Here is a 57,671-nt window from a genome sequence, read left to right as displayed (position 1 = left end):
CCGATCAACGAAGTTTCGAAGTCGTAAAAACGATATTCGGGGATATCAGTCAACCGATGAGTTACTGCATAGATCTCGATAATGATTGGTCGATAGAATCAGAACCAGGTGATCATCTTCAGACAGCAGTTGGATTTCGAGAATTAAACGTCGAGCAATCAAAATTAATAATTCAACAAATAGAAAAAATGGACCTGTACGAACGTACAGGTCATCTTAAAAAAATTTAAAAGGAATATACTATGAAAAAATTAAGCTCTGAAGAAATTGTCGACAAATTACGCGAAGAAGATGGTCGATTTTCTGATATCATGATTGATATCGAAACTTTAGATACTAAACCTACAGCTGCTATTTTAAGCATTGCAGCCGTAGCCTTCAATTTGGAAACAGGTAAAATATCAGAAAACACATTTTATCATCAACTTGATTACGTTCGTCAAATCGAAGATAATAGAACGACATCTATTCAAACCACATTATGGTGGGGTGCGCAGTCTGAAGAAATTCAGGAAGAAAACTTTAATGGCGAAAAATATTTGTATCAGTCAGTATTGGAATTAAATGAATATTTCCAAAAGGAATGCTTTACAGATCGCCGAGTCTGGGCAAACTCGCCAGCATTTGATTTAGTTATTTTAAAGAATGCCTATGAAGAGGCTGTTGTTCCCTGGCATCATTCAAATGAAAGGGATGTTAGGACTTATTGTGACTCTAATAACCTAGGTCTAGGTCCGTTAATTCTTTTACCAAATACACATCACCCTTTAGAAGATTGCTTTGCTCAGATCAGAGATGTATGTGCGATTTACACTTTGCTACACGATCGATCAAAAAACGAGGATATCCAATGAAACAAAAACCAACTACTGGACAATTGAAGTATTGGAGTAAAAAAGTCCGGAACGCAGGCTTTGTCCTGGATACAAACAAAAGAGAACTCGACGTGACCCCGTTTACACAATTCAAAGATATCCCAGTTGGCCCACGGTATTACGTCGGCCAACTGATCAGAGCAGGGTATAATGTTCAATTAAAGATTAAGTAAAACTTACATTATGAATATATCTCACATTGCACAATTAAAAGGAAAGTTTATTCTTTATAAAAACCGGATACATCATGTGCAAGATGTTTATCTGTCCGGATCAGTTCATGTCCTTACGACAGATATCGACCGCCTGAATGTTTTAAAATATGATGTTGAAGACTTTCTAAAATCGATATTGGTTTCAAATCTAAAAAGTGAATTAGCAGACTTCGAACGCGAAGATACATCTGCAGATAAAATTGCGATAGTTGATAATGTCGAATCTAAAATATCTGCAGAGATTATTCCTTCAGAAGTAGAACGGCAAACATCAAATGAGCAGATCGCATTGGTCGATAATCAGGAAGATGAAGGAATGACAATACTTCCGGCAACAGGTTTTCATAAAGCACCTTTTGAAACAACACTTCAAAAACATGGCAGTGAAATGTCAAATATCCTGATGGACACCATGCGAAAGCTAAAAGCTGGTGTAATTAAAAAGGAACATGTTGACGGTATTTGTGCCGTTGCTCGAGAGATGTCTAATCAGATCAAAGATGAAATCAATTTAATAAAGACCTTAAAACATTAGATATGAAATCTGTTTTCCCAATCCCAGAAGAAGTAAAAGCTTACTGGCTCAATAACTGGCAAGATCTCTCTTATAAGGATCTTGGTGCAAAATTTAATTATGATGGTGCTGTTGTAAATCGATTTTTAAAAAGCAGTGGTATTATCAGATCTAAAGAACTGTCGGTTTCTTTACGAACTCAGAAGATTAAAGGTCGCACCAGCGCAACACCTGAAATGGATGAAGTGATAAAAGCCAGATATCTAACGGTTCCGGTTAAAACACTTGCAAAGCAACTAGGTGTTGGCGGAACTTTAATAAATAGTCGATTAAAAGCCTTAGGATTAGTGATTCCAAAAGTAATAATTGAACAGCGGAAAAAAGATTCTCAGATTAAAAGGGGTAACACACCACCAAACAAAGGTAAAAAGCTTGAAGACTTCATGAGTCCGGAAACTATTGAAAAGTTTAAGAAAAACACATACAGGAAAGGGAACATACCCCACAACGCCTACAATGAGATCGGTAAAATAGTTACCCGACAGAAGACGGATGGAACTGAGCGGTACAAATACATATGTCTTGAGCTAGGAAAGTGGCAGCTGTATCAACATTATGTTTGGGAAAAGAACAAAGGTCCGATACCCATCGGAAATTTGATTCGATTTATTGATGGCGATTCGATGAACTGTGATATTAACAATCTGGAATGTGTAACAAAGTTTGAAAACCTGCAACGGAATAACATTTCAGATCGTGCTATTGCAACACGTTTCGCTCTCACAGGAAGAGGAAATGTAAATGAGGATCTTAGAGATGAGATCTTAGGAAATTACCCGGACCTAATTGAATTACGCAGAAAAGAAATTCTGCTTCGCAGAGAATTAATTAATCAAAGTAAGATATGAAAACACTAGAGCAATTTGAAAACCAGCCAGAAGAAACTGCAGTAGATCTTGACGACTTTTTAGGAATCAAGCCTATTGAAATAGATGAACAATTATATTATCACATCGTTTGTGCATACACTGCTGCTCACTGCAGTTATGAAATGGGAAAACAACACCATGTAGAGCAAGGTGGTGATGCTGAAAATTCAATAAAAAATTTGTACAAAGATGAGATTTATACATATTCAACAGTAGCTTCATACCCAGACAATACATACTGGTACCTGGGCATACTGCCCGACTTACAAAGAGATGGGTTTTAAATAAATACATAGCAATTGATAGTTAATAAAAAAGAGTAGGCAAAACCCTACTCTTTTTTTTATTTTAGCCGTATGGCCACACTGACATTCATATATAAGGATCGTAAGATCACCTGCCCCCTGACGATCAAAGAAAAACATATGGCCAGTCCAGATTATATATTGACAGGCAAAAACGGCTATTCCATATATTACTTCAGGAAAGTTGACAACGTCTGGGTTCTAGCATATGGCACTATGCCGGACGATATGCGTGACGCTATAATTCTAGCATTGTCAGATCGCTTTGATCAAAATCAATAAAACCAACTCATCCCCATTTCCCATAGAACTCAAATGCGATCGCGAAGCGTCGCAAAACTCGTTGCTGGCATCTTTTGCCAGCAACACCATATTCATTGGCCCAGCGCTCTGCCCAGCCTTTCCCTTTTATCCCTTACTCTCCTTTAACCTTTAAATCTTTGTAACTTTGTAACAAAGGATAATTCTATAAGATATTGAGCTGAAAATAAAGGAGTTTAACTGTTACAATTAATTGTAACTTTTGAAAAGTTTTTTAAAAAAAATTGTAACAGTAATAACTGTTACAAACTGTTACAAACTGAAAAAGTAAGCTGTTACAAATAACATGAAATCTAACAGGTTTATTATCAATTAAATAACATTTGTTACAACTGTTACAAAAAAAACACCACCTTCCCAGCTCCCAGCCATTCAGCAAGTCTTAGACCAACGTGCTCGCAGTACCGCAATCAGCTATGTAAGACTATAATTATTTAGCCCACCATATTCCGATTCGAGCGGAAGACGCTGTTTTCAAAAATTGAAAATTTTAGCGGAATTATCTGTTCAAATTAAACACCATAAACTATCATATTATCAGAACATTAACTTCCGATTCGAGCGGAAAAATGAGTACCTTTGAATAAACCATTTCCGAAGTATTTATGAATGTTTTTTGTCACATTAAGAAAGATGTCCTACGCGACTACCTGCATTTTCTCTTTGCGTTCGAAAATGAGTCATTTTCAGTATTCAGAGATACCAAAGTTGGTAAGTTCATTTGTTCGATGGTCCGCTATTCGGATTACCCAGTTGAGCAAAAAGTAATCGATTCTAAAGTAGTGTATTTTAAGCTCCCTAAAACCAGTGCAATGCCTGGATTATTCAGACAGTTCTGCTATATCACCCCAGATGATCAGCAGAAAATAGAAGATTATCTGAGTGCTACCTTTGAAAACGATTGGATCCAGTTTTATTATAACGGTATTGCCATGGGGATCCAACAAAAGGAAGTGATCCAAACTTTCATCCTAACGCGTAAGCTTGTATCCAAGATCGGAGACCCTGAGCAACTAAAGAAGCGACAGTATAGATCAGAAACGAAACAGATCAATAAACTTTATGAACGATTCTCAAGACGTATTCGTCTGCAAAATGCTGCCATTCAAAAAACTATTCAAGAATATCAATCTGTGCTATAATGAAAATAATCGAATCTATCCAATATGCACCTGCTGATCAGATTGTCAGTTGGTTTCAAAAAAAAGATACTGTTCAGGTACAACCTTATCTACCGTGGATCTTATTTCCTATATATGTCGCATCTGGGGATATGACTACATCTGACAAAAACGATAAGGCCGGAAATCTTTACACCGTCAATATTTCTGCTCGACTCACGGAAGAAGTTAATATTAAAGAACTGGTCATTATTAAGGTGAACCTTTGCGATGGCAGCTCGCTGATCATAGGGGCCCCCGATATCCCTGTCGACCTAAATCAAAGCAGTACATTGTACCTTTCGACACTCTCAATTTCCTATACCGGAATAAATCCACCATTAAAATATACAGTATAAAAGGAGTTTAAAAACCCCTTTTATACTTTCATAGCACCCCGGAAAACGTCCTTTCCTGACTTGCCCACCTTCAACACCTTTGCATCAAACAAATTTGTATGCAAAGGATTATCACCGCCAATTGGCAATATCATTTACTATCCACCATCTGCAAGGGCCATTTTATGATCGCACCTGACATGATCAATGGTCTGATGATGCAAGCAAAAGGCATCGTCGGTTCATCGGCATTATTTGCAGATAACATTCAAAAATTAGAATCAATTGATATCCGTGCATTTTCTGCTGGATCTGATGAAGAAGTGCAAGTCGATATCGATACGGAAGAAAAACGTGTTATCGTACTACCTGTTAAAGGCATGATGCTGAAGTACGGCACGATGTGCTCATACGGTATGGATGAAATCGCCTATTATATGAAATATTTTGCAGCAAAAGATAATGTTGCAGGTATTGTTCTAGATATGGATACCGGCGGTGGCGCTTGCAGTGCCGTACCTCCTTTGCTAGAAGCTATCAAATTTGTGCGTTCACAAAATAAACCGATCGTTTCCCACGTCGATTCTGCCTATTCAGCAGGCTATTGGACTGCTGCTGCTACCGATCGAATTTTTCTTAATAACGATATCACTTCAGGTACCGGATCTATAGGTGTCATGATCTCTTACTTAGATCCAGTTCCATACTACGAAAAAGAAGGTGCTAAGCACCACGAAGTATATGCCGACGGATCTGAAGATAAAAACAAACCTTTCCAAGAATTTTTAAAAGGTGAATATGACCTGATCAGGAAAGAAATGCTCAATCCATTAAAAGAGAAATTCCATGCTGGAGTAAAAGCAGGTCGACAAAATTTGCAACCAGATTCGGCAGGCGTACTGACGGGATCAACATTCGATGCTGAGCAATCAATCAAATTAGGTCTAGCTGATCAGATCGGCCCACTCTCAACCGCAATCCAATATGTCCAAGCACAGGCTTGGGCCAAACAATAAAATTTTTATCAACCTAAACCCAATTTCATAATGAAATTTTCACAAATCAAAACCTTTGCATTAGCTGCTTTGGGCATCAAGTCACTAGATGCAACAGCATTAACAGCTGAGCAAAAAGAGACTTTAACAGGTGCATACGGTGAACCATTCACAACAAAATTCGAAGCAGCCTTATCTGAATCGGATCCCGAAACGAAATCAACCGAATTGCATGCTGCTATGAAAGCTTTTTTTGCTCCACAAGCAGAACAGGCGACTGCTGATATCACGGCTCAGCTTGAAGCTCTACAGGCAGAGAACACCAGATTAAATGCAGAAAGTGCCACTAACCGACAAACAATTGCGACATTGTTAGAAACGCCAGAAGATCTTCCTGCTTCTGAAGGAACACAAGAGCCCGGAAAACCGAAAGGAAATAAAACCTTTAAGATTGCAGCAAATGCATCACACTACGTCGCTGCTTTATCGTTGGTTGGAGCAGCAACGATGCAACCAGCTGCAGGTACTACCATGGATGTGTCTGCTGTACGTCAAGAGTTTGGAACTTACTTAAGTTCTGACGGTAACAATACTGAAATTATCAAGCAATTGTTTGGTGGTTTTACGTCAGCTCAATATTTCAAATCTGTTCCTGCAGTAACGGAATACCGTGCCATCCAATCACAGATCAATTCGGTAGTGCAACAGTTCACTAATAAATGGACGCCAAAAGGTCAAACGAAATTTACGCCTTTACTGATTATCAATCGCAGGCATAAAATTAACGTGCCTATTGTGCCTTCTGAGGTTTTAGATTCTTATCTATTCAAGTTGTATGAAGAGAGTTTGACACCTTCTCAAATGCCTATCACCAAATATATTTGGGAAGAATTGATTTACCCACAGATTCTAGAAGACATTGAGTACAGAATGATCTTCAAAGGAAAGTATGTGGAAAATTTGGATCCTAATCAACCTACTGATCCTGAAGAATCAATGGACGGCTTGGAAACAATCTTAGTCGAACAAAAAGCATTGGGTGCAGCAGCTAAAGTAAATTTCACAGATTTAACAATAAACTGGAATACAGCAGACGATGCTGCTGTGATGGCGTTTTTCGAAGGGTTTGTCGATAAATTAAAACCACTGTACAAAAACAAGGTAATGAATTTGTACTGCGCTCCTGAGATTTTGACAAAGTATGAACGTGCTTATAAGAAAATTTGGGGAACAAATTCTGGTCAATCTGGTAATTTTGGCACTCGTAAAATAGACTTTTCTAATGTAACTGTTGTCGCATTAGATGGTATGACAGGATCACCAATCGTATTCTCAACTGTGGATAATAACATGGTTAAGCTACGCCATAAGAATGAAGCGCCTAATGTCATCAATCAGGTATTTGAACAACCATATGAAGTTCAATTGATAGGCGAATTCTGGTTAGCAGTTGGCTTCAGAATCGCTGAAGCAGTATTCGCGTACGTTCCAAACGGATATGATCCACAAGCTAGTTTAAAACCTTCAAATCAATTCCCTGACGGAACAACTCCTGCTGTAGACGCAGGTTCTGGTTCTGGAGCAGGTGGTATTTAATCAACCTAAAAACCAAACTAGGGGCTTCGGCCCCTTATTCACAAAATTTAAAACTCTTTTATACATAAAAATATGGCAGTTAAAGTATCACTCCGCAAATCTTCAGGAGCACCAAAGCCAAAATCTGGAGTAATTCAGCTCGTACATTATGATGATATTGAAACATTTCCGGCTCGTACGGATAAAGATATTGTCGTAACTGGGGATATCAAATTAAAAGTTGGGGCGAAAGCCATAGCAATAGAAGTGACAGCTTCAACCATTGACATCTCTAATCCGCCTGAAGGTGATCCGGACGGTGAAGGTGTAAAACAAACTATCGTTTTTGAACACCCGGGTGTAAATGTGGACACCGAATTATTTTTTCAAAATTATTTAGGAGAACCATTCCTGGTCTTAGCAGATGAATGTTCAGGAGATGGATCTCGCGTTGTGGGATGGAGCTGTAATCCCGTTTACTTATCTCCAGCCGGACAGGATAATAGTACTGGAGCAAAAACTGTTGTGACATTTGCGCAACGACTTCACTCTCGTAAACGGGTAGGCTTCTACAAAGGAGCAGCTATTCCAAACGAAGAATGGAACGATGCTTCGGGTTCTGCAGGATCTGCAGGCGGAGGCGTATAATCAACCGAATAATTAAATAAGTGCCGAACCTCAAAGATTCGGCACTTTCAATAAATAAATTATGAATTTATCAGAAAAAGAATCAGCTGTATTACAAGAAGTACAAAGTGCTAATGTCGAGGCATCAAGTATTGCTAATAGAACAGAATTATCGATTGCATCAGTTCATGCTGTTATCAACTCATTAGTCAAAAAAGAGTTATTGGTAAAACTAGAAGATAAAACCTTGAGATTAGGCGCAAAATTCGGAGAATATATTGAGTCGTTAACGCAATCTAAGGCAGACCAAGGCGATGCTGATCCTGCTGGATCTGACAAACCTCCAGTAATTATTGCAATTACTGAAAATGGATCATCAGATAATGCCGAGAATAAATCGGAAAATAAAGGTATTGCAATCGTAATTCCTTATTTAAGATCTGAAGCTGCAGGTGATGAATTGCGATACGCTTTGCGCTCCTGGACAGATCATTTCGCAAACAAGCATCATGTTATCGTAGTCGGTGATCGTGAAGATTGGTTTTCACCGGAAATCAACCATATCCCGATGGATCCTGTTTTAATTTTAGAGGACTGCAATTGCGCAGCACCTGCTGAGATTCGCAACCCTCAGGCAGATGTCACGCACAAGATCTTGGCATTAATTGCTGCAGGTGAAATCGAAGGTGACTTTATCTTGAGTAATGATGATATCTTCTTAGCCGGACATACAACCTTAGCGGATATCCAATCGCTAAAAGCATTCGGTGATCTTGAGGATCACGGAAAAGGTGCATCGCTTTATTGTAAAAATGCGCTTTTAACCAAACGAGCGTTGGAAGCTGAAAATAAAGCAACTAAATCATACGGAACACATACACCAATGTTACTGAATGCGGAAGTTTTAGCTGAAGTAATCGAAAAGTATGGCGCTACTGAAAAAGGCTTGCTATTGACATCATTGTATTTTAATGATCAATTTCCTAATGCTCGTCCGATCCAAATCACCGGTGCGATTAATGATCCGATCCTGGCATCATTATATCGTGACAACGCTGAGTTAGCCTTGGTCAAAAAAGTATTTGCCGAACGTAAGTTTGTCAATTGCAACGCTAAAGGCTGGATATCAATCGAGCCTGTTGTTAAATCGATATTTGCTAATCCCTCCAGATATGAGAAAGATTAAGTTCATTGTCATTCATTGTACCGCTGGACCATTGAAGCAAACCACAAAAGCAATTCAAAAATATTGGCGCGGGCTTGGTTGGAAGACAGATGGATATCATAGATTGATCGGGGAAGATAAAACAGAACAATTAGTATCATTTGAAAATCCTTCCAATGGCGTAAAAGGTTTTAATAGTAAGATTATAAACATCTGTTATAAAGGTGGAGACAGTAAAGGCACTGATACCCGTACAGACTTTCAGAAAGATGAATTATTAGACAGTATCAATAAGGCTTTGAAATGGTGCGAAGAACATCACACACCTGAAGAACTTGCCGCTATCCGAATATTGGGCCATCGTGATTTTTCTAAAGATCTCAATCGTGATGGTAAAATTTCAAAAAACGAATGGGAAAAAACATGCCCTTGCTTCGATGCAGAAATTGAATATGAATGGATTGCCGGTACTGAAGCTTTAAAACATATCGGTGAATCAATAAAAAAATAACATGCTTTCATCTCTTATTCATAATTGGTTATTAGGCGGAGCCGACCCCACGGTCGGCTTACGTCTTTTTATGGATTACACGGATCCTAAACCTGCTATCGCAAAGATGGTATCGAAACATCCGGAACGACATCTGCAGATCATAAAAGTAGCACTATACGCAAAAGCTGGAATGCCGTATGATTTCCATATTCCTCAATCGGTACAAGTAAAAAATGAACCGACTAATCTTCAGTCGCACCAGGTTAATAAAGCACAACAGTATCAGCTCCGTACCCAGTGGCCCTTCCTTGCTGATCATGATTGCCCTCCAGAACTCAAGCTGTTGATATCCGACAAGATTACTGCTTATCGAAATTGCATTCAGGCCTACGACTCCCTGAGCGACTGCAGTGATCATAAAGAAATGTTGAGTAAGTTAAGTACCCTGGTTAACAACTTTATAGACAACCATAAGATATACAAAGAACTGAAGCATTATAAAGCCAACAAAAAAGTATTGGGTGAGCATAAAATATTTGGACAGTTTCAGCGAATAAAGGAATTACGAAATCTAAAAAGCATAGATCTCTTTAAGAAGAAAAAGAATATCGAGCATGCGATCTGGAGGAATACCTCCCAGATCAAAAAAGATAAGCGATCGGATCTGCTCCAACAACGTGAAGAAAAATTAAAAGGACTTCAGATGCAATTGGCGGAAGTCAACAGGTTATTGGAATAATTTGTTATATTTAACTGAAATATGGTCCACATTAAATTACCACAAAATATATCAACAAAATTTGCTGATTTTGAATATTTAATAGATGTTCAAAATTATTTAAAAAAAAATCATAGTGAGCAAATTGTTTTTGACTTTAGCTCTGTAAAATTTATAGAAGCAAATATTTGCGCATTTTTAGGAGCCCTTAATGAAGATTTAACATCTAGAAACAATACAATAAGATATATAAACGTTAATCCCTTAATAGAAGATCTTTTAAAAAGAAACAATTATTTCTCAAATAATGAGATTGGAAAATCATCTCTACGTTCTGACACTATTGTAAACTACAATCGGTTTGGAAATAAAGATGAAAACAGATTTATATCATATATCGAGAATGATTTGTTAGGAAAAAAATATTTTCCAAAACATAGCAAAGATTTAGATGTATTAATACTTAGATGTATATTCGAGCTATTTGATAATGCTAGATTACATGGAAATTGTAAATTTATCCACACTTGCGGTCAAATGTTTCCAAATAAATCAAGCAAACCTTTGAATTTTTCGATTGTAAATTTAGGTAAGACTATTAAACAAAAGGTTTCTCATTTTTTAGGTGAAAATATATCGGGTTCTCAAGCTATTAAATGGGCGCTAATAAAGGGTAACACAACAAAAGTCGGGGATTTATCTGGTGGTCTTGGTTTTGATGTTTTAGTCAGTTTTATGTTAGTTAATAATGGATGTATACAAATTATATCTGGAAAAGGATATTATGAATTTACTGCCATGGGAATCATTGAAAAAGAGCTTAATACGGGATTTAATGGTACAATAATAAATTTAGTATTCAATATGGAAGATAAGTCGTACTATTCTTTAGATGACTCAGTAGTAACAGTAACAAATTTATTTTAAAAATCATGGATGTTAAATTAAAAATAAAAGACATTATTCAATCACACAAAGCAGTGTCTAGTGATAATGGAGATAAGGTATTTCGTCTAATTAAAAAAAATTTAGATACTAAAAATTATTTAGTTTTAGATTTCGACGAAATTGAACTTATTATAACAGCATTTTTAAATGCAGCAATTGGTCAACTTTATTCAAATAACTTGTATGAATCTTCTTTTTTAAATGAACATATTAAGTTTGATAATATTAAACAAAGAGATGTTAAACTATTTAAAGATGTAGTAGAAACTGCAAAAATTTATTTTGCAAATAAAGCAAGTTTTGAAAAACATTCAGATAATACTATTTATGGGAAAAATTAGACCTGAAAATTATCCAGTTACAAGAGCTACAGAATTTTTCTTTGATACAAATATTTGGATTTTAATCTTTGCTCCAAATGGAGATTTCCAAAAAGGAGATCAGCAAAAATATTCGAAGCTTTTCGAAAATATATTAGAGAAAGATGCCCCTATTTATATAAATTCTATTATAATATCGGAATTTGCAAACGCCCTATTAAGGAGAGATTATAATATTTGGAAAGATGATCAGAAAAAAATATTTAATTTAAAGGTCGATTTTAAAAAAGATTATTTTGGTACTTCAGATTACTTAAATAGTTACAGTATAGTAAAATCAAGTTTAGATAGTATTTTTTCTATAAGTTCGGTAATAAAATTAAGTGACAATTTTTCTACAACTGATATGGCACATATCACTGGCAATTGTCCTAAATTAGATTTTAATGATAGTTATATATCTCATTTGGTCAATACAAGAAAATTCAATTTTGTGTCAAATGACACAGATTTCCATACAAATCTAATTCATGGGGATTTTATAACAACTAGATAATTCTAGTCCTTTCCATGCCGCTAACTTAGCGGCATTTTTGTTTTATGGCCGGAAACAAACCCATAAAACACCCCACATTACCATTCGACGATGAAGACTGGGATAAACTTGAGACATTATCAGCTCTAGGATATTCGAATGAAAAGATCGCGACCTATTTTGGTATTGATAAAATCATCTTCAAACAAATTGCTGCAGATAAAAATTCTATGCTTGCTGAACGCCTCGAGGCAGGAAAGCTCAAGCAAGATATGGATGAACGGTTAGCCCTTTATCATGTTGCCAGTACGGGTGATGTTCCGGCGCAAAAGCAGATCCACGAAATAAAACGATCAAGAGCTTTCAAAATATCAAAGATGGATATTTTTGGGACCTTCGAACATCAGCGGATCTTAGAACGCCTGAACGATTATATCCAAGCTGGAAAAGCAATCAAAGATATTTCCGTCGAAGAGCAGTTGTACATCGATTCCTTGATTTTCATTCGCGATATGGATTCGATTTACGGTCGCCGGGCAACTGTGGACTTCTTTGTCAAAAACTTTAACCTGAAGCATCAACGCGCATCAGAAATGTACGACGAGGCAGTCAATCTGTTTTATGCTGATCGAAATATCAATAAAAAAGCCTTACGTCATAAATTTGCCGATCGTTTGGAAATGGCCTCCAATGTAGTCATGTCAAATGCGGAGACATCTAAAGATTGGGAAGTTTTTGGAAACTTGACCAAACAAGCTTCTGTATTGCTGGAATTAGACAAGCCTGACGTCAATAAGTTGCCTAAAGAACTTTACATGCCGTCTGTGAGGGTATTTAGCTTAAATACGGAATTAGTAGGCCTACCAAATATCAACCGGAATGAATTAGCAGCAGAAATTGATTCCCTAGATCAACCTGAATCTGTGAAATCAAGTTTACGTCAAGATGCGATGATCGAACCGATCAACTTATCATCAAAGTTTGATGTCATCGAAGAAGAATATAAAAAATAGACATGGCTTGGAGACCGAAAATTAAAAAGACAGTCGATACTGCAGTAGCATTTATGAACTGGCTGGCGCAGATGGCCCTCATGGTTCTGCCCAAATATTTATACCTGGTACTTGGTCGTGGATCTGCAAAAACTACGGATATCCTCGTTGAACGATTAATAGCAATTGCGGAGGATATGCCCGGGGCCCCGGTGGTATGGGTGTCGGATACCTATTCCAATTTACAGAAAAACGTATTACCCTCCGTTCTGGAAGGCTTAGAAAGAAAAGGGTATAAAGAAGGAATACATTATGTAATCGGAAAAGCACCACCTGTGTTTTCTGAAGCAGAGAAAGAGGATCTACCTGCAGCACTTAAGGAACATTTTTGGAAGCCATATAACAAGATCGTTTCGTACAAGCACACAATGATCTGGTATACCGGGTTGAATGTCACCTTTGGTTCATTGGATCGTCCTGCTTCATTAGCCGGTAGATCATATGTACATGCTTTTGGTGATGAGGTTAAATACTTTCCGGAACATAAGATTGCCAACTTACTGAAGTCTGTTCGTGGCTACATGGTGAAGTATGGTAAATCTGTTTTTTATCGTGGTCATACCTTCACAACGGATATGCCAAACCCTGCGAATATTGGTGAACATGACTGGATTCTGAAACAGGTTAATAAAATGCGAAAATCAGGTATCCTACGCATATTAAAGACTGCTTTTGTATTGAATGAGGCAATTCAAGAAAGAGTCTATTATCAGCAAAGGAATGATCTGGAAGAAACCGCTAAAAAATTACGCACTGAAGAACGTTGGAAAGAACGTTGGCGAGTTGCACGATCACTGAAAGATGGTCATACTTTATTTTTCATTGCATCGTCCCTGGTCAATATTGATATATTATCGAATGAGTGGTTTACCGATGCCGTTGAGTCCGATCTGGGAGACGTCGACACCGCGATATTGTCACTAAAACCGAGTCTAGATTCGGGAGATCGCTTTTATCCGAATATCACGGAAGTCAATTTTTATAAAGATGGACTTGATCCACGTTGGCACGATCGCTTTGGTATAAAGGATACTGCAGACTGTCGTGAATTGTTGTACCTGAATAAAAAGAAGATCATTGAAATAGGGCTGGATTTCGGTAACATGATGTCGATGTGTATTGGGCAACCAAAGCCTAACAATGAATATCGGGTATTGAAATTCATGTACACGCTTTCACCGAAGCATATCACCCATTTGGCCAACGAATTCAAAGAATACTTTGCCCCTCAAGAAGAAAAAACAATTCATTGCTATTACGATCGTGCCGGTAATAATCAAGCTGCAGCAGGTGTCGATCAAGCTACGCAGTTTAAAAATGCAATTGAATACAATACAGATGATCAGGGTAATAAAAAACGCTCCGGCTGGAAAGTGGTATTGATGTCCAAAAACCAAGGCACAATCTATCAGAAAGAAGAGTATGTATTTATGCAGACTTTATTTGCTGGTAACGAACGTCGATTACCTAAAGTGCTGATTGATATGTATCAGTGTAAAGAACTTAAAGCTTCACTGGAACTCGCGCGAACGAAAATTAAACCAACGAAATCAGGTGGTAAGATGATCACGAAAAATAAGACCTCGGAATCGCTACCCATTCATCGACTTCCTCTCGAATCGACAAACCCTTCAGATAGTTTTAAATATATGCTGATGCGACGTGAATGGAGGAACTTGGTTAAGTCCCGATCGACTCGAATTGAGGATACAACTCCTGTATAATTGCTATATTTATTTCAGTAAATATCAAAACATATGATTAAACAAATTGAAATCAATGAAGCAGATGCTTTTAAAAATTGTAAATTACAAAGACATGAGTTAGCAATTTCTTTAACAAAACTAATAAGCGGATTTACCGAAGGTGGAGTTATTGCCTTAAATAATAGTTGGGGTTCAGGAAAGACTACATTCATAAAAATGTGGGAAGGACTTCTTAAAGAAGAAAATTTCACAACGATAAATTTCAATGCTTGGGAAAATGATTTTGAAGATTCTCCACTAGTTGCACTAATTGCAGAATTAAAAAACAAATTTAACACGAATGGAGAAAGTACTTTCAAAGAAATATTAAAACACGGTGGTAAAATAACATTAGATATAGGTCAAGTTTTAGCAAAAAACATTGTCAAGAAATACATTGGTAATCAAACAATATCTGATATTATTGATGCAGTGAACAAAAGTTCAAATGAAATTTTTGCAAAGGAAATTGACAACTATTTAGAAAGAAAAAATAGCATCGAAGAATTTAAAAAATCACTGAGTTCATTTGTTACTGAAAATTCAGAAAAGCTCCCAATAATCTTTTTTATTGACGAATTAGATCGATGTCGTCCAAGCTATGCTGTAAAGTTATTAGAATGTGTAAAACATATATTTTCCGTACCCAATGTTGTTTTTATATTATCCATTGACAAAACACAATTATGCCATTCGATTAACGGTTTTTATGGTAGTGAAAAATTTGATTCATCAGATTATTTAAGAAGGTTTATTGATCTTGAGTATAGCTTACCGAAAGTTACTAATCGGGAATACTTTATTAATTTATTGGATAGATTAGATTTTAAAGAATTAATGCTTGAAAAATATGATTCCATTTATACATCGAAATTTTTAAAATCATGTGAAGCATACTTTAAAAATCTCTCATTAAGACAAATTGAAAAAATATTCCTTCATCTTTCAATAAATATCAAAACTTTCGATATTCAGTTCTCATCTTTGAATATTTTAATCTATTTACTATATATAAAAAACTTTCATTCAGATTTTTATCATAAAATTAGAAATTATAAGGTCGACTTAAACGAGTTTATGAATTTGTTTCAGAATATTTACATAACTGATTTTAAAAGTAATTCTTATTTAAATAAAAATGACATAACTCTTCTACAGGCACAAATTGTATATTCTTATAATAACTATGCTAGATCTTTTCAAATTTTTCCAGAATCACTATTTATCCAAAACAATGAATCTGGATCTACAGAAATAAATTCAAAATTATTGAGTGAAATAAATCAAGAGAGCTTTTATAAAAATTTAGTTGATATTGATAAAGGGCATACGGATGTAGCACCAGACGATTTAAAAGATATTTTTAATTGGATTGAGTTTATGAATTAAAATTTACTGTCCTTTATCTATTCCTTTGATAGAAGCATCTTTGAATTAAATCAAAGATGCTTTTTTATGTCAATTTATGAGGCTATAGCCGAAATGCGTCAACTTTCTAAACTGGGACGGACATTTTCATTTTCGTTTTACTCCTTTTCAATTTCTAGGGGTGAGACTTCAGGAATTATTGAAGTACATAATGCCCGGTTACGGAAACGAGGGCGTGTAGATGATAATCAATATGCAGAACTGCAGGAAGAATATATCAATCTCGACACCCTTGAGCCTCGCCGGTTCTGGCATTGCTGCTTAGATTCATTTAATGGACAATCACTAACCTTCACAACTGCTGAAAATGGACAATAATAAACCCGAAATAAAAGAAATTACTAAAGATACCAAGGCCATTCACCTCATGGATGGCAGTGTATATACGATATCCAGTAATTATAAAAATGACGATTCTTTATCATCTCGCTTAACATTTACCAATAGCTGGGAATCAGATCCTGCTATTGTGATGGGAAAAGAAATTGTTCCTCATGGTCACAATAACGATATGCCACAAGTGATCAGAAGGGTGATGGACAGAAGTAACATTGGCCCAGGTATTTTAAAAAGAAAAATTGGTCTGCAGTATGGGGACGGTCCTTATCTGTATACCGAAATTGTTGATCATGAGAATAACATTATCCGAAAGCCCATACCTGATGCCGAGATCAACGCCTGGTTGGAATCGTGGTCGTTTGATCGATATATTGATATCATCGTGACTGAATTTATGTATATGGAAGGATTTTACACTCGATTTTACCGTAACCGGACGAATAAACTATCTGCAGATCAACTTGCTGAATTGGGGGCAATGGGTATTACTTCTGAAAATAAGATATTGAAATTGGAAGCAGTACAAAGCTCCTGGGCTCGTCTTGGTTGGCCGAAGACTCCAGAAAAGCGATTGGAAAATGTCGACACGATTTATGTCGGTGATTTTGAAAACAATTGCTTCAGATCGGGTATCGCTTCTTACCCTGTATGGAAAAAACAGGATCCGTTTAAGCATGCTGTTGCGATGACCTATCACAACTTGTATTCTTTTTCCCGGACATTTTATTCCATTCCTAGTTATTACGGAACATTGCCGTGGTTAGAAACAGCTTCTGATATTCCCGATATATTCCGTTACCTGACCGAAAATGGTATTACTGCAGCGTTCCATATTCATAGCCCACAGATTTATTGGGATAATAAGCGCGAGCAACTTGAAAAGAAATATGAAGATGAAACCGATGCGCAGATCCTAAAACGATTAGAGGATGTCAAAACGGAATTGTTCCAGCGTATCGCCGAAACACTTTCGGGAAAACAGAATACAGGTAAGTTCATCCAGACGGTAGACTTCTATGATCAGGACGGGAATTTATGTTCATGGAAAATTGAAGCAATCGATCAATCCATCAAAGATTTCATCGAAGCTCAGATCAAAATTTCAGAAAAAGCCGATTCAGCAGCCACTTCAGGTATGGGCTTGGCGCCTTCATTGGCCAACTTAGTAACCAATGGGGGTTTAAGCTCTGGATCGCAACAATTGTATTCCATGAAATTCCACATTCTCACTGAAGTTAATAAACCCGAAAAGATCATTTTTCAAGCCATAAATGAAGCTATTGCAATCAATTGGCCTGATAAAGCACACATTAAAATGGGCTTTTCGCGTAAAGTGATCATGAAAGAAGATGAGGTGGCCCCTAAAAATCGTGTTACTAATAACGTTTAGACTATGTTAATACAAAATACTGAAGAACTTCGTTACCTAACCGGATCTTGGTATGCGAGCAATGATTTTGATCGTGTAAAAGAAGATATCGATGATGAAACGGAAGAATTGGCGCAGATCGTAGGTGATGATATTATAGACCTCGCTAAAGAAATTCAATTAAAGTCAGATCCGACTGCCGATGAAATCGAATTGCTCAAGCTCATCAAACGTCCGATCGCGATCATGGCCACGCTTCGATTTTATCAAACAAATCTCGTTTCGCATGATCAATCCACCCGTAAAATAAAAGTCGACAAAGAAAATGAGTCCGTGCCCTGGGAATGGATGCTCGACAAAGACGACGAGGCGCATATGAATAAAGCGCAGCGGGCCATCGACAGATTAATTCGTTTCCTGGATAAATCAAATTTATCAGAATGGAACGATAGTCAGGCAAAGAAAGATGCAAAAGCTTTATTTCTGAACTCGACGAAGGTATTTGGAGGCTATTATCCGATTGACAACTCTGCCCGATTCTATTATATGGCCATCCCGTTAATGCGCGAAATCCAAACATTGGAATTAAGAAAAGCACTTGGAGATGATTACACGACTTTATTAGAGGCTTTCCAAAATACACCGGATGACTTAACCGATAATCAAAAAATATTGTTGGAATTAGCACGCCGTGCTCAGGCTCTGGCAACTATTGCCCTTGCTGTTCGTCGCTTAAATGCCAAAGTACTTCCTGAAGGGATCGTCAAGTCGTTGAAATCATCGAGCCAGACGGTAAATGCTTCGCGTCCGGCACTTACGGATGAGATCAAATACTTCAGTCAAAAACTGGAAGCGGATGCCTTTGAAATGTTGGACGAAATAAAACGTGAACGGCATAAGACTAAGCCTGAAGCATTGGATTACCAACTGCTGCCAAATCATGATGTTCGAGATAAATTTATAGGTACATAATGCATACGATCGAAATTGAATCTAAAAACAAACGTATCGAACTTCCTTCCTGTTGGGATGAATGTCAGTCTGCAGATATATTTTTTATTTTAGAAAATGCATTTAAGGTTGTAGATGGCAGTATGTCGATCGCTTTATTCCGGATTAAAATGTTCCAACATTTTACAGGTTTGAAATTTGGTTTATCCTATCAAATTAGACATTTTTTGAAATTGAACAAGAAAGTAAATACAGTCATTTATCAGCTTTCACAGCAATTGTGCGACTGGATCTTTGAGGCTCAAGATGATCATTACAAATTGACTTTTGATTCGACCATCAATTATTTTCCTGAGCTGGCCAATACTGCAGGACCTGCAGATCTGCTGTCGGATCTGACATTCGGTGAATTTCAGGAATCATTGAATTTGATGAATGCCTACTTCGATAATTATGTAGATACAATACTGGCTGATGAATGTTTGATCGAATTTATTGCGTTGATCTACCGTCCCCTGGTTAAAGGTAAACGAGTCCCATTGACCGATTATACTGCAGATGACATATTATTTAAAAAAATACCACGTTGGAAGCTTAGAAGTATTATGATTTGGTTTACAAACTGTATCAATGCGATCAAAAGTGAAGATCTAACGATCAACGGGCTTGATGTTAATTTTTCAGGCATATTCCCTGAAGGTGATCAGAACGGCAATAAAAAACGTAAAGGCTTGGATCTCGGTTGGACAGGTGTATTGATCGATATCGCCGAATCAGGAGTTTTCGGTCCTGCTCCTCGAGTAAATGAAACGCCTTTATATGATATCCTTTTTTTCTTGATGAAAAGACAGGATGAATACCAGCGACAATTAGAAGCAAGTCAAAAGAAATGATAACAGTAAAAGAATTTAAAAATCTATGCACGGAAATAGTTCCCGTCATAGAAATTGATGGCTATGTGCTTGCCAGCACGTATGAGCAGGGCTCAAATAAGCTGAAGGACAAAGCTGGTTTAAGACTGGTTGGTGTATATCCTGCCTACAATATGGAAGGTGACTCTGATTCTGTACTCGAAAAAAACGAGATGTTGATGTTTATAGTGGTTCGTCAAAAAGAAGGCGGTACCGATGAGGAAGAAATTGAACAATACAGCGCGACACTGGATGCAATGTTACGTTTAAGAAAGTATTTAACCTCAGATCGATCTGGGACCTATTGTAAGCTATTCTTCAACATCGATGTGTCGAGTATTCAGATAGATCCCGAATACAATATTTTTGGCGGTTACCTGGGCTATTCCATCAAATTCATTTGCTAAATTTACACTATGGGACTACTTAAAAAGCTGAAGAAAACATCAAAGGTCATCACGATCAAACAAACAACAGATCTTTATCTTGATATCGATCGTCTGAAGCAACAAAAAATGCTGGAAACAACCGATGAAGGAGTATTTTATTCATTTCCGGAACTCCTGCAGATGAAAAACTCCGAAGCATTCCTCCGCAAACTCTACATCTACGGACGTACAACCGGTTTGCTCGTTGAAGGTGATATCCTCACCATCGAGGATATCATGCCCGACGAGGACTCCAAGATCAGGCTGGCAACCGTGCTGTCAGATAATATCATCATACATTAAATCAAAAGGCAATCAAATCGATTGCCTTTTTTGGTTATATTAGGTGCTTAAATATTAACCATATGAATATATTATTACAAGCAGCTTATAAAGTAATCGATGTTCCCGTACACTCATGTTATGATATTGCTAAGGATTTTATTGTGCCCTCATTAACAATATTTGTTTCAGTTATAGTAGTTTATTTCGGATTTTATTTACAAAAAAGGCATTTAAATCAAGCAAAGCTCTTACAAGAAAGAGAAACCAAAATTCAAAATAAAGATATTCTTGAGCTGAATAATGAGTCTTTGATTACAAACCTAAAATTTACAATTGATAGTTTAATTGAATGTAAATCAAATTTAAATTTAGATAATTTCACAAGAATGAACTATCCTAAATACGATTCATCCCAATGCTCTACAATTGTAAGTATTGGTTATATATCAATTTTCAATTTAATTGATAAAAAAAATCCCTCTGATCGACAGTTATTTTCATCGTACTGGAATTCAGTATCAAATATTCCTGATAATTTCAATTCTTTAAGTAACTACCTAATTTATATTCTGCAAGAATTTAATCGACTAAATAATAGTATTAATGACTTAAATCATTTAATTACAACCGAAGTTTCAAACAAAATACACGATGCCTTTGAACCATTTGAAACTTATACACTTGACATTGAGAATGTAACAGATCCTAAAGTTAAGTTAGCATGGCTCCTTAAAAACGCTGTGGATAAATTAAACGAAGACAAAAAAGGATTATCTGCTACAGAAAACTACTTGCAAGATCTTGATAAAATTAAATTTGATCCTTTAGCATCTAAAGTTATTACCTCCGAATTTGCACAAAATATTGTAAGAGCACTATATTATTTCAAATCAATGAAATCTTTATTTGAAACAAGTTCTACTACATTGACCTCTTATATTTCAACTTTTCAAAAAGACACTAATTTTGTTACTCTATTTAATGAGTTACTATTAAAAAAGACCTTTGATTTATCAAAATAATTACTGGTTTCAAACTGTATAATATCACTAATATAAAAGGCTATCAAATCGATTGCCTTTTTTGGTTATATTAGTTGCTTAAATATTAACCATATGAATTTATTTCTATTTTTCGATACTTACTATGTGAATGGTGAGGAATCTCTTTTTTCATTTTATAGTTTTTTAAAAGATTTTGTTCTTCCTGCTGCTGCAATTTTTTTTTCCATTAAAGCAGTTTATTGGGGTATTAATAAGCAAAATACACTAAAGGAAATCGAAATTAATATCGAAAAAGAAAATGAAAGGGTTTTATTGTCGGAAATTATAAAATTCAATAATCCAATTTTAATAGAAAGCATTAAAGGAGCAATGATAAGCCTAGAGAAAACTAAAGGCATATTTAACTTTAAAGATTTTAAAGCCATAACAATTACAACGATGAATTCTACTAATTTTGATGTTGTGAAAAATTTTGGGTATGTGAGGATTATACAATTAATAGATAGTAATAATGAAGATGATTTCAAAATAGCATCTAAGTATTGGGTGACTATTGATTCTATAATTAGAAATTATACATCTGTAAATAATTATTTGAAAATTATTGAGGAGCAATATAGAATAAACAATAATGAATTAAATCGCATAAATCATGAGATAGCTCAAGAAACATCAATAAACATACACAGTATAATTCCGCCTTATACTACAATTGAAATTTCGCAAGCACAAATAGAATCTGATCCTTTACTAAAACTAGCTATAAGATCCAATGATATTACAACACAATTTAAAGCATCTAAAGATTCTCATTTGAATAAGCTTAAAGAGTTTTTGACAAACCTTTCTACGTTGAAGGAAGATAAGGTTATTTCTCAAGGAATTAATGCGGAATATGCTCAAAAAATAGAGTCAGCCCTCGGTATATTAGGAACAATAGAGAACCTCTTTAAATCAGGAAATAGCACAATAAAAAACTATTTAGAAATTTTTGCCACGAATAAAGCCGCAATAGAAAAATTCAATGAATTAATATCGAAAAAGGATTATAAAACACCGAAAAAAGAACAAATTTCAATACAAAAATACATTAAAAACCTGTTTTACAGCTAATTATTAAATTATATTGAAAGTTCAATTTCGCTCACACAAGAACGACACCAGCCCGCCCTGCCGGTGAATTGCAATTACACCGCTGGGGCAAACGGCGGATATATGACAATAATTTTAAAAAAAATGCCTTTAAATGTATTTAAAGGCACTTTTTTGGTTAAATTCGACCGATAGATTCGACCCCGTTGATGTCCCGATCGACTAAGACTCAACGACTACCGACTTAGGTCCGAAAACCTCTGTCCTTTCTGCCCCCTTCCGACCGACCTACCTTCGATTATCAACTCAAACAGCATGAAAATCGAATCTACATTCATCAGAAATATTCTGAAGGAAGAGGGTGCTAGGATGAAGACTAATCAGGGTAAGGCAATTGCTCGGGAGGTTAAATTTCATTCACACCGTTTACTGCAAGATCGTACAGTCACTATCCTTCCAACCTCCGAAATGGGCGGTACACTAAGCTACTCCGTACCTCATTACAACCGCTTATTAGATCTAAAGCGAGAGCGCAAAAACAAGTCAGGAACGGGCACTGTGGTTAAATCACTCCGTATATACAATAGGTTTGTAATGGGTACTTACTACGCCATCGGCTTTAGGGTCGCAAATGATTTCACAGAAGCAGTTCGTCGTGATATCAGGTTGCAAATGAAAGGGGGAGCAAATGGCTAAGAAGCTATCTGAAGAAGATCTTGTCCTCAACATCATTGTCAATGGTAACAAGGCGCAATCGGATATCGGAAAGGTATCCCGAACATTAGTTGATGCGAAAGCTAACTTAAAAGCAGCCCAGTCAGAAATGAAGGAACTGGAAAAGCAGGGCAAAACGAATTCAGCACGTTACCAAACGTTGACAACTGATATTGGGAAATACAATGCTGCTATCACTGAATCTAAAAAGAAGTTAGCTGAATTGAACCAGTCATTAAAACTTAATGAACTAAGTGAAAAACAATTAGAGGCTGCTTTAAAACGGAATATCAATTTACGAAAACAATCAGTACCTGGATCAGATAGCTATAAGGCTTATTCGGCCCAAATAGATCAGGTCCGGAATCGTTTAATAGAATTACGCGCTGGTGCGGATAACACTGGTAATTCACTCATGAGAATGGGTAATCGTTTGAATCAATATATCGGTACCATTGTAGCCGGAGGTGCTTCATTGATTGCTATGTGGTCTGGAGTAAAGAAAGCTACAAATGAATTTGCTCATTTCGATGATGTCTTGGCCGATGTCCAAAAGACCACCAACCTGACAAAGAATGGTGTTAAAGATCTGAATACTGAATTAGCTAAGATCGAAACAAGGACCAGCCAGGAGGATCTATTGGGTTTAGGACGTATAGCCGGCAAATTAGGTTACACGGATATCAAAGATATTACCGAGTTCGTTCGAGCAAATAACCAGATCATCGTTTCCCTTAATGAAGATCTTGGAGGGAATGTCGAAGAGACGGTTAACAAGATCGGTAAGTTAGTCGATATCTTTAAACTGAAAGACTTATACAGTACTGAAGAAGCTTTCTTAAAAGTTGGTTCATCGATCAATGAACTTGGTATGGCATCAACGGCCAACGAGGGTTATATGGTTGAGTTTGCTCGGCGAATGGCTGGTGTTGCTCCTCTAGCAGGAATAACGATTGATCAGATCCTCGGTCTAGGTGCTACACTTGATCAGCTCGGCCAGTCTGAAGAGGTATCATCGACTTCACTTAGCAAGATGTTTCTGTCTATGGCGAAAAATGCTGAAGTCTACAGCAAGTATGCCGGCATGCAGATTACCGATTTTAAAAATCTGCTGGAAAAGGATTTCATGGCTGCGTTTACTAAAGTTTTATCTGGAGTAAAAGATAATGCTGCAGGTATGACAGAACTTGCAGCAACCCTTGGCGATCTGGGTGAAGATGGTGGTCGTACAATCGGGGTATTGGGATCGCTAGCAAATAACGTCGATGTATTAAAGGCATCGATGGATCTTGCATCGGTATCAATGCAGGAAGGAACCTCGATATCGGCTGAGTATGCAATAAAAAACCAGACTGCAGTAGCAAAATTAGAGATGGCTCAAAAGCAGGTAAAAGCTTTTTGGATCGAACTGGGTGAAAAATTAATGCCCGTCATGACATCAACCAATAGCATTTTAGGTTTTTTTCTCAAGACCCTAACTACTCTAGTAACTTTTATTTCATCAAATTTTAGGGCAATATCATCCTTGACTATTGCTGTAGTTGCATACTATACTGCAGTTCAAATCGCAGCAAAGTGGGAAGCTATTAGCAGTGGGCTGCTTGCTGCAAAAAGAGTGCTACTTGCTGGTGTAACAATTGTTCAGGGTTTATTGACGGGTGCAATCACGAGAACTGCAGCCGCTCAACAATTGTTGAATTTAAGAATGCTTGCCAATCCATATGGTTTAGTAGCCGCCGCGCTGGCCGGGTTGATTGCTTATATGGTAATTGGTAGAGATAAAATAAATGCGCTGACTGAAGCACAAAACAAATTGGCCTCCGCTGCTGAAAATGCTAAAATTGAAACCTCTGGTGAAACATCCGCTATTGATACTAATCTGAAGGCTGTTCTGAATAGTAAAACTGCTATTGAGCAAAAGAAATTGGCTATAGAAAAATTACGTCAAATCATGCCTGATGTATTGAAAGATTATACCGATGAAGAGATTATGGCCGGAAAAGCAACTACGGCTATTAAAGCACAGTCTGAAGCAATTGTATTACGCGCTCAGGCTCGCTTACAGGAGGAAATGATTCTTGAAGGCATGCGTAAACGAGAACAAGTAACGCAAAAGTTAAATCAAGGCTTTAGTGGTCTGGGTACAATGGAACAGTTAGGATACTATGCCCAAGGTTTTCTTTCGTTCCAAAGGCCAATGGAATTATTCTTAAATGATATACGGGATGGATATGAGGATGCTGACGCGTCTGTAAAAACATACCAACAAGGCCTAATGGATACTATGAAGACTTTAGCTACTCTACAACTTAAAATAGCTTCAAGTAGTATTCAACCTGATGGAACAAAAGTTGGAACCGACACCAGCAAGGAAGATGCAAAAGCAGCTCGTGCAGTTGAAGCTGCTTCTAAGAAAGCTCGTCTGAAGGAATTGGATGATGCTAAAATAAATTATCAGGAAAAATTAAAAGCAGAAGGTTTATTTCAAAAAGACATTAATTCGTTAACAGCAGAGCAGCTGGAGAAACGGGCACAGATCAAAGATGATTATATCAAAAAAGAAAACGAAATAAATGCTAAATACAATCATTCACAACGTGAGCAAACAAACAAAGATTCTGCTGAGTTAGATCGTAGGGCAGCGAATGAACGTAGATATCGTGACAAACTTGTCGATAAAACTGATCCCTTAATTCAACAGGAAAAGGAAGCATATGAAAAACGATTAGAGCAAGCTGGTTTATTTGATAAAGAAATGGAGGATAAGATCAAGAAAAGGGATTCGCTTAGTGTAGAACAGAAGACCGCTCTTGAAATCTTACAAAAGAACCACCAGAAGAATCTGAATAAAATAGATGCCGATGCGATCGCTAAGCATACGGATAAAGTCCTTAAAGCAAATGCTGATGAACTTGCTGATCTCAAAATAAAGCATATCGATGAGCTGTCGTCCATCACGACATTGGCTCAGGCTAAAGAAGCTTTAGCCGGCAAATTATCGGATAAAGAACTTAGATCTGTCACTTCCTTTAATGAAGCGCGTAAGCTTCTGCAAAATCAGCAAGATCTTGAAGAGCAAAATTTAAAAAAGGCTCATCTCGAGGAATTACTGAAAATATTGCAAGCCACTCTTGAAAGTGGTCAAATGGAGGGGGTCGATCTTAATAACATTGCTTTAACAGAAGAAAAAAAGGAGGTCCTTAAAAAATCGATTCTTGAAGTCAAAGAAATACTTGCAACATTAACGACTGCAGAGAAAAAAAAGGATATAGAAAAGGTCGATATCTTAGGGATGTCATCTGATGACTGGAAGACGCTATTTGACAATTTAGCTAAAGGTAAAATAGATATTGAAGGCCTTTTGGGTTTAATGGGTGCAATGACTCAAGTATGGTCCCAATACAACAGCTTTGTTGCTGCAGGTGAAAATCGAAAACTTCAGGATGATGAGCAGGCTAATAAGAAAAAGAAATCAAATCTTGATGCTAGACTCAAGTCGGGTACCATATCGCAAGAGTCATATAACAAACAGGTCGAGAAGCTTGATAAAGATCTTGATAAGAAAAAATCTGAGGTAGCGCATAACCAAGCTAAACGTGATCGAAATGTGGCTTTGATGTCGGCGATCGTTAATACAGCAACAGCTGTCACCAAGATATTAACTTTAGGTTTGATCGGGATGATCTTAGCTCCTATCGTTGGTGCAATGGGTGCCTTGCAGGTTGGTACTATTCTAAAAACGCCACTACCAGCTATCGAAGGTCGTGAAGATGGTGGATATCTCGACGTGACCAGATCGCAGGATGGTAAACAGTTTCGAGCTAAGAACCGACCGAATCAACGTGGATTTGTCAATGAACCTACTGTGATAGTCGGGGAAAATGGGAAAGAATGGGTAGCATCGGCCAGTACCGTTAATAATCCTTTTGCCGCGCCAATCATTTCACTCCTGGACACGATGCAATCAAATGGCCGGATAGATCCTGCAGTATTGAGTAACATCATCACATCGACAATGCCTGGGCGTGTCAACGGTGGATATCTGAATAATAATAGTTCTAGATCTTCAACTGCAACACGTGGTCAAACAACGATCGTAAATGAGTCTGATGAAGAAATTCGTAAACTGATCGCGAACAATACTGCAGTAACTAATGCGCTTTATCAAGCCGTTAAAAATGGGGTATCTGTATCGCTTTTAGGTCCAGAAGGATTTAAGGCTAAAATGGCGGAATTGGATCGTATTCAAAATAACGCTGATCTTTAGTGTCCTTTATTCAAGCATAGCTCAATGATAATTTTGAGCCATGCTTGAAATCCTAGTTAGAAACATATTTGTTGATCTGCCTGAAGATATTCAGATCGCTATGACGAACGAAAATCCGTTGCTCATCTCTGATAAACTGCCAGTACCTTATTCTCTTTCTTTTCAACTTCCACCAACGCCTAAGAATTCAGGGGTATTTGCCCATGCTAATCGTCTTGCTACACACGAAGATGGTAAAGCTTTTAAAGCAGCTCCCTGCAAGATCTTCTTTCAGTCGATTTGTATTCTTCAGGGAACTATCACGCTCGACGAATATAATAAAGGTTTCAATGCAACATTCAAGGCTGTCGATTTCAATGATAATTTGAAGGCGGGTTTTTATAAAAAGGATTTTGGACAGCTTGTATTCAGTGGTGATGTCCTGATCCCTGGCTTTGACGATCCAGCATCATTTGATTTTCACTACAAAGCTTGGACGGATACACTCGCTTACAACTCGCATCCAGACTATATAGCGGCTCCGATCTATGTCAAAATGTGGAATCATCCATTTTCATTTTATCGAGAACATGCTTCAGGCAATGGTAGTAATTCGATCCGTGTTCGAATGATCACGATGATGCAGGATCTCTATCTAAGTATGTTCAATGTCAATGATCAATCTTTCTTCTTCAAGACAGATGACGATCGTACCCAATCGACATCTTTGATATTTCCACTTTTCCGGCTTGGTTTTTTAGTCGATTGCTTGGTCGGGAATAACCTGAATAGCTCGCCTTTTGATGCGACCGAAATGCGAGATGTGTTGGTGCCCACTTTTTATTTTAAAGGGCTTACCCGTGCATTATCTTTAATTCTTACCAGTAGCCCCTACCGGGAAAATCCTGCCTATGTAACTTTTAGTGATTATATGCCTGAGATCAATGCAAATGATTTCCTGAAGACGATCTTAAATATTTTCTGTATGACATTATCAGCTCATAAAGGCGGTTTTGTAGTCAACTTTAATAAAGAGATTTTTCAAGCAGGTTTAAAATACGATTGGAGTAATAAGCTTATCGATGAATTGGCGATTAAAACAGTCGATGGCTTATTTTATGATTTCGGTTTTCAGGACGAAGAATATTATGTACCAGTTGAAGTGGTTCCTGAAGTCCAGACACATGAAGACATGTATAATACTCCTTTTAATCTACCAACTGTAGACGACAGCTATGAAGAGTTTTTCTACATAAAAGATACTGAGCAATATTTCCTAAAGTCAGCCTACTATCAATCGTACCGGGAAAATAACCAAGATCAATATGAATTGATGATCGCATATGATTTTAAAGGTTATAAGAAACCGGTGCGTAAAGAACCTGCTCCTGATCAGGAAACGTATGATGCAAAAAGTGATTTAAAACAAATGTATCTGCAGCCTTCGCCATATTGGACGACGCTGTCCAACGATGATACAAAGAGATTTTGGACCGTACCCATGTGGATCCCTGAAGAGGGCGACGGTTATGATAAGAGTAAACGTAATGTAAGATCTAAAAGCATTTCCTTATTGCTCTATTCCGGTGTCCGAAAAACTGTTGATGGTAGCAAAGATTATCCATTTGTATCACCCTATAAAAACGACAACATTTCTTTGAAATGGGACGGCGCAGATGGTCTATTGAATAAATATCACCTGGATTTCCAAAAATGGATTGAACGGACAAAAACGAAAGCAACCGGTACATTTTTATTATCACCGCTTGATCTGAATAAACTCGCGATCACGGATAAAATCCATGTTCAAGGGCGAAACTTCTTTATCGAAAAAATGCAGTACGTGATCAGGAAAGATAAAATCGACCCAGTTGTTGTGGACCTCGTCGAGGTGTAGCCTTGTCCTTTATTAACATACCTCTAACCATCAAATTTGTAACAAACCACTAAAATGAATGAATTATTTAAAATAGTATTCACACCCTTGCTGACGGCATTGACCCGGCGATTTAAGGAAACCATCTTCGTCATGTTGATCATCGCAGTAATTTGGGCCGTGTCGGTCAATCGGGACGATCAGAACAACAATAAAGATGATTGTCAAGTACAATTAAAGGATGCTCAGGAAGAATTGAAAGATACACGAAAGCAATTACTGCAGGCGGTTCTGCAGAGCAAGGCCCAGGACGCCAATACTGCTCGAAACGATGAGCAAATACGTAAACAATCAAAAACAGATATTAAACAAGTAATGCCCTAAAACTATAAAGCCATGAAAAATTTCATTTTTATCTTACTAATCGCGGTATGTGGTATTATCGCCTTTACATTTTATCAGGAAAATAAATCCCTGCAACTTGCAAACAAGGATCTCGTAGAATTAAAACCTGGGAATGCTTATAATCCGATCGTAGAAACTATTATTGATACCGTTGCAGGAAAATCCACTGTGGTCTATCTTCCTGCAGAGACCTCCAATAATATTGGCGATTATGTGTCGAAAAGTGTAGCTGACTCATTGCAAGCTGCTTTGAAAATTGCCGTTAAGGATCTGAAGTCTTATAAATCATTCGTGATCACACTGCAGGACTCCCTGAAGGGAAATGTGTATAAAGACAAACAAGGTGCACAATGGGCTTCTTTAAAAGATAAAACATTTGATATCCGGTACAACATTGATTCTAACCTATGGATACCTAAAGTAACGATCAAGCCTGAGCTATTGACTTATCGCACCCGAAAGAGCATATTTCACCCTTACAAATACAATAGTGCAATCATCGTCGATGATTCTAGGGCTGAAATTTCATTTGTACAAGACTTCACCAAGATCAAGCAGCCGTCCCGTTGGGGGATCGGTGCATTTGGTGGTCCGATCATGACACCCGTGGGATTGTCTTATGGTGTAGGACTTGGATTGACCTATGATCTGATATCGTTTTAGGCTATGATCAAAATTCTTAAAAAGCCTGCAGCGCTTAACTATACCAAAAGCTTACCACACATCGAATTTACATCCGATGAGGCTGAAGTAATGGTAAAGATCTTGGACGATGGTGTTGAACTGATCAGTGAGCGCTACAATCCCTTTAATGCAACTACTCCAGTAGTATTAAAGTTTGCCGGGCTTTTGCACGGGAATCAGAATATTATTATTCCTGGGGCAGATCGGATAACAGTACAAGATCAGGGAGTCCGGAACTACACCGTTCAGATATCCGATTCTGAAAGTTCTGAAGAACTTGAATTTGTCGCGATCAAAGGATTCTATTACCGTCAACCGTTGGATCTTGCTTTTTATACTGCTTACAACTGGCTGAACATTGGCATATTGCCTCAATCAGTCAAAACGCATCAACCGGTTTACTTGACCGCTTACCCAGCAGAGCCTATCACGGTAAAGGTAGATTGCGTCTACGAAAATGGAACGACGAAAACTTTTGAATACGCAAAATTATCTGCAGGGAAATTGCAGACATTGGACGTGTCTCCATACCTGGTGCAACAGCTATCGTTTGATAAGTTGACTCAATACACGATCTATGGAAATTCATCTGCAGGGGAATTGGTTCTGCGAAAACAAGTCTTCAGTATAGAACATTTCAACCCACTGATCCATGACTTCTTTGTGTTCGAAAATCGTCTGGGTGGTTTTGATTCCTTCGTCATGTCCGGCGAATTGAAAGATACATTTAAGAACAACCCGTCGAATGCATTGTTCGATGATCATATCGTCGAGTATGCAACCAGTCCAACCCGGACAATATTAAAAAACACCGGATATATCCATAGTCGTCAACATAGACAATTGTTAATCGACTTTTCATTTTCAATCAACCGGTATCATGTTCTCGATGGGGCTTTACGCAGAATCAACCTTAAGGAATCCTCATTGGACTTCACAAACAACAATCTAAATGAATTTGATATCGAATTCAGCTATTCGGATTCGCTCCTGGCATATCCAAAGATCGAGCAAGCACCTAATTTTTTAAAAAATATAACTATACTTATATGAATATTTTAGAACCAAATTTTAACGGACTTCCTCCTGTCACGGACTGGGAAAAAGTTTTTATAGCATTACAGCAAGCCAATGAAAAAGTGTTTCGTGGTGCATCTGCAAAAGAATTCGGAAAACAAGTTATTGGAGATATAGCAATTCAAGGTGCAGATTTCGAGGATTTGCCGATCGCGACATCTTCAGATCCTGTAGTACTTCCGATTCCAGAAACTGAAATGAAATTTGGATTTTTAGCAAATGGCACCTACACACAATCAAATGGCCCAGATCTAGAATATTCCACAACACAATGGGGTTTGACTTTATTTGATGGAATTAGATGGATTAAGAAGTTTACTTTGGAACTTCCTGATAATTCTGCAAACTCAGCTGATTGGATTGCTGGATTGTATTTTAAAAATGATATTAGAACACATTTAAATAAACAATGGATTGCCTTACAGAATACTTCCCAAGAACCTTCTGAAAACTCAAAAGAGTGGAAACTTATAGATGAGAGTAGTAAATCATTTAAGAAAGAAAAAACAGAGTCAATAAAACCCGCTACCATAGTAAATGGATTTTTAACAAGAACTGGTACATCTAATAACAATACAGAATTCAAGAGGACAGCAACTGCAAATGTGAATATGTTCAATATTACAGAGGGCAAGGCATATACATATGATGGGGAAATAGATCTAGCAGTTTATTCAAGAATGGCCGGTATCCTGTATTTTGATGAAACTTTCAATCTTTTGATGTACGATGCTTCAGAAACTAAGGTTTTCAAAGATTATAATTTAAATTATCCGGAAGGTACAAAATATATAGGCGCTTGTTCTAAAGGTATTGCCCCTGTAATTAAGGAAGTAGATGAGAGATTAGTATTAAAATCCTCCGCTTTACCAAAAGATATTCGTGGTAGTATCACGATAACGGTTGATCCAGATGCAGAATTATCCGAAAATGTATTTCATAACATGGCAGATGCTATTGCTCGATATAAGGAGTTTGATTCGGCTATTATTAGGGCGAAAGGTACTATTTACAGGGAAACCATTAACCTTGATACAATTGGAGATATTCGTATCGAATCAATGGACAACAACCAGATCATTATCTCAGGAGGAGAGATTCTAACAGGATGGTCGAAAACGACTGGATACAATAATATATACCAGATTCCATATTCTAAAACTATCCCTACTACAACACAAGATTCTAGGCGGAGGTTATTTGAAAATGGACGAGAATCGGTAGAGATTCCTCCAGAAAAATATCATGTCTTACAAAAAGGGCTCAAAAATGTGATGCCATATACGGAAATAAAGGAAGTATTTACTGTTGCAGACTGTGAAATCGTTCCTGGCACTTTCTTCTATTCCGGAGGAATACTATATATGCACACAAATGACAGTTCAAGTCCTTTTAATACCGGATATACCTATGAGAATTCAGTTAGACCCAATACAACTTGGGGAGGAACCAGAACAGGAAGAAAAATAGAACTTAACAACATCACTTTCATGTTTTCAAATAATGATGGTTGTCATATATATGGTCGGCACATAGTAAGAAATAATGTTTATGTATTCGGATCGGCTAGTGAAGGTATCAATGATGATAATTGCACAGGTTATTCTATTAATGATGAAGTAGGGGGAGCTGGAGCAGATTGCATCAATGGTCATAACGTTGGTTATGACGCTCTAAACATTAGATATGGTCAATATTTGTTTTGTTATTATAATGTTTATGTTCATGATAGCGATGGAGACTGTATCAGCCACCACGCAAGAAGTATGATTTATATCCAAAACATATTAGGTGAAAGGTGTAAACGTCGTGGGGCTATTCCGTATGGAGGATGTACTATGACCATCAATATTGGCAAATTTCGGGATAACCATCTGGAGGGTTGTATGGCCCAAAATAACACTGAAGATAATAATGGTGGTAAAGTATCAACAATTCTACATTTAATAAATGTTGTCAGTGAAGGTCATACTACTAATTTTAGAACTACTGAAGGTGCTATTATTATTGCGGAATGGACAAGGTCTAAAGCAGCCTTTCTGAATGATGTTGATAATGCTGGAACTTTTATTTATTCCGATTTTGGCGTTGATCATGTTGGAACTCATAATATCGTCGGGTCGGGATTAGTGATTAGGAACAACTATACCATAATTTGATGTTAATAATAAAATGATAATTAAAAAATTATTGTTAATTTAATGTTTTAAAAGAATATGGAAAGAAATCCTACACACGTAAAAAAAGCTATCAGAAAGACTGATGGATTTGTTTGTGCACATCCCCAGTGTGATGTGCCATATTTGGAATATCATCATTTTGATCCTCCTTGGCATGTTGAAAATCATAATAATCCAGCAGGGATAATTGCTTTTTGTGGTTACCATCATAATTTTGCCGATGGAGGGATGTATTCTACTGAACAGATGAAACAATGGAAGTTAGAAGCTCAAAAGAAAAACCAGGATATTTCCAGCAATTTAAATTGGATGAAGAATCAAGTAGCGACTGTTTTTGGTGGTTTATTCAGTATAGGAAATAAATACGAATTAGTTATTAATAATAATCCAGTATTTTGGGTAAAATATATTGATGGTTATGCCTGTTTAAATATCGAGCTTAAAGATCCAGACGGAAATCTATTAATAAAGATGGTTGATAATGATTGGGAAGTAAAGCATGAAAGTGTTACTGATATTGAATGTATTCCATCAGGAAAAAGAATTGTAATTTTATTTAAAAATGGTGATTTTCTAACTTTAAAATTCAAGGAGTATAAAGATTTAACTGAGTTTCTTAAAGAGAATCCCAGTTTTGTTTATCAAAAAGGTATTATAGATAATTTTTTTCCTATAGCCATTGTTAATGTTGAAGCAAGATTATTTAATAACAGGATAGTATTTGATAAATATAATCTTATGGCTCCACGGTTAAGGGTGGTTGGTGGCCTCTCAATGTATAATGGTGGTGCAGGCATTTCACTTAGATATTAAGATTACGATAAACGATTTTTACAAAAAAATAAGGTTAATTCATAATGCCAACAAAACAGAAAATAATGATTATCAAAAAGAGCAAACTTTTCAATGGTTGCTCTTTTTGATAATCATTATTTTAATGTTTTGTCAAGTCCTAATAGATGTGTAATACCTTTTCAAAGTATTGTCACGCATTAGCCTACATTTTAAAACCTTCCTGTATTTTAATAGCCTGTGCAAATTCGTAATCATCATCTATATGCGCATATCGTTCGGTCGTCGTGATCTTAGTATGGCCCATAATCTGTTTAAGCGCATAGATATCACCTACAGCCGTCATAAATAAATAGCCGAAAGTGTGACGGCCAACATGCGAATGTAAATTCTTTTTAATATCAGCCATCCGCGCAAGATCTTTCAATGTTCGGTTGTATTCTTGTTCTGTAGGCAACGAAAAGAATTGACTTAGGGTTTCATTAATAAATGCCTTAGCTATCGGTATAATTGGTATTTTGATCGTTTTCGGCGCGCGATCAATATTTTTTTGCATTGTAAAAATTATCATAGTTTCTGACATCATCCATTTCTTATTCGCTTTATACACATCCGAAATTCTTAGCGATGTAAAGCACTGAAAAAGAAAAGCACGCAAGACGTTTGTTTCTATTTCTTTTAAAGGTTCATTCTGCAAATTGATCAACCGTTGGATCTCATCCCTCTTTAGATAAGTTGTCGGTGTATCGATCGGCATATTTTTATAATCGATGGAAGCTTGATCAACAAAGATAGTCGCTTCGTCATTAGCTATTCTTAAAAAAGCCTTTAAGTCACGAATCCTAGTCCAAACGGTATTATGGGCATTTCCTTTCTTTTTTAAGAAGGCTTTGTAACTATCCATCCAACGTGTAGATATCTGTGAAAACTCAGCTTTATCATCATAGCTAATCAATGTATTAATTGTTGTATGGTAATTTTTATAAGTCTGATATGATATAAGCCGTTTATTCAAAAGTTCTTTTGATCGACTGATCATGTATCCTATAAGGGATTTGGACGTTTGAGCCAGACGCAATTCCCGGAGTAAATTCTCTTCAGTCAATATTCGATTCGAAAGCCTGTAGATCTTGGCTATCTCATTAATTTTTGAAATTTCAGAAATGATCATCATGTTGTAATCCATGACGTCATTATCCTTTCGAACTCGAGGTAATAAGGTATTATTTCCCCGATCAACCTTTTCAGCGATCCAGCGGAGATCTAAAGGCAGTCGAGTTCTGTACTTACTTCCGTTGCCGGTAATAAAAACTTCGAGATAGAGCGACACTTCCCGTGTCACTGGGTTTATTTTATCCTTACGATAAAATAGCGAGATAGAAAATTTGAACAATTTTTCTGCTGTTTGAAAGTTCATAATCATGATCGATTTTTCAGGTGTACACAAAGGTGTACGTGAGCATCGGTCACCAGAATTATAACCCCCGACAGAAATGAGGATTTGCGTGGTTTAAACGCATATAAAGCTAAAACAGGAAGACCGCTTAAATGCAATCTTCCTGCTAAAGTACCCGGAGCCGGGATCGAACCGGCACGGTTTCCCACTAGTGTTTGAGACTAGCGCGTCTACCAATTCCGCCATCCGGGCGGTCCGTTCAAACAAGTATTTCGTTGTTTGGAGTGATGCAAATGTAGATATTCTTTTGATATATGCAAAATAAAAATGCACCTAAACAAGAAAATAACTGATTATGAACGACTTTATTTTTTTAATAAAAAAATAAAGATCACAAATATCGACAGGTTTATAATCTTTATCGGATATTGATTCTCAATCAAGCCAAATGATAATAGTAAGCTTGAACTACCTTATGGAGCAATGCTATAAACTCGCAATTTTCATTTCAGGGTTTTCCTTTCCATTATGACATGTTTTACATGAAATTGCCTTGATCTCCCCTTCCTTATTTGCTCTATGGAAATATTTTTTATTGATCTTGGCTGTCATCTTCATCATGTCACGTGCTATACTTTTATGCTTATTCTCGTCACTCGCAAATTCCATTTTCTTAGGATCATCTTTTGAAGGAGTATGGCAGAATCCACATTTGACTCCCAAGGAGCTATTAAATTCGCGCATCACTAACTTTAACTCATCTGGAGTTATATTTTTAGGGAGTACTTTTAGATTGGTAAACTTTTCTTCCTTTGGTTTTTCCTGATTGGGAATAAAAGCACTTAAAGTCATCGCAGTTGCAATCACTGCAGTAACTAAGGATATTTTCCTGTATTTAAAATTAAACTTCTTCATTTTTCTTCTTCTTCTTTTAATAACTAAATGTAAAAAAAGAACAACGAATAACCTATGATAAAATGAAATTAATATGACAATACAGTAGATTGTTACAATATTGACTTTTGCACCGTAACCAGTTAAGGTGCAAAAAGAAAGCGCCCGATAAAATATCGCGCGCTTTCAAGATGTATCAATTTAAATGATACCTAATTTACCAATTCTTAGCTAATGAATAACAGTTCGCGAAGTTTCGGTAATGGCCATTTTTGATCATCAACAATTTTCTCTAATTTATTGACATGGTAACGAATCTCATCAAAATAAGGTTTAACAACCTCATCATATGCGATTGATTTTTCGCGCATATCTTCGATTTGATTTGCATTTTTACGTTCTTTACGCATCGCCTCTGTTTTCTCAAGAACAGTATTAACGTGTAATGAAATACGCTCTAAGAAGTTAAACTGAGAGCTATATGCCTCTTTTCCGAATCCTAGATCTTTCAGACCTTGTACGTTTTTGATCAATTCGTTTTGATAGATCAAACATGCAGGAGCAATCTGATTATTGACGATATCTTCAATAACACGAGCTTCGATCTGAAGTTTTTTGTAAAAGTTTTCCAACAAAATTTCATGACGTGCTTCACTTTCACGTTTTGTATAAATACCTAATTTCTCAAATAACTCGATCGACTCTTCTTTTACGTAAACGTCTAAAGCTTTCGGAGTAGATTTGATATTCGACAAGCCTCTTGCCTCAGCTTCTTTCTCCCACTCTTCGCTATAACCATTACCTTCAAAACGGATTGATTTAGAATCTTTGATGTATTTACGCACAACATTCAATAATGCTAAATCTTTCTTAATGCCTTTTTTAATTTGCTTATCAACTTCGATCTTAAATTCGATCAATTGATTCGCAACAATAACATTTAATACGGTCATTGGTAATGCAGAGTTCGCAGAAGAACCTACAGCTCTAAATTCAAACTTATTACCTGTAAAAGCAAATGGGGAAGTACGGTTACGATCTGTATTATCCAATCTCAATTCAGGAACTTTAGGAATACCATGCCATAAGTTCGCTTCAGATTTTACTTTTTTAGCAACACGAGCCGATTCAACTTCTTCTAAAAGATCATCTAACTGAGAGCCTAAGAAGATTGAAATAATAGCAGGAGGAGCCTCATTTGCACCTAAACGGTGATCATTACTTGCACTAGCAATCGATGCACGTAATAAATCCGCATGTTCATAAACAGCCTTAATGGTATTAACAAAGAATGTCAAGAACATTAGGTTATTTTTTGGAGTCTTACCAGGAGACAATAAATTAACACCTGTATTGGTAATCAAAGACCAGTTATTATGTTTACCAGAACCATTGACACCGCTATAAGGTTTCTCGTGTAATAACACTTTGAAATGGTGACGCATTGCCACTTGGTCCATTAAATTCTGTAACAATTGGTTATGATCAATTGCTAAGTTGATTTCCTCGTACATAGGCGCACACTCAAATTGAGAAGGAGCAACCTCGTTGTGACGAGTTTTTAATGGAATACCTAATTTCAAAGCTTCATTTTCCAAATCGACCATGAATGCTAAAACACGCTCAGGGATCGCTCCGAAATAATGATCATCCAATTGTTGTCCTTTTGCGGACATATGACCGAATAAAGTACGTCCTGTCAATTGTAAATCTGGACGTGCATTATATAAAGAAAGATCAACTAAAAAATATTCTTGTTCAATACCCAAAGAAGCATTTACTTTTGTAATTTGTTTATCGAAGTATTGTGCTACCTCAGTAGAAGCTTTGTCAATAGCACTTACAGCTTTTAACAAAGGAGCTTTATAATCTAATGCCTCGCCTGTGTATGATACAAAAACTGTTGGGATACATAATGTTTTACCTGAACCTGTTTCATAAAGGAAAGCTGGTGATGAAGTATCCCAAGCTGTATAGCCACGTGCCTCGAATGTATTACGAATACCTCCATTTGGAAAACTTGATGCATCAGGCTCTTGCTGTACCAAAGCATCTGCGGTAAACTTCTCAATAGCTTCACCATTATCATCCGGCTCAAAGAAAGCATCGTGCTTTTCAGCAGTAGATCCTGTCAAAGGTTGGAACCAGTGTGTATAATGCGTAGCACCATTAGATAGTGACCAACTTTTCATCGCCTGTGAAATATGCTCCGCTAAATCACGAGAAATTGCACTTCCATCTTCGATTGCCTGTGCTAATTCCTTGTAAGAGTTTTTAGGAAGATAATCTTTCATCTTCGCAATTGAAAAAACATTCTTACCGTAAATATCGGTAGCTTTTTTAGTTTCTACTTTTAAAGAAGCATTTTTGCGAGATACAGCTGCTTCGACAGATTTAAATCTTAAGTTAGACATTATGTGATTGAGATTTTAAGTTTTTTTATACCCTATTTTTGATCTTTCCATCAAATTACTTTGTAAAAGTATGTTGTTTTCAATAAAAATTGAAATTTTTTTTAATATTTTTATTGAAAACCTTAAAAAATTACAATTAGACATAAAAAAAAGAGCTTATTTGTAACAAATAAGCTCTTTTTAAAATTATTCACTAGAAAACCCCCAATCGATTCCTTTTTCTTTTGCGGGAACTCCAGATTTCAACCATTTCGGAGCAGGCGCTCCTTTTAAATAGTGATCAAAAAACTGTTGCTCTCGTATTTGAATATCTTTTCTATTCTGTCTTAACAACAAATTATGTTCGTCACCATTGTAATTAAGCATCCAAACAGGTTTTTGTAAGCGTCTTAATGCCGTAAACATTTCGATGCCTTGGTACCATGGCACTGCTCCATCATTATCATTTGCCATAATAACGACTGGTGTTGTCACTTTATTCAAATGAAATAAAGGTGAATTGGCTAGATAAGCTTCTTGCCCTTCCCATAGGGTCTTACCAATTCTACTTTGTGTATTTTCATACTGAAACTGACGGGACATGCCTGTTTGCCAACGAATACCCCCATACGCTGAAGTCATATTCACAACTGGAGCACCTGCCCAAGCTGCTGCATACATATTGGTAGCTGTTATTAAATGCGCCACTTGGTAGCCTCCCCAGCTTTGTCCTTGGATACCCATTTTAGATGAATCTACCCAATTATTCTGCGCCAGATGCTTCATTCCTGAATTAATATATTCTTCCGCAGATTTACCAGGCTCACCTGTAACATATGAAATATCAGGCGCAAAAACCAAATAACCATTACTTACAAAATAAGGTATGTTCAAACGAGACGGTGTGGGCGCCGGCGCTTGGTAACTATATAGTCCTTCTGATAATTTTTCATAGAAATAAGCAATAATTGGATATTTCTTATTCGGATCAAAATCTTCCGGTTTGTACAGAATACCTTCTGCAGCATGACCAGCAGGTGTAGTCCATTGTACCAACTCCGCGGTTCCCCAATTGTAATTCGCTTGCTGCAGATTCAACTCGGTCAATTTTTCTTCCTTTTTAAACGTATTGCTATTCACATATAAATCAGGACTATTGACATAATCTTCTTTTGAATAAATCAGATATTTCTGATCTTCGGATGCTTGTAAATTTCTAAAAACCTTTGGTGCCATCAAGATCTCTTTTGGATCTTTCCGCTTACCTCTCAATTCATAAAAACCATTCTCTTTGGTCTTTTCATTAAAAGCAGTTAGCAAAACACGTTGACGCTCATCAAGTGTGTTGGATTTCCACTTGCTATTTCGCGGATGTGTTAAGTTCTTATAACGCAATACGGTACTGGATACCCTTCCATATCCATTTGTGGCTAAATATTTATCCGATCCATCTAAAGCGAAATACCAGATATCATATTTATCATAAACATATACTCCTTTATTGTCGGCTCCCCAAGCGGCCATACCATAGCCTTCTGGTTTTGCCGGCATATCATTATCCTCATCGACAAAGGATACAGGAAGACCATCATTTAATATCGACACTTTTTTGGAGGCAATTTGATACGAATACCAATTGCCACTATCCTGATTAAAATACAGCACATACTGACCATCTGGTGATAAAACAGCTTGTCCTGATAAATTTTCAGCTACCAACTGACGAGCACCAGAAACGGTAGAGACGACATATACATCCTGTTTGCTCCTATAATCCCACTGCGTAGATACTCTACGTCCATAATCAGTGGTTGCCAAAACATATTCTTGGTCGGCTTCAATAGTTGTACGTACTGGATTAAATTTCTCATCAACTAGAGGAATCACACGATTATTCTGTTGCGGATAAAATACACTCAAATAGCTTTGAGCAAGATCTTTTTTAAGATTGACTAATTGCTGCGGCTGTAAGTAATCATCCTGCCAATGCCAAACGTCTACTTTCGCATGCTCAAAATCCACTAATGTCGTATCCTTAACTCTAGGTATAGGTGCCAATCCTAAAAATAATTTCTGCCCATTTTTACTGAATTTTAACTCTCCATCTCCACTTACTGCCCAATTTGCAGGTACTCCTGAAGTATTTTTCTGAACAGCAATGCGCGCTGAATCAAGCTGTGCAGTATAATAATAAAGATTAAACTCTTTTAATAAAGATTTTTCAGCAGTTTTATCTCCTAAATAGACCAATTGATTGCCAAGATCGTCAAAAGTGAAGTTTTTATACGTTCCGCGACCATTTGTAATCTTTTTTAATGTTTTATTGGTCAAATCATATAAATAAACACCTGCAATATTGGATGTAGAATCTTTAGCTTCAGTTTTTTTGGTAAAAACCAGCTTGTTTCCCGCTTTATTAAAGTCGTATTGATCTACCTGTTGAAAATTAACCGTATCACCTGTTGCTAGATCATATACATGCAATGTGCTGATTTTAGTTGCTTTTTTAGTCTTTGACGTCGCGGTGTCTGTAGGAGCTATCCCTTTATCATCCGTTAAGAATCCAAAGTAACCATTAGCTTCCTCAGCCAATTTATAAGATTTAACTTCTGCATACTTTAAAAGCTTTCCAGTCGCTACCGTAAAAATAGCAAGTGAATCTTTCGGCATTTCTTCCGGTTTCTTTTTCTTAATTTTCGCTTGGCGTGTATCAGCAAACTTAGGCTTTATCAATGAAATGACATGCGTTTCATTATTGGTCAAACGGGCATTATATCCCCTTGGTAATGCAAGTATGGATTTGTTTAAATTATCCTTGACATATAAGGCTCCATCTCCCTCCTGTGGCAGTACTTGAAATGTGATGTATTTTCCACTACCACTTATTTCACTTGCATTCAAACTTTGCCATCCATCATAAACCGTATGGTTAAGCGGTTGCTTTTGAGCAAATAAAACGGCTCCATGCATTGCTAACAACCCTATAAGAATGATTTTTTTATTCATTATTTATTACTTATATCAACAAATTGATTCAAAAACTGCAAATTATCTATTTAAATTCAAAAATAACAGTTTTTTTTGGTATCATGATTGCTACATAGTAAGTCGATAAAACGTTAAATAACCTGATTAGAATAATGATTATGAAATACAATCCAATTATAATTGCACTTATTGCAGGTATTGTTATTATTGCAAGTGCATGCCTTTTTAGCAATGCATACCGTTACAAATTCAAATCTTCACAAACGATTACCGTTAATGGAAATGCTAAAAAAGATTTTGAATCTGATTTAGTAAAATGGAATGCCAGTTACAGTCGTAAAAATTTCGATTTAAAAGGCGCATCAGATCAATTAGCTGAGGATCGTGAGCTGGTGCGCAATTTTTTGATCGCACAGGGTCTAAAAGCTGAAGAAATAAGATTTGAAGCTGTTAATATTAATAAAGAATTTGAATACCACACAGATGGTAAAGGCAGTAGCTATAATACGTTTTCTGGATATACCTTATCGCAAACTGTTGGAGTGGAATCAAAAGATCTTAACAAAGTCGATAATGCATCTCGCGAAATATCAACGTTAATCTCTCAAGGGCTTGAGTTAAGTTCGAGCACACCGAATTACTATTATTCTAAATTGGAAGATTTAAAATTAGAACTCATTTCTCAGGCTTCTAAAAATGCACACCAACGTGCACAGAATATAGCGTCCGAATCTGCCTCCACTTTAGGTCAATTGGTGAAAGCTGATTTAGGCGTTTTTCAGATAACTGGTCAGAATGATAACGAAGAATTTTCTTATGGTGGTGCATTCAATACAACATCTCGAAAAAAGACTGCAAACATTACTGTAAAAGCGAGCTATTTACCATTATAAAGTATAAAATGATATTTTCAAAGCCATTTAGTCTTAAATCAAGAGAAAAATTCACAAGAAAAACGCCATACAATAAATTGTCTATCAAGAAAATAGCATAATTTAAAATGACTTCCAAAACTTTTCATGATAAAAAAAATCGTCAACGGATTAAACTTATCGTATACAGATCGCTCTAACCTGATAATAATACACATGTAAAAATAATATATATGAAAAAGTTAATGTTAAAAACAGGTATGATCGTTGCTACTTTATTAATTTCGATATCCGCTATGGCACAGACATTACTTAAACAAGACGTAAATGTATTTCCAGCACCAGAAAAAGGGATGGTAAAATATGTCATTGAAGTCCCTCATGCAGGAATCGATGGTGATAATAATAAAAAGATTGAGTTTTTTGCTGGCAAATATATGGAGACCGACGCGTGTAACAGTTACTTCTTAGCCGGTGATTTTGAGAAAAAAGATCTGCAGGGATGGGGATATAATTACTATGTTTTCAAAACAAATGGAAATGTAGCTTCGACTCAAATGCTTTGCCAGGGTGAAAAAAAGAACAGCTTTGTACAGGCTAAATCTGTTATAACCGATTACAATGGAAGAATGCCAATCGTTATTTACGCACCAGAGGGTTATGAAGTAAAATTCAAAATTTACAAAGCTGAGCCTGAAACTTACCAGGCCGCTGAGGTTCCTCTAAAAAAAGCGAAATAGTTAAACGCAATATAAAATAAAAAACGCTCTTCAATTAAATTTGAAGAGCGTTTTTGTTAATTAACAACTTTGACGTAAACGATTATTTTAAAAATTTACGCAAGGTAGAAAGTGTAAAGTCTGTTTTTGTTTCGTCTGAAAGTTTTCCAGATAATGCACCAATCTGGTAATCATTGAAACCAATTGTACTCGCTCCAATCGTTTCTAAATTCATATTTTTCAAATATCTACCTTCATTTTCACCTACAAAATACAACTGTGAATCTTTAGCTTTAATTTGAACGCTTTCATAATTATTCTTTGCAAAATTCACATTGGAACTATCTAAATCGAAATTCAAGTGATTTAAATTGAATGAAACTGGGCTATCTTGCTCTCCGTTATTAATAGCAAATTGCGAATACTTCAGTATAAAATTCAATTTGTTGATTTGCGTTCCATTATTCATAACAAATCCTGAAAGTTTGTTTCCTACGATCGTTAATTCATCTTGTTTAGTGGAAAATTCATTGACCATCAAATTTGTTAAATCTATCTGCTCTAGATTGGGTGTAAAGATATAAATTGGCGTATTATAGTAATTGCCATAAAAATTGAACTTAATACTTAACTGTCCATTCTCATCCGATTTAATTGTTAACCGTTCAGCATCCTCTTTTGCTATTTTCACAGCACGCTTATCACTCTTGATCACATATAATCTGATAGGGATAATATAGTTTAAACTATCACTTCCAGTAATGCTGACCTTTTTAAAGTTATTACTTTTAACGGTTTTAAGATACGTGTCTTTCGTATTTGGATCTTTTCCCTCTTGGTTCAGTATTTTATTATACACGTTTATATCGATACTATTATGCCCCACGATATAGGAGGTCGTGACTGTAGGAATAATAAGTAGCGCTATCCCCAAGCCTATCAATAATTTAGTACTCAGTTTCATAATTCGTTATTTTTAAAATTTTGTTCGATAAAGTTGTGGTAACGCTGTTTTAATTCATCTAAGCTAATTTCTAGTAAATAAATATTTCTAAAAAATGGAAAAAGATCTTCTTCTAAAAACACCGCTTTTCGATATGCCTTCACATTACTTACAGAAGCATCAGTTACAAAAAAACCAACTCCTCGTCTGTTCACTACTATTTCCTTTTGCTGTAACAAGTCATAAGTCCGCATTACTGTATTTGGATTTACTTCCAATTGTACCGCCAACTCCCGTACCGATGGGAGTTTATCATCCACTTTCCACGTCCCCAACAGAATATGATCACATACATAAGCTGCTATCTGAAGATAAATGGCTTTATTAGCATTAAAATCCATACTAAACCTCCTTTTCTTTTAATCTCAAGAATGCTAACCCCCAAAAAACTAATGTTAAAATAATTCCTATCGCCATAATGAGCTGAAATACATGGATTTCATCTTGAAAAGCATTTCCTCCAACTTGAATGGTATCTTTAGTAGTTAATTTCATCACATAAATAAATGAAATCATCCAGATCGCTATATATATAATCATGGTAATAGCAGTTTTAATATATTGAAAGTTTTTATAAGCAATGGAACCTAGTAAAAACAAAGCGTTCAATAAGAATGGTAGGAAATACAAGTAATGTAGGTACTTCCATTTTTCCAATTTAAAGAAATAGAGCCAATGGTCGGTTATCACTGTTTCACCTGTAGAATAAGTTTTGGTTATTATCGAAGACCCCGTACTTCTTAAATAAGATACAAAGGCCAGATCAATTAAATAGAAAAGTAAAAAGTAAGCGCCTAAACTCACAATAACGGTATAAAAAATAGATGATAGAAACTTTTCTAAACGAGAAGCAGGCATCATTAATTCAAAGATGGCTTTAGTTTTTTGGCCTAGGTCAGAGAAATAACTGCTAGAGACAACAGTGATAAAGAATAAACCCAAAATGAAAAATAAAGGAACTCTAAAATTGAGCAAATATTCTCCAGTAGCATTTCCAAATTTTAGATCTTCAAAATATCTAGAAAAATAGAAACTATAAAAAGCTATAAAAACTCCAGCAATAATAATTAGTGACATCAAATAAATGCGTCCGACAGAAATCCACTGCCGGCGAATCAATGCACACAAGCGATTAACATTAAATACGTTCGACATCTTCAGTAACATTTAAAAGGTTTGTAATCAATTCTTTTTTCTGTAAAACAGCATTAAACAACAGTTCCAGATCTAATTTCGAGTCTTCGCCCATCGTATTCAACTGTATGGTATTAAAACCTCCTAACGCAGGTTCTGAATAAAGCACATCATCGTTCAACTCACGTACTTTTTTAAAGCTGATATGATCCGTAATACGATTAACATTAGCATTTAATACCACCCGATGTTCATCCAATAGAATAACCGCATCAATCAGGTTATCGAGATCACGTACTTGATGTGTCGAAATAATAACACAGCGGTCGTCAGCAATAGCCGAGGCCATAATTTTGCGAAATTGCACTTTAGAAGGAATATCTAGACCATTAGTAGGTTCATCCATAATCATGATTTTGGTATTGGAGGCCAAACCAAATGATATGATATATTTCTTCTTTTGCCCATAACTCATATCTGCAAGCTTCTGTTCGATCGGAATTTCAAACTCTCTGATCAGTTCTTGAAAATATGCATGATCAAACTTTGGATAAAAAACGGCATTCGCTTTTACAAAAGTTGCGGATTTCACTGCTGGTAAGTGAAATTCCTCAGGAATAAAACTGATTTCCTGAAGCAGAGCAGGTTCGCGTTTACAAGGATCATGCTGTAACACTTCAATCGTACCACTTACAGGATAGACCAAACCGGCCATATTCTTCAGTAACGTCGACTTGCCTGCACCATTTTTCCCCAATAGACCATAAATATGCCCTTCCTGTAAATGAAGATCCATATTTTTAAATAATGCTCGCGATTTGCTGTAGCTGAAATTTAGGTTTTTAATAGTTATCATACTACTGTATTATTTAATTAACACACTAATATAGAAAGGAAAAATAAGAATGCAAATTATTTTGTACTTTTTATTTAAAAAAAAACGCAAACAATTTTAAATATAATATCAGAAATAAGAAGCCTACCCTTTTGATTTCTAACATTATATTGAAAAGATTAGCGATCGTTATAAGAAGTAATTATGCCGAACAAATTAGGTGCAAACAAAAGACCGTTTCTCTATATAAGAAAAACGGTCTTTTACCTTCGATGGAGAAGTTTGTGTTAAAGATAGGAACCTTTCATGTAAATGAGTACTGTCACTTAACAATATTCTCTAAACTCAGTATTATAACCTTCAGTCCATATGTATGTATGATAATATATCTAACCTGATCGCTACTATACATTACATCTTTTAATAATCATTGCAGAAGCACCACCGCCACCATTACAAATTGCTGCTAACCCATACTGTCCTCTCTCCTGCTCCAGCACACTTGTTAAGGTTACTAAAATTCTGGCACCCGAACACCCTAGAGGGTGACCTAAAGATACTGCCCCCCCATAAACATTCATCCTTTCCAATGAAATATCCAGCAAACGGGCATTTACTAATGCTACAACAGAAAAAGCTTCATTAAATTCAAAAAAGTCAATATCAGACAATTCTAGATCTGCTTTTGCTAATACTTTTTTCACGGCGAGACTAGGCGTCGTTGTAAACCATTCCGGTTCCTGTTCCGCATCAGCATATGCAATGATTTCAGCTAAAGGCTCTAAACCCAATGCTTCCATTTTCTCACCGGACATGAGTAATAATGCTGCAGCTCCATCACTTAAAGTAGAAGCATTTGCTGCAGTAATCGTTCCGTCTTTTTGAAAAGCTGGTTTCAAAGTATAAATTTTCTCAAAATTGACCTGCGTAAATTCTTCATCTTGCTTGACAACAACTTCTCCTTTTCGGGTAGAAACTGTTATCGGAGCCACTTCTTTATCAAACTTTCCCTCTTTCCAGGCATCACGGCTTCTGGTATAGGACGATACCGCATAGGCATCCTGCTCTTCTCGGTTAATACCATATTTAATGGCACACAGCTCCCCAAAAACACCCATTGCGTCTTGCGAATAAGCGTCACTCAGTCCATCTTTCTGTACTCCATCTACTAAACTTTGATGACCGTACTTCGCTCCCCAACGTACTGTAGGTACATAATAAGGCACACGGCTCATACTTTCCATACCGCCAACAAGTACGACATGAGCATCACCTAGTAAAATAGCCTGTGCACCTAGTGCTACCGCTTTCATTCCACTTGCACAAACCTTATTAATAGTGGTCGCAGGAATATCATCAGGTAAACTTGCATATTTTAAAACCTGGCGAGCGGGAGCTTGTCCCAAATCAGCTTGTAGGACACAGCCCATTAATAATTCATCCACTTCTTTGCCATCAACAGCAACTTGACTCAAAACTGCTTTAACAGCTTGAGCACCCAATTCTGTCGCGCTCAAAGTGGATAATCCTCCTCCAAAGCTTCCTATTGCGGTACGTTGCGCCGCGACAATAAATACTTTCTTAGTCATCGTTTATTATTTTGGTTATCTATGCTACTACCTTGTTTTATCTAGAAGTCAGATCCGGTTTCCCCCGAACTGCGAATCCCAATTGACCTAGTAAGAAAACAAACAGTAGAGCGTTATCATAAAGTTATATTTAAAGGTACAAAAAATAGTAAACAGTAAATGAATCGGTTAAACAGAAATCTTTAATAAGCTTATAAATGAGCCTAAAACACTTAAAACAAGCGAACAGTCTCCCATAAAAATAAGTTACCATAAAAATTAACTTTCAAATAAATGGAAACGTCAGCTTTTTAATTTAAATTAGCTTCAACTTATTTGGATCACCAAAACCAAAAGAGAAAATATAACCAATAAAACTTGATAGCATATGCAAGCAACACAATTGACAGTTGAGCACCACGTATTTCGCGAAAGTTTAAAAGCATTTATCCGTAAAGAGATCCTTCCTTATATTGACCAATGGGAAGAAGAAGGTAAAATAGATCGTGCCATTTGGAAAAAAATGGGCGACATGGGCTTTACAGGTCTTAACTATCCAGAAGTTTATGGTGGGCTCGACCTTGATTTTTATTATTCCATGATTCTGTGCGAAGAGCTCTCTCAGTGTTTTTCGGGAGGATTCACGATAACAGCATTAGTCATTCAATATATGTCAGCCCCATACTTACTCAAGTATGCCTCTGAAGAATTAAAAGAAAAATATTTAAAAGGTGTTATTGCTGGAGATTTGGTCAGTGCAGTAGCTATTACAGAACCAGGTGCTGGATCTGATGTACAAAAAATCCAAACAACTGCTATCCGGGAAGGTGACTATTACATTGTTAACGGTTCGAAAACCTTTATCACCAATGGTTACTATGGCGATTTTTTTATTACTGCTGTTAAAACCGATCCGACCAAAGGTAGTAAAGGTATCAGTTTGCTCTTGATCGACCGTCATGCTTCAGGAGTAACTGCAACCAAAATCAATAAAATGGGCTGGCATGCTTCTGATACAGCAGAATTGGGTTTTGATCAGGTAAAAGTCCCCATTTCACATTTAATAGGTGAAGAAGGTGCAGGTTTTAGTTACCTGATGGACGGACTACAGCTGGAACGCCTGACCGCAGCAATCCATAGCATTGCTACAGCAGATTCTGCCTTACAGTATACCCTAGAATATATTAACAAACGTGAAGTATTTAAGCATAAACTGCAAGATTTCCAAGTAGTAAGACATCGCGTCGCACAAATGGTTGCAGATATCGCTACAACAAAAGCATTTATATATGCTTGTTGCGATTTGCAACAACTTGGAAAATATGCGGTTAAAGAATGTTCGATTGCGAAACTACAGGCGAGTGAGCTTGCGGTTCGTATTGTAAGCCAATGTTTTCAACTTTTTGGTGGTTATGCCTTTACAGAAGATTTCAAAATAGCCCGTATCTACCGTGATATAAGAGTCGGTACCATTATCGGGGGAACATCTGAAATCATGTTGGAAATTATTGCTAAAATGACAATTGATAAAGTCAATTATCAATCCAAATCCGATAAAACAATTTCTTCAAATTAATTAAACTCTATACTGCAACTCCCCATAAGGGAATATAACACCTAAAAAAAATGCAGAAAATTAATCCTACATATTTTACTTATTTCTTAAGTGAAAGAGATGAACAGGGAGTCGTATTGATTAGCCCCTTAATTTCTACAGAAACTATCCATGGAAATGACTTAGAGCGATTAGAAGAATTTGTGACCATCATCCGTGATCAGATTGATCTCACTGAAGTAAAAGGAATAATATTCAAAAATCCACTTATAGGCCAAGCTATTAACTATGATATTTTACTTCAACAAGCATCAGATGAAAATTCATTTAAGCTACGTTTGAAATCACTCCTTTCAAATTTTAAGGAGCTTAACCAACAAAAGAAACCCATTGTCGGTCTAATGGACAGTGATTGTATGAGTTTACAGCTTTCGACACAACTATGGGCACACTGCCGGATTGCCCTTGAGCAGATAAAAATAGGATTTCCAGAAGTCAACTATGGATTATTTCCAGGGTTTGGTGCCACCATACAAATAACAGAGATACTTGATGCACAAGATGCTCTTCCATTGGTGCTACAGGCTAAAATAATCACAGCACAAAAAGCTAAAGAAATAGGTTTAATCGATCTCATTTCTTCAAATATAGATCATGCAATCTTTCAAGCCAAAACATGGATCTTAGAACATGTGCATGAACAGGCTCGGAAACCAACTCCACCATGGGATGGAGCACAATGGGATAATCTTACCGTACCCATCAAAAAACGTAACCTAGGAATTAAGCCAAACATAGACAACTGTATGGCAGTTATTTATCAAAAACACAATCTTCCAAAACAAGAAGCACTCCGTATTGAAATAGCGTATTTTATCCAGACCCTGCGCGATCCTATTACCTGCAGTATCATCCGGACTCAGTACTTCGGTATAAATGAAGCTACAAAAGCTACAGGTCCATTAGCCAATAGCTCATATGAATTAAAAAGGATGGCAATATTAGGAGCTGGTATGATGGGGTCTGGAATTGCTTTCGAAGCTGCTCGCTCAGGAATTGATGTTATCTTGAAAGATGTGACTTTACAACAAGCAGAGCAAGGAAAAAAATATGCAGAAAAAGTATCAGCAAAATGGGTGGAACTGGGAAAAATGAATGAAGAAAAAAGACAGGCTCTCCTCTCCCGAATCTCCCCTACAGATCAGACAAAAGATTTTGGAGAAGTTGATCTCATTATCGAAGCTGTGTTTGAAGACAAAAATCTTAAGGCGGCTGTCAGTACTGAAACACTTCCTTTCCTAAATAATAATGGTTTTTTTGCGTCCAATACCACATCATTACCCATCAGTGAATTGGCTTTAGTAAGTCCGAAACCAGAAAACTTTATTGGAATGCATTTTTTTTCACCTGTAGATCGAATGGCTTTAGTAGAAATCATACGCGGGAAACAAACTAGCGAACAAACCCTGTCTAAAGCTCTAAAAGTAGTCCGTCAACTTGGAAAGATTCCAATTGTTGTACATGATGGCCCTGCATTCTTTACTTCCCGTATTTTTTTCAACTACCTACTGGAAGCAGTGACGATGCTGTTGGAAGGTATTCCTGCATCTCTCATTGATGAACAGGCAAGAAATGCGGGGTTTGCTGTTGGTCCTTTGGCAGTTCTTGATGAAATTTCGCTATCGCTTATGCTGCATGTATACGACCAGCTTCCCCATCTACATCCAAGCCAGAGGCGATGTTATGATTATTTAAAAAAACTTGTGGATAGTGGACGAAATGGACGAAAATCCAATCGAGGTTTTTATGACTATGAAATTGCATCTGGAAAAAAAACAATTTGGCAAGATTCGAATTTACCGACCTTAACTACATTGCCCGAAACCATCAACATTCAGGATCGATTATTACATGTTATGGCATTGGATAGTTACCGATGCTTAATAGAAGGGATACTCGACAGGCCGATCGATGGCGATATCGGCGCTACCTTAGGGATTGGCTATCCCATTCATACTGGCGGTGTCTTTGGTCATATAGACCAAGTTGGACTCCAAAAATTTGTAAAAGACTGTCAGCGTTTTGAGCGACTAGGTGAACAATGGATGATTCCAACCTCATTACATCAGCTCGCCGCAGAAAATTTCACCTTTTATTTAGGCCTTCAATCCAACTGGCCTATCCAAAAACAAAATTTATAAATTCAAAAAAGGTTTTCATAAAAGTTTTAAAAAAAACCTTTATGAAAACCTTCTCTAACTAACTAACTAACTAACTAACTAACTAACTAACTAACTAACTAACTAACTAACTAACTAACTAACTAACTAACTAACTAACTAACTAACTAACTAACTAACTAACTAACTAACTAACTAACTAACTTTATTTCACCATCAAATCAACTAACTGATTAACATCCATATCGATAAAAGTATCGTAATCCAATGTTGCATTTAAGATTTGTTTCTGTTGTTTATCTGCAAATATGCGGGCCAAATTAATCCTGTATTTTTCAATCAGTTTAGGAATACCTTCATCGCGGCGGCGTGGATGCCCTATTGGATATTCAACCAAAATTTCAGAGAGCTTTGTTCCATCATTTAATGTAATCGTCAATCCATTTGCAATTGCCCTTTTTTCAGGATCATGATAATCTTCTGTTAATTTAAAATCTTCGATACAATTCATTTTATCACGCAAAACATCAATTCGAGGATCCATAGCTATCCGATCTTCATAATCTTCTGCTGTCAATCGGCCATAGATCAAAGGTACCGCAATCATATATTGTATACAATGATCTCTATCAGCAGGATTATGAAGTGGCCCCTTTTTATCAATAATGCGAATAGCAGCTTCATGGGTCCTAATTTCTATATGCTTAATAGACTCAACAGTTTTCCCTATTGCTTTAAGTTGATCATGCAGCAACATGGCGGCCTCAACAGCTGTCTGAGAATGGAATTCAGCAGGAAAAGAAATCTTAAATAAAACATTTTCCATCACATAAGAACCATAAGCTCGCTGAAATTGGAATTCCTTTCCTTTGAACGAAACATCATAAAATCCCCATACTGGAGCCGTTAATACGGAAGGATATCCCATTTCCCCTGTCTTGGCTATCAATGCTAACTTTACAGCACGTGAGGTTGCATCGCCTGCTGCCCAAGATTTACGGCTACCTGTATTGGGTGCATGACGATATGTTCGCAGTGCCTGCCCATCAACAAATGCCAGTGAAACAGCATTGATCAATTCATCACGACTTAATCCCAACAATTTACCAACCACAGCTGTGGAAGCTACTTTAACAAGAATGACGTGATCTAAGCCCACTTTATTAAAAGAATTTTCCAAAGCAAGAACACCCTGAATCTCATGTGCCATGATCATTGCTTCTAAGACTTCCCTTGCTTTTAAAGGTTTTTCACCCATAGCAATACGGGTTCTACTCAACCAATCAGCCGTTGCTAAAATACCTCCTAAGTTATCCGAAGGATGTCCCCATTCTGCCGCAAGCCAAGTATCATTAAAATCCAACCAGCGCACAATTGTACCGATATTAAAAGCAGCCTGTATCGGATCTAATTGGTAGTTTGTTCCAGGAACTTTCGCACCGTTTGGCACAATGGTACCAGATACCACCGGACCTAACAATTTTGTACAGGCAGGGTAAGTGAGCGCTTCAAAACCGCATCCTAATGTATCCAAAAAACAGTAAAATGCAGTTCTCCATGCAACTTTGCTTTCAATCTTATATTGAAGTACATAATCTGCAATATCAGCCAAGACCTGATCAACCGGTGGTCGTTCATTCGAAATTTGTGATGCCATTTTTTCTAAAAAACTATTCGTAAATATTAAATTTCAATTGTTGTGTTCATTTGTATATTTTCTCACATTACCTTTCAGAAATAGGAATATAAGGTCTATTTTCTGGTCCGATATAGTGAGCACTAGGTCGAATGATCTTCCCGTCCTGACGCTGTTCAAATACATGTGCCGACCATCCTGTTATCCGTGACAGTACAAATAAAGGGGTAAACATTTCTGTCGGGATACCCATTACATGATATGAAACGGCCGAATACCAGTCTAAATTGGGAAACATTTTCTTTTCTTCCCACATCACAGATTCCAAACGCTCGGCAATGGAATATAGTGTCATATCGCCCGCTTCCTCCGATAGCTCCCTAGCAATACGCTTAATAACCTGGTTACGCGGATCTGAAATGGTATAAACAGGATGACCAAATCCAATAATAACCTCTTTATTCGCTAACCGCTTACGAATATCAGCCTCCGCTTCATCAGCATTGGCATAACGACTCTGTATTTCAAAGGCTACTTCATTAGCACCACCATGTTTTGGTCCCCGCAGGGCACCAATAGCTCCTGCAATACAAGAATAAAGATCCGATCCAGTACCTGCAATAACACGGGCGGCAAAAGTAGATGCGTTAAACTCATGTTCAGCATACAGATTAAGAGACACCTGCATGGCTCTTATCCAAGATGCAGATGGCGGCGTGCCATGCAACAAGTGTAAAAAATGCGCACCCAAAGTTCCATCGGTAGTTTCGACATCAATTTCTCGGCCATGTTGGCTAAAATGATACCAATACAATAAAGCAGAAGCCATAGAGGCCATTAAACGGTTGGCAATATCGCGCGCACCAGCACTTGGATGACTTTCCTTTTCAGGTTGAATACTCCCAAATACTGAAACATAAGTTCGAAGAACATCCATTGCATGAGCAGTTGTCGGCAATTGTTTTAAAACTTTCTGTATCGCGATCGGTAATCCACGTTGACTTATTAATTGTGCCTGATAAGTGGTTAATTGCGATTTAGTCGGTAAATTTCCATAGATCAATAAATAGGCTACTTCTTCAAAACTAGCCTGATCTGCAAGTTCCAAAATATCATAACCTCGATAATGTAAGTCATTACCACTTTTTCCGACGGTGCTTAATGCTGTATTGCCTGCGGCAACACCAGATAATGCGACGCTTTTCTTGGGTTTAAAACCCATTTCATTTGTTTCTGTCATCATGCTTAGTATTGAACAATTGATCTAGTTTATTTTCATATGCATAATAATTAATGCTACGATAAAGTTCTTCACGGGTTTGCATACCTACCAGAACGCCAGCTTGCGTACCATCTTTTCGAATATGCTGATATACATTTTCAGCCGCTTTATTAGCTGCTCGAAAAGCAGAGAGCGGATATAAAATTATTGAAACTCCTACTTGATGTAATTCATCTCGAGTAAACATTGGCGTTTGACCAAACTCTGTAATATTTGCTAAAACAGGCAATTGGGTTGCATCACGAAATCGTCTATATTGGTCCAGTTCATGAACAGCCTCTGCAAAAATAAAATCAGCTCCAGCCTCTTTATAAGCGATAGCTCGATCTAAAGCCGCCTCTAAACCTTCGGATGCTAAAGCATCTGTACGGGCGCCGACTACAAATGTATTATCCGTACGTGCATCCACAGCTGCTTTAATACGGTCCACCATCTCTGTCTTAGATACCAATTCTTTTCCTGGTCGATGTCCACAACGTTTTGCTCCCACCTGGTCCTCCATGTGAACAGCTGCGGCACCAGCCTTGATCAAAGACTGAATCGTACGTGCTATATTAAATGCCGAGGGTCCAAATCCGGTATCGATATCGACCAATAAAGGGACTGGACAAACGTTCGTAATACGCTGCACATCAACCAGTACATCTTCCAGCGTGGTAATCCCAAGATCAGGAATTCCCAAAGAACCCGCGGCAACTCCTCCTCCCGATAAATAAATGGCCTGAAAACCTGCTTGCTGAGCTAGCAGAGCATGGTTCGCGTTGATAGTTCCAACCACCTGTAATGGTTTTTCCTGTTGCATTGCTTCTCTGAAAAGAAGCCCTGGAGTTTTTATCATATAATTGGATATTATAAATGAGCCCGATAGCCGAGCAGATGCATTAAACTTTTTATTGTTTAATGTCCAAGAAATTTTCTCCTTTATTATCGTACTGAAAAAAGTTCCCTTATTGCTAAAGATAAGAAAAATAATGGTCGTGATCACCATCTTTAAAGATCATTTTTCATGTAAATGTTAAAAGTACACACTCTCAACAACATCCTTCAAAATATTGATTATCAAAAGTTTTATTGTAAAAAAACACTTGATAAAATAATTAAAAAGGCTAAATACTGAGACAATATGCATATCCACTGGGTCAGATGATGAGCAATAGAATTAGCGATAATTATATTGCTTATTACTACAAATTTATTTAAGTTTGCTTGAACGCAATATTTTAAGCATAATCCCTATTTAACCTTTTTTAAACCGTTTCACTACATCAATATGAACCTTAAAACTATCGGTTTATTTTTTCTTTTGCTCACTTTATGTCAGCATAACTACGCTCAAAAAATAACCTTATCTTTTGGCGAAGAAGTACAACTTGAGGATCTACTTTTATCAACAAAGCCCACTAAAAATTCAATCAACTGGTTAAATGTAAACACAGCCAAAGATACTTGGCGTTTAAATGGAAAATCACTCATATGTACAGGACTTCCTATTGGTGTCATGCGTTCTGAAAAACTATATGAAAACTTTATTATCCATGTCGAATGGAAGCATATCTATGCAGGAGGTAACTCGGGTATCTTTGTATGGTCGGATGCAGAGCCCGATTCCATAGGAAGACTTCCTGGAGGAGTTGAAGTGCAGATGCTGGAATTGGATTGGGTAAAACAGAATACCAAAGACGGTGTTGTTCCGCCAATCGCTTACGTTCATGGCGAATTATTTGGTGTGGGCGGTGTGGAAACAATACCAGATAATCCACGCGGTACAAGAAGTAAAGCGATAGAGAATCGGGCTAAAGGAAAAGGAGAATGGAATAAATATACGATCGTCTGCGTGGACGGTACAATTAAATTAGCTGTGAACGGAAAATTTGTCAATGGTATTCGCAATTCGACTATTAAGAAAGGGTACCTATGTCTTGAATCTGAAGGTTCGGAAATACATTTTAGAAATTTTCAATTAATTGAACTTCCTCCAAGTGTTACCCACATTTCTCAAATCGTAAAAACAATAATACAATAACCACTTAACTTCGTTGCTGCTCTTTTAAGAGCAGTTTAAAACAGAAAATTTAACAGCTAAAAATTAAAAATAATTAATTTCGGATCTTAATTGTAAGTTACAAGCAAAAAAAAGAAAACTTTTGATTTCGTTTACTGTTATATAATAAACAACAATCGTTAATTATATAGAAAACTTACGAATCATGAAGAAATTAGCATTACTACTTACAATTATGGGGGGAATAGCTTTCGGCGCAAATGCACAAAAGATCGAAACTGTTCCACAAAGTTCAGCAGATGTTGGAACTGCCCCAATAAAAAAAGGTAACTGGATGGTTGGTGGTTCCTTAGCAAATCTTGGTTATAGTTTTGAAGGAAAAGCATTTAATATCAACGTACAACCTCGAGCTGGTTATTTTGTTTCTGATGGTATCGCGATCGGAGCTCAAGCTAACTTAGGATTTATTGCTGTAAAAGATCATGATAACGAATGGAATTATGGTATTGCACCTTTTGTCAGATATTATTTCCCAGAAGGTTCATCTTCGTCAGGACGTTTCTTCGGACAAGGTGATATTGGTATCGCAGGTAGTTCAGTTGG

At 36.8% G+C, this 57,671-nt stretch carries 55 protein-coding genes and 1 tRNA gene (2 of these 56 cut by a window edge); 43 read left to right on the top strand and 13 right to left on the bottom strand.

Going from position 1 to position 57,671, the window contains the following annotated elements; all coding sequences use genetic code 11:
* The 37 genes from WH188_RS01325 to WH188_RS01145 form a co-directional block, all read left to right on the top strand.
* A protein-coding gene (locus WH188_RS01325; protein ID WP_339423113.1) for a hypothetical protein crosses the window boundary here: on the top strand, window positions 1-230 show its 3' portion. Its footprint begins 58 nt before the window's first position; only the last 230 of its 288 coding nucleotides appear in the window; its start codon lies beyond the left edge, outside the window; its stop codon occupies window positions 228-230.
* A 12-nt stretch (window positions 231-242) separates the two neighbouring features.
* Window positions 243-854: a 3'-5' exonuclease gene (locus WH188_RS01320; RefSeq protein ID WP_339423112.1), complete on the top strand. Its 612-nt coding sequence runs from the start codon at window positions 243-245 to the stop codon at window positions 852-854.
* A complete protein-coding gene (locus tag WH188_RS01315; protein ID WP_339423111.1) occupies window positions 851-1,048 on the top strand; it encodes a hypothetical protein in 198 nt (65 codons plus the stop codon). The genes WH188_RS01320 and WH188_RS01315 overlap by 4 nt, the downstream gene beginning before the upstream one ends.
* A 10-nt stretch (window positions 1,049-1,058) precedes the next feature.
* The gene (locus WH188_RS01310; protein ID WP_339423110.1) at window positions 1,059-1,625 is read left to right on the top strand and encodes a hypothetical protein; all 567 of its coding nucleotides are present in this window, start codon (window positions 1,059-1,061) and stop codon (window positions 1,623-1,625) included.
* Between the two features lie 2 nt (window positions 1,626-1,627).
* Window positions 1,628-2,512, top strand: coding sequence for an HNH endonuclease signature motif containing protein (locus WH188_RS01305; RefSeq protein WP_339423109.1), 885 nt, complete (start codon window positions 1,628-1,630; stop codon window positions 2,510-2,512).
* Window positions 2,509-2,817, top strand: coding sequence for a hypothetical protein (locus WH188_RS01300; protein ID WP_339423108.1), 309 nt, complete (start codon window positions 2,509-2,511; stop codon window positions 2,815-2,817). The genes WH188_RS01305 and WH188_RS01300 overlap by 4 nt, the downstream gene beginning before the upstream one ends.
* A gap of 72 nt (window positions 2,818-2,889) precedes the next feature.
* Window positions 2,890-3,120 (top strand): hypothetical protein, encoded by a 231-nt coding sequence (locus tag WH188_RS01295; protein ID WP_339423107.1) that lies wholly within the window; start codon window positions 2,890-2,892, stop codon window positions 3,118-3,120.
* Window positions 3,121-3,764: 644 nt separating this feature from the next.
* A complete protein-coding gene (locus WH188_RS01290) occupies window positions 3,765-4,301 on the top strand; it encodes a hypothetical protein (protein ID WP_339423106.1) in 537 nt (178 codons plus the stop codon).
* The gene (locus WH188_RS01285) at window positions 4,301-4,678 is read left to right on the top strand and encodes a hypothetical protein (protein WP_339423105.1); all 378 of its coding nucleotides are present in this window, start codon (window positions 4,301-4,303) and stop codon (window positions 4,676-4,678) included. Before WH188_RS01290 ends, WH188_RS01285 begins: the two co-directional genes overlap by 1 nt.
* 98 nt (window positions 4,679-4,776) lie before the next feature.
* On the top strand, window positions 4,777-5,673 hold the full coding sequence (locus WH188_RS01280; protein WP_339423104.1) for a S49 family peptidase: 897 nt from the start codon (window positions 4,777-4,779) through the stop codon (window positions 5,671-5,673).
* A gap of 30 nt (window positions 5,674-5,703) precedes the next feature.
* Entirely contained in the window at window positions 5,704-7,248 is a 1,545-nt protein-coding gene (locus WH188_RS01275) for a hypothetical protein (RefSeq protein ID WP_339423103.1), read from the top strand.
* 72 nt (window positions 7,249-7,320) lie between these two features.
* Complete coding sequence (locus WH188_RS01270; RefSeq protein WP_339423102.1) at window positions 7,321-7,875, top strand: hypothetical protein; 555 nt, start codon at window positions 7,321-7,323, stop codon at window positions 7,873-7,875.
* Between the two features lie 61 nt (window positions 7,876-7,936).
* The gene (locus tag WH188_RS01265; protein ID WP_339423101.1) at window positions 7,937-9,040 is read left to right on the top strand and encodes a hypothetical protein; all 1,104 of its coding nucleotides are present in this window, start codon (window positions 7,937-7,939) and stop codon (window positions 9,038-9,040) included.
* The gene (locus tag WH188_RS01260; protein WP_339423100.1) at window positions 9,027-9,530 is read left to right on the top strand and encodes a peptidoglycan recognition protein family protein; all 504 of its coding nucleotides are present in this window, start codon (window positions 9,027-9,029) and stop codon (window positions 9,528-9,530) included. The genes WH188_RS01265 and WH188_RS01260 overlap by 14 nt, the downstream gene beginning before the upstream one ends.
* Window position 9,531: 1 nt before the next feature.
* Window positions 9,532-10,251, top strand: a complete 720-nt coding sequence (locus WH188_RS01255) for a hypothetical protein (protein ID WP_339423099.1) — start codon at window positions 9,532-9,534, stop codon at window positions 10,249-10,251.
* A gap of 21 nt (window positions 10,252-10,272) precedes the next feature.
* Complete coding sequence (locus WH188_RS01250) at window positions 10,273-11,157, top strand: hypothetical protein (RefSeq protein ID WP_339423098.1); 885 nt, start codon at window positions 10,273-10,275, stop codon at window positions 11,155-11,157.
* A gap of 5 nt (window positions 11,158-11,162) precedes the next feature.
* Window positions 11,163-11,519: an STAS-like domain-containing protein gene (locus WH188_RS01245; protein ID WP_339423097.1), complete on the top strand. Its 357-nt coding sequence runs from the start codon at window positions 11,163-11,165 to the stop codon at window positions 11,517-11,519.
* Complete coding sequence (locus tag WH188_RS01240) at window positions 11,506-12,054, top strand: hypothetical protein (RefSeq protein ID WP_339423096.1); 549 nt, start codon at window positions 11,506-11,508, stop codon at window positions 12,052-12,054. Before WH188_RS01245 ends, WH188_RS01240 begins: the two co-directional genes overlap by 14 nt.
* A 44-nt stretch (window positions 12,055-12,098) precedes the next feature.
* Window positions 12,099-13,046 (top strand): hypothetical protein, encoded by a 948-nt coding sequence (locus tag WH188_RS01235; protein ID WP_339423095.1) that lies wholly within the window; start codon window positions 12,099-12,101, stop codon window positions 13,044-13,046.
* A gap of 2 nt (window positions 13,047-13,048) precedes the next feature.
* Window positions 13,049-14,809 carry a hypothetical protein gene (locus WH188_RS01230; protein WP_339423094.1) on the top strand — a complete coding sequence of 587 codons (1,761 nt, stop codon included), beginning with the start codon at window positions 13,049-13,051 and terminating at the stop codon, window positions 14,807-14,809.
* Window positions 14,810-14,842: 33 nt separating this feature from the next.
* A complete protein-coding gene (locus tag WH188_RS01225) occupies window positions 14,843-16,219 on the top strand; it encodes a KAP family P-loop NTPase fold protein (RefSeq protein WP_339423093.1) in 1,377 nt (458 codons plus the stop codon).
* 66 nt (window positions 16,220-16,285) lie between these two features.
* Window positions 16,286-16,576: a hypothetical protein gene (locus WH188_RS01220; RefSeq protein WP_339423092.1), complete on the top strand. Its 291-nt coding sequence runs from the start codon at window positions 16,286-16,288 to the stop codon at window positions 16,574-16,576.
* A complete protein-coding gene (locus WH188_RS01215; RefSeq protein WP_339423091.1) occupies window positions 16,566-17,987 on the top strand; it encodes a hypothetical protein in 1,422 nt (473 codons plus the stop codon). The genes WH188_RS01220 and WH188_RS01215 overlap by 11 nt, the downstream gene beginning before the upstream one ends.
* A gap of 3 nt (window positions 17,988-17,990) precedes the next feature.
* Complete coding sequence (locus tag WH188_RS01210; RefSeq protein WP_339423090.1) at window positions 17,991-18,938, top strand: DUF6712 family protein; 948 nt, start codon at window positions 17,991-17,993, stop codon at window positions 18,936-18,938.
* Window positions 18,938-19,810 carry a hypothetical protein gene (locus WH188_RS01205; protein WP_339423089.1) on the top strand — a complete coding sequence of 291 codons (873 nt, stop codon included), beginning with the start codon at window positions 18,938-18,940 and terminating at the stop codon, window positions 19,808-19,810. The genes WH188_RS01210 and WH188_RS01205 overlap by 1 nt, the downstream gene beginning before the upstream one ends.
* A complete protein-coding gene (locus WH188_RS01200; protein ID WP_339423088.1) occupies window positions 19,807-20,235 on the top strand; it encodes a hypothetical protein in 429 nt (142 codons plus the stop codon). The genes WH188_RS01205 and WH188_RS01200 overlap by 4 nt, the downstream gene beginning before the upstream one ends.
* 9 nt (window positions 20,236-20,244) lie before the next feature.
* Window positions 20,245-20,559 carry a hypothetical protein gene (locus WH188_RS01195; RefSeq protein ID WP_339423087.1) on the top strand — a complete coding sequence of 105 codons (315 nt, stop codon included), beginning with the start codon at window positions 20,245-20,247 and terminating at the stop codon, window positions 20,557-20,559.
* 62 nt (window positions 20,560-20,621) lie between these two features.
* Complete coding sequence (locus WH188_RS01190; protein WP_339423086.1) at window positions 20,622-21,563, top strand: hypothetical protein; 942 nt, start codon at window positions 20,622-20,624, stop codon at window positions 21,561-21,563.
* Window positions 21,564-21,656: 93 nt separating this feature from the next.
* Window positions 21,657-22,658, top strand: a complete 1,002-nt coding sequence (locus WH188_RS01185; protein ID WP_339423085.1) for a hypothetical protein — start codon at window positions 21,657-21,659, stop codon at window positions 22,656-22,658.
* A gap of 294 nt (window positions 22,659-22,952) precedes the next feature.
* A complete protein-coding gene (locus WH188_RS01180; protein ID WP_339423084.1) occupies window positions 22,953-23,333 on the top strand; it encodes a hypothetical protein in 381 nt (126 codons plus the stop codon).
* Window positions 23,326-27,618: a phage tail tape measure protein gene (locus WH188_RS01175; protein ID WP_339423083.1), complete on the top strand. Its 4,293-nt coding sequence runs from the start codon at window positions 23,326-23,328 to the stop codon at window positions 27,616-27,618. Before WH188_RS01180 ends, WH188_RS01175 begins: the two co-directional genes overlap by 8 nt.
* A gap of 40 nt (window positions 27,619-27,658) precedes the next feature.
* The gene (locus tag WH188_RS01170) at window positions 27,659-29,494 is read left to right on the top strand and encodes a hypothetical protein (protein WP_339423082.1); all 1,836 of its coding nucleotides are present in this window, start codon (window positions 27,659-27,661) and stop codon (window positions 29,492-29,494) included.
* Window positions 29,495-29,626: 132 nt separating this feature from the next.
* Window positions 29,627-29,857 carry a hypothetical protein gene (locus WH188_RS01165; protein WP_339423081.1) on the top strand — a complete coding sequence of 77 codons (231 nt, stop codon included), beginning with the start codon at window positions 29,627-29,629 and terminating at the stop codon, window positions 29,855-29,857.
* A 12-nt stretch (window positions 29,858-29,869) separates the two neighbouring features.
* Window positions 29,870-30,541 carry a hypothetical protein gene (locus WH188_RS01160; RefSeq protein WP_339423080.1) on the top strand — a complete coding sequence of 224 codons (672 nt, stop codon included), beginning with the start codon at window positions 29,870-29,872 and terminating at the stop codon, window positions 30,539-30,541.
* Window positions 30,542-30,544: 3 nt separating this feature from the next.
* On the top strand, window positions 30,545-31,615 hold the full coding sequence (locus tag WH188_RS01155; protein ID WP_339423079.1) for a hypothetical protein: 1,071 nt from the start codon (window positions 30,545-30,547) through the stop codon (window positions 31,613-31,615).
* Entirely contained in the window at window positions 31,612-33,798 is a 2,187-nt protein-coding gene (locus tag WH188_RS01150; protein ID WP_339423078.1) for a hypothetical protein, read from the top strand. The genes WH188_RS01155 and WH188_RS01150 overlap by 4 nt, the downstream gene beginning before the upstream one ends.
* A 57-nt stretch (window positions 33,799-33,855) precedes the next feature.
* Window positions 33,856-34,632, top strand: coding sequence for a hypothetical protein (locus tag WH188_RS01145; RefSeq protein WP_339423077.1), 777 nt, complete (start codon window positions 33,856-33,858; stop codon window positions 34,630-34,632).
* Between the two features lie 184 nt (window positions 34,633-34,816).
* Here WH188_RS01145 and WH188_RS01140 read toward each other — a convergent pair whose 3' ends face one another.
* The 5 genes from WH188_RS01140 to WH188_RS01120 all read right to left on the bottom strand — a co-directional run bounded on the left by WH188_RS01140 (window position 34,817) and on the right by WH188_RS01120 (window position 42,300).
* Entirely contained in the window at window positions 34,817-36,028 is a 1,212-nt protein-coding gene (locus tag WH188_RS01140) for a site-specific integrase (protein WP_339423076.1), read from the bottom strand.
* A gap of 151 nt (window positions 36,029-36,179) precedes the next feature.
* A tRNA-Leu gene (locus WH188_RS01135) sits at window positions 36,180-36,259 on the bottom strand.
* 234 nt (window positions 36,260-36,493) lie between these two features.
* Window positions 36,494-36,922: a c-type cytochrome gene (locus WH188_RS01130; RefSeq protein ID WP_021191989.1), complete on the bottom strand. Its 429-nt coding sequence runs from the start codon at window positions 36,920-36,922 to the stop codon at window positions 36,494-36,496.
* Window positions 36,923-37,128: 206 nt separating this feature from the next.
* Window positions 37,129-39,315: a glutamine synthetase III family protein gene (locus WH188_RS01125; protein WP_168128114.1), complete on the bottom strand. Its 2,187-nt coding sequence runs from the start codon at window positions 39,313-39,315 to the stop codon at window positions 37,129-37,131.
* Between the two features lie 186 nt (window positions 39,316-39,501).
* Window positions 39,502-42,300: a prolyl oligopeptidase family serine peptidase gene (locus WH188_RS01120; protein ID WP_168128113.1), complete on the bottom strand. Its 2,799-nt coding sequence runs from the start codon at window positions 42,298-42,300 to the stop codon at window positions 39,502-39,504.
* A gap of 140 nt (window positions 42,301-42,440) precedes the next feature.
* On the opposite strand from WH188_RS01120, the gene WH188_RS01115 reads away from it, so the two are divergent.
* Window positions 42,441-43,175, top strand: a complete 735-nt coding sequence (locus tag WH188_RS01115) for an SIMPL domain-containing protein (protein ID WP_031289417.1) — start codon at window positions 42,441-42,443, stop codon at window positions 43,173-43,175.
* Window positions 43,176-43,387: 212 nt separating this feature from the next.
* Window positions 43,388-43,894 carry an ecotin family protein gene (locus WH188_RS01110; RefSeq protein WP_021191992.1) on the top strand — a complete coding sequence of 169 codons (507 nt, stop codon included), beginning with the start codon at window positions 43,388-43,390 and terminating at the stop codon, window positions 43,892-43,894.
* Window positions 43,895-43,976: 82 nt separating this feature from the next.
* On the opposite strand, the gene WH188_RS01105 is transcribed toward WH188_RS01110, so the two are convergent.
* The 5 genes from WH188_RS01105 to WH188_RS01085 all read right to left on the bottom strand — a co-directional run bounded on the left by WH188_RS01105 (window position 43,977) and on the right by WH188_RS01085 (window position 48,434).
* The gene (locus WH188_RS01105; protein WP_132771868.1) at window positions 43,977-44,837 is read right to left on the bottom strand and encodes a hypothetical protein; all 861 of its coding nucleotides are present in this window, start codon (window positions 44,835-44,837) and stop codon (window positions 43,977-43,979) included.
* Window positions 44,834-45,217: a GntR family transcriptional regulator gene (locus WH188_RS01100; protein WP_132771869.1), complete on the bottom strand. Its 384-nt coding sequence runs from the start codon at window positions 45,215-45,217 to the stop codon at window positions 44,834-44,836. Before WH188_RS01100 ends, WH188_RS01105 begins: the two co-directional genes overlap by 4 nt.
* A gap of 1 nt (window position 45,218) precedes the next feature.
* Complete coding sequence (locus tag WH188_RS01095; protein WP_339423075.1) at window positions 45,219-46,031, bottom strand: hypothetical protein; 813 nt, start codon at window positions 46,029-46,031, stop codon at window positions 45,219-45,221.
* On the bottom strand, window positions 46,015-46,866 hold the full coding sequence (locus tag WH188_RS01090) for an ABC transporter ATP-binding protein (protein WP_339423074.1): 852 nt from the start codon (window positions 46,864-46,866) through the stop codon (window positions 46,015-46,017). Before WH188_RS01090 ends, WH188_RS01095 begins: the two co-directional genes overlap by 17 nt.
* Window positions 46,867-47,249: 383 nt before the next feature.
* On the bottom strand, window positions 47,250-48,434 hold the full coding sequence (locus tag WH188_RS01085; RefSeq protein WP_339423073.1) for a thiolase family protein: 1,185 nt from the start codon (window positions 48,432-48,434) through the stop codon (window positions 47,250-47,252).
* Between the two features lie 367 nt (window positions 48,435-48,801).
* Between WH188_RS01085 and WH188_RS01080 the strand changes: the two genes are divergently transcribed.
* Window positions 48,802-49,989, top strand: coding sequence for an acyl-CoA dehydrogenase family protein (locus tag WH188_RS01080; RefSeq protein WP_339423072.1), 1,188 nt, complete (start codon window positions 48,802-48,804; stop codon window positions 49,987-49,989).
* A gap of 50 nt (window positions 49,990-50,039) precedes the next feature.
* A complete protein-coding gene (locus tag WH188_RS01075) occupies window positions 50,040-52,169 on the top strand; it encodes a 3-hydroxyacyl-CoA dehydrogenase NAD-binding domain-containing protein (protein ID WP_339423071.1) in 2,130 nt (709 codons plus the stop codon).
* 184 nt (window positions 52,170-52,353) lie between these two features.
* On the opposite strand, the gene WH188_RS01070 is transcribed toward WH188_RS01075, so the two are convergent.
* The 3 genes from WH188_RS01070 to prpB all read right to left on the bottom strand — a co-directional run bounded on the left by WH188_RS01070 (window position 52,354) and on the right by prpB (window position 55,904).
* Window positions 52,354-53,805, bottom strand: coding sequence for a bifunctional 2-methylcitrate dehydratase/aconitate hydratase (locus WH188_RS01070; protein WP_339423070.1), 1,452 nt, complete (start codon window positions 53,803-53,805; stop codon window positions 52,354-52,356).
* Window positions 53,806-53,872: 67 nt separating this feature from the next.
* Window positions 53,873-55,027: a bifunctional 2-methylcitrate synthase/citrate synthase gene (prpC, locus tag WH188_RS01065; protein ID WP_183915458.1), complete on the bottom strand. Its 1,155-nt coding sequence runs from the start codon at window positions 55,025-55,027 to the stop codon at window positions 53,873-53,875.
* Window positions 55,008-55,904 (bottom strand): methylisocitrate lyase, encoded by an 897-nt coding sequence (gene prpB / locus WH188_RS01060; protein ID WP_132771876.1) that lies wholly within the window; start codon window positions 55,902-55,904, stop codon window positions 55,008-55,010. Before prpB ends, prpC begins: the two co-directional genes overlap by 20 nt.
* A gap of 432 nt (window positions 55,905-56,336) precedes the next feature.
* On the opposite strand from prpB, the gene WH188_RS01055 reads away from it, so the two are divergent.
* Together WH188_RS01055 and WH188_RS01050 are read left to right on the top strand one after the other, a co-directional pair.
* Entirely contained in the window at window positions 56,337-57,089 is a 753-nt protein-coding gene (locus WH188_RS01055; RefSeq protein WP_339423069.1) for a 3-keto-disaccharide hydrolase, read from the top strand.
* Window positions 57,090-57,273: 184 nt separating this feature from the next.
* Window positions 57,274-57,671: the 5' portion of a hypothetical protein gene (locus WH188_RS01050; RefSeq protein ID WP_021190911.1), read on the top strand. The gene runs 181 nt beyond the window's last position; only the first 398 of its 579 coding nucleotides appear in the window; it begins with the start codon at window positions 57,274-57,276; its stop codon lies off the right edge, out of view.

Source organism: Sphingobacterium sp. MYb388, from assembly GCF_037479535.1.
Taxonomy (GTDB): Bacteria; Bacteroidota; Bacteroidia; order Sphingobacteriales; family Sphingobacteriaceae; genus Sphingobacterium; species Sphingobacterium anhuiense.
The sequence above is the reverse complement of the archived record's forward strand: the minus strand, read 5'-3'. Positions and strand labels throughout refer to the sequence as shown.

What these genes read in the sequence shown, in the direction of transcription:
- WH188_RS01055 (WP_339423069.1), top strand. Translation starts at nt 56,337, where the DNA reads ATGAACCTTAAAACTATCGGTTTATTTTTTCTTTTGCTCACTTTATGT.
- WH188_RS01180 (WP_339423084.1), top strand. Translation starts at nt 22,953, where the DNA reads ATGAAAATCGAATCTACATTCATCAGAAATATTCTGAAGGAAGAGGGT.
- WH188_RS01150 (WP_339423078.1), top strand. Translation starts at nt 31,612, where the DNA reads ATGAATATTTTAGAACCAAATTTTAACGGACTTCCTCCTGTCACGGAC.
- WH188_RS01195 (WP_339423087.1), top strand. Translation starts at nt 20,245, where the DNA reads ATGGGACTACTTAAAAAGCTGAAGAAAACATCAAAGGTCATCACGATC.
- prpC (WP_183915458.1), bottom strand. Translation starts at nt 55,027, where the DNA reads ATGATGACAGAAACAAATGAAATGGGTTTTAAACCCAAGAAAAGCGTC.
- WH188_RS01110 (WP_021191992.1), top strand. Translation starts at nt 43,388, where the DNA reads ATGAAAAAGTTAATGTTAAAAACAGGTATGATCGTTGCTACTTTATTA.
- WH188_RS01275 (WP_339423103.1), top strand. Translation starts at nt 5,704, where the DNA reads ATGAAATTTTCACAAATCAAAACCTTTGCATTAGCTGCTTTGGGCATC.
- WH188_RS01075 (WP_339423071.1), top strand. Translation starts at nt 50,040, where the DNA reads ATGCAGAAAATTAATCCTACATATTTTACTTATTTCTTAAGTGAAAGA.
- WH188_RS01240 (WP_339423096.1), top strand. Translation starts at nt 11,506, where the DNA reads ATGGGAAAAATTAGACCTGAAAATTATCCAGTTACAAGAGCTACAGAA.
- WH188_RS01130 (WP_021191989.1), bottom strand. Translation starts at nt 36,922, where the DNA reads ATGAAGAAGTTTAATTTTAAATACAGGAAAATATCCTTAGTTACTGCA.
- WH188_RS01085 (WP_339423073.1), bottom strand. Translation starts at nt 48,434, where the DNA reads ATGACTAAGAAAGTATTTATTGTCGCGGCGCAACGTACCGCAATAGGA.
- WH188_RS01125 (WP_168128114.1), bottom strand. Translation starts at nt 39,315, where the DNA reads ATGTCTAACTTAAGATTTAAATCTGTCGAAGCAGCTGTATCTCGCAAA.
- WH188_RS01300 (WP_339423108.1), top strand. Translation starts at nt 2,509, where the DNA reads ATGAAAACACTAGAGCAATTTGAAAACCAGCCAGAAGAAACTGCAGTA.
- WH188_RS01250 (WP_339423098.1), top strand. Translation starts at nt 10,273, where the DNA reads ATGGTCCACATTAAATTACCACAAAATATATCAACAAAATTTGCTGAT.
- WH188_RS01225 (WP_339423093.1), top strand. Translation starts at nt 14,843, where the DNA reads ATGATTAAACAAATTGAAATCAATGAAGCAGATGCTTTTAAAAATTGT.
- WH188_RS01290 (WP_339423106.1), top strand. Translation starts at nt 3,765, where the DNA reads ATGAATGTTTTTTGTCACATTAAGAAAGATGTCCTACGCGACTACCTG.
- WH188_RS01310 (WP_339423110.1), top strand. Translation starts at nt 1,059, where the DNA reads ATGAATATATCTCACATTGCACAATTAAAAGGAAAGTTTATTCTTTAT.
- WH188_RS01080 (WP_339423072.1), top strand. Translation starts at nt 48,802, where the DNA reads ATGCAAGCAACACAATTGACAGTTGAGCACCACGTATTTCGCGAAAGT.
- prpB (WP_132771876.1), bottom strand. Translation starts at nt 55,904, where the DNA reads ATGATAAAAACTCCAGGGCTTCTTTTCAGAGAAGCAATGCAACAGGAA.
- WH188_RS01245 (WP_339423097.1), top strand. Translation starts at nt 11,163, where the DNA reads ATGGATGTTAAATTAAAAATAAAAGACATTATTCAATCACACAAAGCA.
- WH188_RS01120 (WP_168128113.1), bottom strand. Translation starts at nt 42,300, where the DNA reads ATGAATAAAAAAATCATTCTTATAGGGTTGTTAGCAATGCATGGAGCC.
- WH188_RS01235 (WP_339423095.1), top strand. Translation starts at nt 12,099, where the DNA reads ATGGCCGGAAACAAACCCATAAAACACCCCACATTACCATTCGACGAT.
- WH188_RS01305 (WP_339423109.1), top strand. Translation starts at nt 1,628, where the DNA reads ATGAAATCTGTTTTCCCAATCCCAGAAGAAGTAAAAGCTTACTGGCTC.
- WH188_RS01090 (WP_339423074.1), bottom strand. Translation starts at nt 46,866, where the DNA reads ATGATAACTATTAAAAACCTAAATTTCAGCTACAGCAAATCGCGAGCA.
- WH188_RS01205 (WP_339423089.1), top strand. Translation starts at nt 18,938, where the DNA reads ATGCATACGATCGAAATTGAATCTAAAAACAAACGTATCGAACTTCCT.
- WH188_RS01210 (WP_339423090.1), top strand. Translation starts at nt 17,991, where the DNA reads ATGTTAATACAAAATACTGAAGAACTTCGTTACCTAACCGGATCTTGG.
- WH188_RS01170 (WP_339423082.1), top strand. Translation starts at nt 27,659, where the DNA reads ATGCTTGAAATCCTAGTTAGAAACATATTTGTTGATCTGCCTGAAGAT.
- WH188_RS01285 (WP_339423105.1), top strand. Translation starts at nt 4,301, where the DNA reads ATGAAAATAATCGAATCTATCCAATATGCACCTGCTGATCAGATTGTC.
- WH188_RS01145 (WP_339423077.1), top strand. Translation starts at nt 33,856, where the DNA reads ATGGAAAGAAATCCTACACACGTAAAAAAAGCTATCAGAAAGACTGAT.
- WH188_RS01100 (WP_132771869.1), bottom strand. Translation starts at nt 45,217, where the DNA reads ATGGATTTTAATGCTAATAAAGCCATTTATCTTCAGATAGCAGCTTAT.
- WH188_RS01095 (WP_339423075.1), bottom strand. Translation starts at nt 46,031, where the DNA reads ATGTCGAACGTATTTAATGTTAATCGCTTGTGTGCATTGATTCGCCGG.
- WH188_RS01295 (WP_339423107.1), top strand. Translation starts at nt 2,890, where the DNA reads ATGGCCACACTGACATTCATATATAAGGATCGTAAGATCACCTGCCCC.
- WH188_RS01175 (WP_339423083.1), top strand. Translation starts at nt 23,326, where the DNA reads ATGGCTAAGAAGCTATCTGAAGAAGATCTTGTCCTCAACATCATTGTC.
- WH188_RS01260 (WP_339423100.1), top strand. Translation starts at nt 9,027, where the DNA reads ATGAGAAAGATTAAGTTCATTGTCATTCATTGTACCGCTGGACCATTG.
- WH188_RS01165 (WP_339423081.1), top strand. Translation starts at nt 29,627, where the DNA reads ATGTTGATCATCGCAGTAATTTGGGCCGTGTCGGTCAATCGGGACGAT.
- WH188_RS01160 (WP_339423080.1), top strand. Translation starts at nt 29,870, where the DNA reads ATGAAAAATTTCATTTTTATCTTACTAATCGCGGTATGTGGTATTATC.
- WH188_RS01215 (WP_339423091.1), top strand. Translation starts at nt 16,566, where the DNA reads ATGGACAATAATAAACCCGAAATAAAAGAAATTACTAAAGATACCAAG.
- WH188_RS01255 (WP_339423099.1), top strand. Translation starts at nt 9,532, where the DNA reads ATGCTTTCATCTCTTATTCATAATTGGTTATTAGGCGGAGCCGACCCC.
- WH188_RS01230 (WP_339423094.1), top strand. Translation starts at nt 13,049, where the DNA reads ATGGCTTGGAGACCGAAAATTAAAAAGACAGTCGATACTGCAGTAGCA.
- WH188_RS01200 (WP_339423088.1), top strand. Translation starts at nt 19,807, where the DNA reads ATGATAACAGTAAAAGAATTTAAAAATCTATGCACGGAAATAGTTCCC.
- WH188_RS01070 (WP_339423070.1), bottom strand. Translation starts at nt 53,805, where the DNA reads ATGGCATCACAAATTTCGAATGAACGACCACCGGTTGATCAGGTCTTG.
- WH188_RS01280 (WP_339423104.1), top strand. Translation starts at nt 4,777, where the DNA reads ATGCAAAGGATTATCACCGCCAATTGGCAATATCATTTACTATCCACC.
- WH188_RS01270 (WP_339423102.1), top strand. Translation starts at nt 7,321, where the DNA reads ATGGCAGTTAAAGTATCACTCCGCAAATCTTCAGGAGCACCAAAGCCA.
- WH188_RS01140 (WP_339423076.1), bottom strand. Translation starts at nt 36,028, where the DNA reads ATGAACTTTCAAACAGCAGAAAAATTGTTCAAATTTTCTATCTCGCTA.
- WH188_RS01220 (WP_339423092.1), top strand. Translation starts at nt 16,286, where the DNA reads ATGTCAATTTATGAGGCTATAGCCGAAATGCGTCAACTTTCTAAACTG.
- WH188_RS01115 (WP_031289417.1), top strand. Translation starts at nt 42,441, where the DNA reads ATGAAATACAATCCAATTATAATTGCACTTATTGCAGGTATTGTTATT.
- WH188_RS01320 (WP_339423112.1), top strand. Translation starts at nt 243, where the DNA reads ATGAAAAAATTAAGCTCTGAAGAAATTGTCGACAAATTACGCGAAGAA.
- WH188_RS01105 (WP_132771868.1), bottom strand. Translation starts at nt 44,837, where the DNA reads ATGAAACTGAGTACTAAATTATTGATAGGCTTGGGGATAGCGCTACTT.
- WH188_RS01190 (WP_339423086.1), top strand. Translation starts at nt 20,622, where the DNA reads ATGAATATATTATTACAAGCAGCTTATAAAGTAATCGATGTTCCCGTA.
- WH188_RS01265 (WP_339423101.1), top strand. Translation starts at nt 7,937, where the DNA reads ATGAATTTATCAGAAAAAGAATCAGCTGTATTACAAGAAGTACAAAGT.
- WH188_RS01185 (WP_339423085.1), top strand. Translation starts at nt 21,657, where the DNA reads ATGAATTTATTTCTATTTTTCGATACTTACTATGTGAATGGTGAGGAA.
- WH188_RS01155 (WP_339423079.1), top strand. Translation starts at nt 30,545, where the DNA reads ATGATCAAAATTCTTAAAAAGCCTGCAGCGCTTAACTATACCAAAAGC.
- WH188_RS01315 (WP_339423111.1), top strand. Translation starts at nt 851, where the DNA reads ATGAAACAAAAACCAACTACTGGACAATTGAAGTATTGGAGTAAAAAA.